Annotated in this window: 53 protein-coding genes, 1 tRNA gene, 2 pseudogenes and 1 other annotated feature; of the genes and pseudogenes, 9 read left to right on the forward strand and 47 right to left on the reverse strand. The window is 48.3% G+C overall.

Annotated features, from left to right (window positions below; translation table 11 throughout):
• Positions 1 to 86: 86 nt before the first annotated feature.
• The 11 genes from CFI03_RS11755 to CFI03_RS11805 all read right to left on the reverse strand — a co-directional run bounded on the left by CFI03_RS11755 (position 87) and on the right by CFI03_RS11805 (position 8,464).
• On the reverse strand, positions 87 to 590 hold the full coding sequence (locus CFI03_RS11755; protein ID WP_116393964.1) for a hypothetical protein: 504 nt from the start codon (positions 588 to 590) through the stop codon (positions 87 to 89).
• A gap of 137 nt (positions 591 to 727) precedes the next feature.
• A complete protein-coding gene (locus CFI03_RS11760) occupies positions 728 to 1,201 on the reverse strand; it encodes a UPF0158 family protein (protein ID WP_116393965.1) in 474 nt (157 codons plus the stop codon).
• A 139-nt stretch (positions 1,202 to 1,340) separates the two neighbouring features.
• Positions 1,341 to 2,324 carry a DUF4303 domain-containing protein gene (locus CFI03_RS11765; protein ID WP_116393747.1) on the reverse strand — a complete coding sequence of 328 codons (984 nt, stop codon included), beginning with the start codon at positions 2,322 to 2,324 and terminating at the stop codon, positions 1,341 to 1,343.
• A gap of 425 nt (positions 2,325 to 2,749) precedes the next feature.
• The gene (locus CFI03_RS11770; RefSeq protein ID WP_162862751.1) at positions 2,750 to 3,157 is read right to left on the reverse strand and encodes a DUF4362 domain-containing protein; all 408 of its coding nucleotides are present in this window, start codon (positions 3,155 to 3,157) and stop codon (positions 2,750 to 2,752) included.
• Between the two features lie 158 nt (positions 3,158 to 3,315).
• On the reverse strand, positions 3,316 to 3,705 hold the full coding sequence (locus CFI03_RS11775; RefSeq protein WP_116393749.1) for a hypothetical protein: 390 nt from the start codon (positions 3,703 to 3,705) through the stop codon (positions 3,316 to 3,318).
• A 147-nt stretch (positions 3,706 to 3,852) separates the two neighbouring features.
• Entirely contained in the window at positions 3,853 to 4,254 is a 402-nt protein-coding gene (locus CFI03_RS11780) for a hypothetical protein (RefSeq protein ID WP_116393750.1), read from the reverse strand.
• Positions 4,255 to 4,413: 159 nt separating this feature from the next.
• On the reverse strand, positions 4,414 to 4,953 hold the full coding sequence (locus CFI03_RS11785) for a hypothetical protein (RefSeq protein ID WP_116393751.1): 540 nt from the start codon (positions 4,951 to 4,953) through the stop codon (positions 4,414 to 4,416).
• A gap of 219 nt (positions 4,954 to 5,172) precedes the next feature.
• Entirely contained in the window at positions 5,173 to 6,018 is an 846-nt protein-coding gene (locus CFI03_RS11790) for a tyrosine-type recombinase/integrase (RefSeq protein ID WP_116393752.1), read from the reverse strand.
• Between the two features lie 120 nt (positions 6,019 to 6,138).
• On the reverse strand, positions 6,139 to 6,768 hold the full coding sequence (locus CFI03_RS11795) for a hypothetical protein (protein ID WP_116393753.1): 630 nt from the start codon (positions 6,766 to 6,768) through the stop codon (positions 6,139 to 6,141).
• Between the two features lie 205 nt (positions 6,769 to 6,973).
• A complete protein-coding gene (locus tag CFI03_RS11800; protein WP_116393754.1) occupies positions 6,974 to 7,198 on the reverse strand; it encodes a hypothetical protein in 225 nt (74 codons plus the stop codon).
• A gap of 345 nt (positions 7,199 to 7,543) precedes the next feature.
• Complete coding sequence (locus CFI03_RS11805; protein WP_116393755.1) at positions 7,544 to 8,464, reverse strand: hypothetical protein; 921 nt, start codon at positions 8,462 to 8,464, stop codon at positions 7,544 to 7,546.
• Positions 8,465 to 8,645: 181 nt separating this feature from the next.
• On the opposite strand from CFI03_RS11805, the pseudogene CFI03_RS11810 reads away from it, so the two are divergent.
• Positions 8,646 to 8,971: pseudogene (locus CFI03_RS11810) on the forward strand (sigma factor-like helix-turn-helix DNA-binding protein); the annotation flags it as partial.
• Positions 8,972 to 9,197: 226 nt separating this feature from the next.
• On the opposite strand, the gene CFI03_RS11815 reads toward CFI03_RS11810, so the two are convergent.
• On the reverse strand, positions 9,198 to 10,682 hold the full coding sequence (locus tag CFI03_RS11815) for a DHA2 family efflux MFS transporter permease subunit (protein WP_116393756.1): 1,485 nt from the start codon (positions 10,680 to 10,682) through the stop codon (positions 9,198 to 9,200).
• 141 nt (positions 10,683 to 10,823) lie between these two features.
• Here CFI03_RS11815 and CFI03_RS11820 point away from each other — a divergent pair, with 141 nt between their 5' ends.
• Complete coding sequence (locus CFI03_RS11820) at positions 10,824 to 11,726, forward strand: TetR/AcrR family transcriptional regulator (RefSeq protein ID WP_162862752.1); 903 nt, start codon at positions 10,824 to 10,826, stop codon at positions 11,724 to 11,726.
• A 255-nt stretch (positions 11,727 to 11,981) separates the two neighbouring features.
• On the opposite strand, the gene CFI03_RS11825 is transcribed toward CFI03_RS11820, so the two are convergent.
• The 13 genes and pseudogenes from CFI03_RS11825 to nrdR form a co-directional block, all read right to left on the reverse strand.
• Positions 11,982 to 12,896, reverse strand: coding sequence for a phosphotransferase (locus tag CFI03_RS11825; protein ID WP_116393966.1), 915 nt, complete (start codon positions 12,894 to 12,896; stop codon positions 11,982 to 11,984).
• Positions 12,897 to 12,975: 79 nt separating this feature from the next.
• Positions 12,976 to 13,576: pseudogene (locus tag CFI03_RS31425) on the reverse strand (transposase); the annotation flags it as partial.
• Between the two features lie 109 nt (positions 13,577 to 13,685).
• Positions 13,686 to 14,120, reverse strand: coding sequence for a hypothetical protein (locus CFI03_RS11835; protein ID WP_116393758.1), 435 nt, complete (start codon positions 14,118 to 14,120; stop codon positions 13,686 to 13,688).
• Between the two features lie 744 nt (positions 14,121 to 14,864).
• On the reverse strand, positions 14,865 to 15,269 hold the full coding sequence (locus CFI03_RS11840; protein ID WP_162862753.1) for a DUF4830 domain-containing protein: 405 nt from the start codon (positions 15,267 to 15,269) through the stop codon (positions 14,865 to 14,867).
• Positions 15,270 to 15,635: 366 nt separating this feature from the next.
• Entirely contained in the window at positions 15,636 to 16,058 is a 423-nt protein-coding gene (locus tag CFI03_RS11845; protein WP_116393760.1) for an OsmC family protein, read from the reverse strand.
• Between the two features lie 23 nt (positions 16,059 to 16,081).
• On the reverse strand, positions 16,082 to 16,828 hold the full coding sequence (locus CFI03_RS11850) for an amino acid ABC transporter ATP-binding protein (RefSeq protein ID WP_116393761.1): 747 nt from the start codon (positions 16,826 to 16,828) through the stop codon (positions 16,082 to 16,084).
• 19 nt (positions 16,829 to 16,847) lie between these two features.
• Positions 16,848 to 17,492, reverse strand: coding sequence for an amino acid ABC transporter permease (locus CFI03_RS11855; RefSeq protein ID WP_116393762.1), 645 nt, complete (start codon positions 17,490 to 17,492; stop codon positions 16,848 to 16,850).
• Between the two features lie 91 nt (positions 17,493 to 17,583).
• Positions 17,584 to 18,480 (reverse strand): substrate-binding periplasmic protein, encoded by an 897-nt coding sequence (locus CFI03_RS11860; protein WP_116393763.1) that lies wholly within the window; start codon positions 18,478 to 18,480, stop codon positions 17,584 to 17,586.
• Positions 18,481 to 18,519: 39 nt separating this feature from the next.
• Positions 18,520 to 19,152 carry a TetR/AcrR family transcriptional regulator gene (locus CFI03_RS11865; protein WP_116393764.1) on the reverse strand — a complete coding sequence of 211 codons (633 nt, stop codon included), beginning with the start codon at positions 19,150 to 19,152 and terminating at the stop codon, positions 18,520 to 18,522.
• Between the two features lie 603 nt (positions 19,153 to 19,755).
• A tRNA-Ala gene (locus tag CFI03_RS11870) sits at positions 19,756 to 19,831 on the reverse strand.
• Between the two features lie 66 nt (positions 19,832 to 19,897).
• Positions 19,898 to 21,625: an SGNH/GDSL hydrolase family protein gene (locus CFI03_RS11875; RefSeq protein WP_116393765.1), complete on the reverse strand. Its 1,728-nt coding sequence runs from the start codon at positions 21,623 to 21,625 to the stop codon at positions 19,898 to 19,900.
• Between the two features lie 92 nt (positions 21,626 to 21,717).
• Complete coding sequence (locus tag CFI03_RS11880) at positions 21,718 to 22,101, reverse strand: VOC family protein (protein WP_116393766.1); 384 nt, start codon at positions 22,099 to 22,101, stop codon at positions 21,718 to 21,720.
• A gap of 73 nt (positions 22,102 to 22,174) precedes the next feature.
• Positions 22,175 to 22,642, reverse strand: coding sequence for a transcriptional regulator NrdR (gene nrdR / locus CFI03_RS11885; protein WP_015843146.1), 468 nt, complete (start codon positions 22,640 to 22,642; stop codon positions 22,175 to 22,177).
• Between the two features lie 117 nt (positions 22,643 to 22,759).
• Between nrdR and CFI03_RS11890 the strand changes: the two genes are divergently transcribed.
• Positions 22,760 to 22,972 (forward strand): alpha/beta-type small acid-soluble spore protein, encoded by a 213-nt coding sequence (locus tag CFI03_RS11890; RefSeq protein WP_116393767.1) that lies wholly within the window; start codon positions 22,760 to 22,762, stop codon positions 22,970 to 22,972.
• Between the two features lie 82 nt (positions 22,973 to 23,054).
• On the opposite strand, the gene CFI03_RS11895 is transcribed toward CFI03_RS11890, so the two are convergent.
• From CFI03_RS11895 to CFI03_RS11950, 12 genes are all read right to left on the reverse strand, one after another.
• Positions 23,055 to 23,621, reverse strand: coding sequence for a lytic transglycosylase domain-containing protein (locus tag CFI03_RS11895; protein WP_116393768.1), 567 nt, complete (start codon positions 23,619 to 23,621; stop codon positions 23,055 to 23,057).
• The gene (gene coaE, locus CFI03_RS11900) at positions 23,618 to 24,214 is read right to left on the reverse strand and encodes a dephospho-CoA kinase (RefSeq protein ID WP_116393769.1); all 597 of its coding nucleotides are present in this window, start codon (positions 24,212 to 24,214) and stop codon (positions 23,618 to 23,620) included. The genes CFI03_RS11895 and coaE overlap by 4 nt, the downstream gene beginning before the upstream one ends.
• A gap of 45 nt (positions 24,215 to 24,259) precedes the next feature.
• Positions 24,260 to 24,964: a sporulation membrane protein YtaF gene (ytaF, locus tag CFI03_RS11905; protein ID WP_116393770.1), complete on the reverse strand. Its 705-nt coding sequence runs from the start codon at positions 24,962 to 24,964 to the stop codon at positions 24,260 to 24,262.
• Positions 24,965 to 25,077: 113 nt separating this feature from the next.
• Positions 25,078 to 25,941: a DNA-formamidopyrimidine glycosylase gene (gene mutM / locus CFI03_RS11910; protein ID WP_116393771.1), complete on the reverse strand. Its 864-nt coding sequence runs from the start codon at positions 25,939 to 25,941 to the stop codon at positions 25,078 to 25,080.
• A 100-nt stretch (positions 25,942 to 26,041) separates the two neighbouring features.
• Positions 26,042 to 28,714: a DNA polymerase I gene (polA, locus tag CFI03_RS11915; protein ID WP_116393772.1), complete on the reverse strand. Its 2,673-nt coding sequence runs from the start codon at positions 28,712 to 28,714 to the stop codon at positions 26,042 to 26,044.
• 130 nt (positions 28,715 to 28,844) lie between these two features.
• Complete coding sequence (phoU, locus tag CFI03_RS11920) at positions 28,845 to 29,516, reverse strand: phosphate signaling complex protein PhoU (RefSeq protein ID WP_041614094.1); 672 nt, start codon at positions 29,514 to 29,516, stop codon at positions 28,845 to 28,847.
• Positions 29,517 to 29,539: 23 nt separating this feature from the next.
• Complete coding sequence (pstB, locus tag CFI03_RS11925; RefSeq protein WP_116393773.1) at positions 29,540 to 30,313, reverse strand: phosphate ABC transporter ATP-binding protein PstB; 774 nt, start codon at positions 30,311 to 30,313, stop codon at positions 29,540 to 29,542.
• 204 nt (positions 30,314 to 30,517) lie between these two features.
• Positions 30,518 to 31,657, reverse strand: a complete 1,140-nt coding sequence (locus CFI03_RS11930; RefSeq protein ID WP_116393774.1) for a methyl-accepting chemotaxis protein — start codon at positions 31,655 to 31,657, stop codon at positions 30,518 to 30,520.
• A gap of 194 nt (positions 31,658 to 31,851) precedes the next feature.
• Positions 31,852 to 34,047: a hypothetical protein gene (locus CFI03_RS11935; RefSeq protein WP_116393775.1), complete on the reverse strand. Its 2,196-nt coding sequence runs from the start codon at positions 34,045 to 34,047 to the stop codon at positions 31,852 to 31,854.
• A 409-nt stretch (positions 34,048 to 34,456) separates the two neighbouring features.
• Positions 34,457 to 34,999, reverse strand: coding sequence for a Gmad2 immunoglobulin-like domain-containing protein (locus CFI03_RS11940; RefSeq protein WP_162862754.1), 543 nt, complete (start codon positions 34,997 to 34,999; stop codon positions 34,457 to 34,459).
• A 222-nt stretch (positions 35,000 to 35,221) separates the two neighbouring features.
• Entirely contained in the window at positions 35,222 to 36,481 is a 1,260-nt protein-coding gene (gene tyrS / locus CFI03_RS11945; RefSeq protein ID WP_116393777.1) for a tyrosine--tRNA ligase, read from the reverse strand.
• 60 nt (positions 36,482 to 36,541) lie between these two features.
• Positions 36,542 to 36,770 (reverse strand) — a binding site (T-box leader).
• 68 nt (positions 36,771 to 36,838) lie between these two features.
• Positions 36,839 to 38,914 (reverse strand): beta-galactosidase, encoded by a 2,076-nt coding sequence (locus tag CFI03_RS11950; RefSeq protein WP_116393778.1) that lies wholly within the window; start codon positions 38,912 to 38,914, stop codon positions 36,839 to 36,841.
• A gap of 126 nt (positions 38,915 to 39,040) precedes the next feature.
• Here CFI03_RS11950 and CFI03_RS11955 point away from each other — a divergent pair, with 126 nt between their 5' ends.
• The 4 genes from CFI03_RS11955 (at position 39,041) to CFI03_RS11970 (ending at position 43,927) form a co-directional block, all read left to right on the forward strand.
• On the forward strand, positions 39,041 to 39,868 hold the full coding sequence (locus CFI03_RS11955) for an AraC family transcriptional regulator (RefSeq protein WP_116393779.1): 828 nt from the start codon (positions 39,041 to 39,043) through the stop codon (positions 39,866 to 39,868).
• 104 nt (positions 39,869 to 39,972) lie between these two features.
• Entirely contained in the window at positions 39,973 to 41,154 is a 1,182-nt protein-coding gene (locus CFI03_RS11960; protein ID WP_116393968.1) for a M20 family metallopeptidase, read from the forward strand.
• 191 nt (positions 41,155 to 41,345) lie between these two features.
• Positions 41,346 to 43,040: a M3 family oligoendopeptidase gene (locus CFI03_RS11965; RefSeq protein ID WP_116393780.1), complete on the forward strand. Its 1,695-nt coding sequence runs from the start codon at positions 41,346 to 41,348 to the stop codon at positions 43,038 to 43,040.
• 14 nt (positions 43,041 to 43,054) lie between these two features.
• Positions 43,055 to 43,927 carry a GNAT family N-acetyltransferase gene (locus tag CFI03_RS11970; RefSeq protein WP_116393781.1) on the forward strand — a complete coding sequence of 291 codons (873 nt, stop codon included), beginning with the start codon at positions 43,055 to 43,057 and terminating at the stop codon, positions 43,925 to 43,927.
• Between the two features lie 551 nt (positions 43,928 to 44,478).
• On the opposite strand, the gene CFI03_RS11975 is transcribed toward CFI03_RS11970, so the two are convergent.
• The 3 genes from CFI03_RS11975 to pdxR all read right to left on the reverse strand — a co-directional run bounded on the left by CFI03_RS11975 (position 44,479) and on the right by pdxR (position 48,095).
• Complete coding sequence (locus CFI03_RS11975) at positions 44,479 to 46,098, reverse strand: glycoside hydrolase family 9 protein (protein ID WP_116393782.1); 1,620 nt, start codon at positions 46,096 to 46,098, stop codon at positions 44,479 to 44,481.
• A gap of 184 nt (positions 46,099 to 46,282) precedes the next feature.
• Positions 46,283 to 46,639, reverse strand: a complete 357-nt coding sequence (locus CFI03_RS11980; protein WP_116393783.1) for a nucleotide excision repair endonuclease — start codon at positions 46,637 to 46,639, stop codon at positions 46,283 to 46,285.
• 52 nt (positions 46,640 to 46,691) lie between these two features.
• Positions 46,692 to 48,095, reverse strand: a complete 1,404-nt coding sequence (gene pdxR / locus CFI03_RS11985) for a MocR-like pyridoxine biosynthesis transcription factor PdxR (protein WP_116393784.1) — start codon at positions 48,093 to 48,095, stop codon at positions 46,692 to 46,694.
• A 113-nt stretch (positions 48,096 to 48,208) separates the two neighbouring features.
• Here pdxR and CFI03_RS11990 point away from each other — a divergent pair, with 113 nt between their 5' ends.
• Positions 48,209 to 48,757, forward strand: a complete 549-nt coding sequence (locus CFI03_RS11990; RefSeq protein WP_116393785.1) for a pyridoxamine 5'-phosphate oxidase family protein — start codon at positions 48,209 to 48,211, stop codon at positions 48,755 to 48,757.
• A 62-nt stretch (positions 48,758 to 48,819) separates the two neighbouring features.
• Here CFI03_RS11990 and CFI03_RS11995 read toward each other — a convergent pair whose 3' ends face one another.
• Entirely contained in the window at positions 48,820 to 49,794 is a 975-nt protein-coding gene (locus CFI03_RS11995) for a 2-hydroxyacid dehydrogenase (RefSeq protein WP_116393786.1), read from the reverse strand.
• 59 nt (positions 49,795 to 49,853) lie between these two features.
• Here CFI03_RS11995 and CFI03_RS12000 point away from each other — a divergent pair, with 59 nt between their 5' ends.
• A complete protein-coding gene (locus tag CFI03_RS12000) occupies positions 49,854 to 50,825 on the forward strand; it encodes a helix-turn-helix domain-containing protein (RefSeq protein ID WP_244935575.1) in 972 nt (323 codons plus the stop codon).
• 23 nt (positions 50,826 to 50,848) lie between these two features.
• On the opposite strand, the gene CFI03_RS12005 is transcribed toward CFI03_RS12000, so the two are convergent.
• From CFI03_RS12005 to CFI03_RS12030, 6 genes are all read right to left on the reverse strand, one after another.
• Entirely contained in the window at positions 50,849 to 51,568 is a 720-nt protein-coding gene (locus CFI03_RS12005) for a response regulator transcription factor (RefSeq protein ID WP_116393787.1), read from the reverse strand.
• Positions 51,569 to 51,659: 91 nt separating this feature from the next.
• Complete coding sequence (gene pnpS / locus CFI03_RS12010; protein WP_116393788.1) at positions 51,660 to 53,435, reverse strand: two-component system histidine kinase PnpS; 1,776 nt, start codon at positions 53,433 to 53,435, stop codon at positions 51,660 to 51,662.
• Between the two features lie 52 nt (positions 53,436 to 53,487).
• Positions 53,488 to 54,405 carry a bile acid:sodium symporter family protein gene (locus tag CFI03_RS12015; RefSeq protein ID WP_116393789.1) on the reverse strand — a complete coding sequence of 306 codons (918 nt, stop codon included), beginning with the start codon at positions 54,403 to 54,405 and terminating at the stop codon, positions 53,488 to 53,490.
• Between the two features lie 176 nt (positions 54,406 to 54,581).
• A complete protein-coding gene (locus CFI03_RS12020) occupies positions 54,582 to 55,994 on the reverse strand; it encodes a PAS domain-containing sensor histidine kinase (RefSeq protein ID WP_116393790.1) in 1,413 nt (470 codons plus the stop codon).
• Positions 55,995 to 56,112: 118 nt separating this feature from the next.
• The gene (locus CFI03_RS12025; RefSeq protein ID WP_373864157.1) at positions 56,113 to 56,805 is read right to left on the reverse strand and encodes a Na-translocating system protein MpsC family protein; all 693 of its coding nucleotides are present in this window, start codon (positions 56,803 to 56,805) and stop codon (positions 56,113 to 56,115) included.
• Positions 56,806 to 56,934: 129 nt separating this feature from the next.
• A complete protein-coding gene (locus CFI03_RS12030) occupies positions 56,935 to 57,639 on the reverse strand; it encodes a Na-translocating system protein MpsC family protein (protein WP_116393792.1) in 705 nt (234 codons plus the stop codon).
• Between the last annotated feature and the right edge of the window lie 32 nt (positions 57,640 to 57,671).

Here is a 57,671-nt window from a genome sequence, read left to right on the forward strand (position 1 = left end):
CGTATTCACTCTACGCTTGGCTACAAATCCCCAGTTTCATTCGAAAAACTGTACTACCAGCAGCTCCAAGTTTCATAAATAAGTGTCTACTTAATTGACAGAAGACCATGTTTTATTTTGTTTATAGCTTTTAAGACAGCATTACGATTTTTAGCTATTTTCATCCAAATTGGAAGCCTGCTTTCTACACTTAAATAGTAAGGAGATGGTCCTCTTAATTCCGCTTCTACGTACTCTTCTAGATAACATAAATGTTCAATATTATACGCCCAAAGAGTATGTCCACAACAAGGTGCTTGTAAGTACAGAGGGTAACCAAAATACCAGTCATAATTCCCGCCTATATTAATAAAACCATCTCTCCAGGAATTTCCATAAGAAATAACGTTTTGGTTAAAACAGTTTTTATCTGGGATCTTTTCCTTCATCAGCCCACAAGACGTACAAATGAACCTCTTTATCGCATCTGTATAATAAGGTGCTTCAGGTGATATAACCTTAGATTTTTCGTTACAATTAGGACAGTGTACAGCAAATTCATATCCAAAACTCTCTAACATACGGTGTCTATTCTTAAATTGTTTTTTCATAACAACCCTACATTCAAATCGATTTTGGCCTTTCATTTCTCCAGATTTGTTTTTATATATTTTACAAATATTCCACGTTATCCTGCCGGTTAACGTAATGAAGCTGCCATCGCGGCAGCTTTCATTTTGGGTGTACTCTAATTTTGGAACTCAATATCATGTTCAATACACCATTCAATCACAAATTCCTTTATCTTGTTTTCCTTGTAGGTGTACCATTGCTTATCAATGCCAAATTCTATTATTTTATCTTTAAATCTGCGAAATGCGCCCTTCCCAGTAATTGCTGCACTTAGTGCTTCATTGATATCTACATCTTGAACAGTCCTTATGAATTCTTCTATGAGTTCATATTCGTTGTAGTCGTTTTTTAATGTGAAGTCAGCAAATTTCCCTTGTTCATCTTCGAGTATGCAATTTGCTCTTTCAATGTTCTCTCTTTGCCATTCGGGAAAATTTTCAAGTGGCCGTTCATCTTCAGCAGCTCGAATTTCTTCTCTAGTTAACGTAATCACTTCACCTGTCGTAACATCTATATAAGTAAACGTATCCTCTAAACCAATTTCAATCTCCCCCACTAATTCATCCAAATTGACTGGTTTCTTTATCACTGAAATCATCCTTCCCTGCTCATTTTTTTTTTGCATTATTATATCTGTTATTGAAGTTTAAAACATACTCCTTCTGGTTCGGCAGAATTCTAATATTCAGTGTAATTTTTATTTAGGAATAAGCAGTGTAACCATCATCTTAACCATTCGGAAACCGTACAGGATCGATTGCAGTTAGTATTCTTTCTGTATTGCTAGCGTTCGAATCATTTGACTCTCGCTGACTTGCTAAAATAGTTAGAAGTCTTTGTATGTCATCTTCATCGGCTGCACCGATATCAATCAATATACTCTGACATATCCAAGGAGCTAGATTAACTTTCTCATTCGTTGAGGTGCTCTGATCATTTACGATTTTTTCAAGTAAAGTCACAACTGTTGATACGGCCGGCTTCCCAATAGATACTAGCTGATCCTTGATATCAAAGTCATACCTAAACAGTTTCTTTAACGCCATGACATGTTCCGTTGGGTTTTCTATCTTAAAATCGATATATGTTCGACACCAAAAGTCCACTTGTTCTTGTATCGGACGGCGCGATATATCGGCTTTAAACTCCTCATAAGCTTTGATTTCTGGATAGGCCTTGTAAAATTGCTCTTTCGATACCGTCTTATGAATAAAGGCATCCCATTCCTCATCATGTTCAACGACATAAGCTATAAAATCCTCCGTTTTGTTAAACAAATCGAAGGAGTAGGAAAGTTCGTCAACAACTTCAATTAGCATATCCATAAATTTCTTTATGTAACGGTTCCCTTCTTCACCTTCATCATCTTTATCCCATAGCTGATCTAAGACGGCACCATATTGATTATTAAGATCCCACAATTCTTCGTTCTTAGCATCCTCGAACCGGAAATCCCCTACACTGTGCTTAAGGCCTCTAAAACCATATACCCGCTCGTCAGAATAATTTTTGTAACAATCAAAGGTTAAGGTGTGAGCCAGGCCATCGAGTGAATTCCACCGGACATAAATTCCACCGTATGTTGCTTCAGCATCTAAAACGAAACTGTATACATTTTGATTTTCTGGTTTTTTTGCAAACTCCTCAATGGTATTCTGACAATGCTTTAATAGTGTTTGTTTGTAATGGTCGAAATCTATCGTATATTCCATCGTTAGCCTCCACTGTGCCTCTTAATATCTAGCTGAAACTGTTATTAGAATTATTTCCCATTTTATTTTTTAAATTAATAATTTCATCTCTAAGCGAGATGGTTTCTTTTTCAACCTCAGCAACAAACTTTTATAATGTACTACCAAGTACCGTTAGAATGACACCGACTAATGGGAATACAATCCTCTTTGCTGTTATCGACATAAACACACTATTTGGGGTTTCGGATGAGTGTGAATGAGGAAGGTAGTGCCATAACCCAAGAATAATTAAAAAACTTCCTGCTAGAATCATTACATACAAAATCTTTCTCGTCGCAGAGTAATACGTTTTGTACCCTCCATTGTCAGGTTTTCCGCTCTCTAATTAGTGTGTTATCGTTCCCAGATAGTTCAATAAAAACAGCCTTAGATAAACAGTTACTTTATTTCGGGACAACAAGTAGTTCAGTCGATCTCGAAGGGCTACAATCCATAATGAGATAATGAACTTCATCTGCTTGTTCTTTATTAGTTATACTCGTACAAAGATATTTCCTTTTCTCTTTGTTACCATTCCTATCTTTTGAGGGATCTTCCTCTACTTCTATTTTATTCTGAGTATAATTCAAACGAATAAATACTGGGTCTCCCTCTTTAGTGAAACGTGTAATTTTTACACTGGAGTCTTTTTTGTTTGATATTTCTGAGATAAAATGGTCAAGTTTATCTATATTCCCTATAACACCTAAGTCGGATACTACATCACCATTTTTCACAGCTTTTTCAGGTGTCTCTGAGCAACCTATTAACAAAAGAAGTGTGGCAAGAATAAACATATTTTGATATTTCATAATTGCCTCCTCAGCATTTTCCATTTATAAAACAAATTCGGTTCAGATGCTCAATTAACCTGCCTATTCGTTGAGAAACGTCAGCAGCCGGTCATGATTGACCGGCTGCTGAACTGTTCTTATTGAGCTATTGTTTCCCGTTAGAGTTCAAGAATTTATTATTTAAACAATTTATTCAGTAACTCAAACGATATTCCTGGTTCAACTGAAGTTCCACTTACTTGGTCAACCGTTCCTGGACAGGATAATGCAGTAAAAGTACGGTCAGACACACCATTTGTATAATGTACAATCACATCATATCCATCAGTAGAAGCAGGGCAACTACTTGTTGAAATCAGTTTATGCGAAGAGTTAATTTCATCAATTATCTGGTTTAATTGATCACCTTGAATAACCACACTTCCAAGAATCTTGTTTGGTGTCTGCATTTTAATAACAACTGCGTATTCAGGATCTTTTAGAATAGGGTGAAATTCATTATCTGCTTTTTGGGAGCATCCCGCCATTAAGAATATTACAAAAATAAACACCACAGCGCGATTCATTTTTTACCTTCCTTTACTAATGGTTTTCATAATTGACGTATTTGGTAAATTATTTGTTTCAACTCCACTAAACTCCTTACTAAACAACAAGCCGGCAGCGGATCTCTGATCTGCTGCCGGCTTGTTGTTTTAAACTAATGTTCCCCGTTAATCTGTAAAACCCTCAATGATTCGACTTTTGTCTTTACGAATTTGGTCGACGAATTCGGAGAACTCTGGAAGGTAAACTTTGCCTCCATCAACTAAAAGATAATCCCCATTTTTGACAAAACCGACCTTCTCGTTAGAAACAAGGGTAATTACAAAGCGAGTAGGACCCCCTTTTGGAGCTGGTCCAGTGTATGGTGTAATATCTTCTTTGTTTATTTTACTTAGCATGGAAGCAAGACTTTTTATTTCATCCTTAGTTAGGAGTACCCCGTAACAGCAAAGCCATTTTAATCGAGCACTTTGAATTTCCTCTGCTGAGAAATTAAAGAGTTGCGTTTTGGGTCGAATGACGGAAAGTGTAGTTTCGATTCGATATGCAAACACCGAACTATCAAACAATCCAACCATTCCTGAAATAGCAGTTAATTCGGCTATCTGTTCTACGTTACTTCAATACAGTTAATTATTTTGACTTCTTCTTACTGAGATGAATTTTCAAGACCAAATGTACAATACCAAGAAGCAGAATTAACGTAAGCAAAGATTTGTTTTGAGGTATTATTTGTTTTCGTTAATTATCGGTTCAGCAATAGTTAGAAGGGTATCGTCATCAAAATTATTAAAGTCCATCGTTATTGAACCTTTCGTTGTGTTATAGATTAGAAGTGTATGTTTACCAACTTTAGCCCTCTCAACGAGTTCAGTGCCTATTGTAATCATTCCATTGTCTAGCTCTTCGGGTAGATTGCTATGTGTGATTAAAATAGATGTGTCGCCTTGATAAGGTCCGTATAAAATTTTTCTTTCATTGTTTCCTTTTTCATCATCTGAAAGCTTCTCTAGTTTTCCTTTGTTTTTGGTGTATGCGATAACGACTTTCTGATTGTCACCGATAAATTTACCCTGTTCATCCTTTGGTGGGAGAACATGTTGAACGGAACTAATTTCATATCCATCAATTTTAGGTATTTTAAAAGAGGATGCTATTTGATCTACGTTCTTTTGCGCTTCAGCTAATTCATCCTTCGAACTATTTTTTTGACATCCTGAAATTAATAATACGATTGCTAAAAAGAATATGATTCCAAATTTTTTCATAAATATCGCCCCTCATTTTAGATTTTACATTTTAGGAAAGTCCAGTGCATATAAGTTATATATTCATTAAATCCTTGTCAGCCCCTTTAAATATTCCTTATTTTGGGATCATTGTTCATTAAGTATATACGTAATGAAGCTCTATTTGTTGCGCTAAACTGCCCAATCGTTGAATAGCGGCGGGCTAAACGGGGACCACCGCCCCGCCGCCAATACACACTAAAAAAATCGCTTATAAAGTTCTCTTCGACGCTCACCGCGGAGCTGTGCGTAGATTTGAGTGGTCGATGCTTTCTCATGACCGAGCATACCTTGGATAAAATCTAATGGAGCACCGTTATCAAGGAGTTGGCATGCATAAGTATGTCGAAAGTGATGTGGGTATACGTTCGCTTCAATTTCTCCCCGAACAGCAAGCCGTTTTAAGGCCCATCTAATCGTAGGTATGGCCATTCGTTTTGTTGGATGCGTATCGGTAACAAACAAAGCCTTGCAGGAGTCCTCACGGCTGGCTAGGTACTTCTTTAGCCATACTTTGCACTCTGTAGTAAAGTAAACTTCTCGCTGCTTCGATCCCTTACCATTAACGATCGCTGAGCAGTTCTCCCAGTTCAGATCCTCGATATTGATCTTCTCCACCTCCCCAACCCGGCAGCCGGTACAGTAGAGAAATTCTAGCAGCGCTCTTTCCCGGAGTGATTGGCATGAAATCTTCAAATGTATGACATCTTCCTCAATTAAGAACTTAGGAATACGCTTATCTAATTTTGGCTCTCTAAGTTTTAAAGAGGGATTCGAAGTAAGATACGTCTCTTCATAAGCATAATGGAAAAGAGAACGAACAAACCGAATTCGATGGCCGCCTAGGCTGCTTGGCTTCAGCCGATCTGCTTGTTTTGCTAAGTATTCCTTCAACATTGCTAGCGTCACTTCTGTTATGCCTAGATCGCCTAGCTCTAACATCAACATTTTATGCTGAAGGGCATATGCCTTTAATGTTTTTGGGCTGAATCCTTGAATTCGTTTGTCAGCTTCATACAACCTCCGCAACTCACTTAAGTTCATAACAAAAAAACCTCCCCATAGAAGCTATTAAATCTAGTTTGCTTCTAAAGAGAGGTTTTAATAATCTGTATGACTCGTTGAAAAAGCGTTCCCAGTTAGCGTAAGACCCGTTTACAAATATTATCTCAAGTGTTCCGGAAGTCTTTCAGGTGCAATCATCATCACATCAATTTCTCTCTCTGTCAGATTGTATAATTGCAAATTTTTAATTTTATTGTTATCAAAAATGTTTTTTACCCGTTCTGAAACATACTGAGTCAAGGTATACCCTCGTTCGTCAGAGCTCTCCATGAACATATCCGTTCCATCCCAAACATCATCCTTAAAATAGCTACCCTTAAATCGAGAGAAGATTCCTCCGGGATATTCCTTATCTACAACTCCACTGCGGTGGTAGTCGACAGGACTGCATCTGCCTGTAATAGAAATCCCAGAATAGTTGGGGATGATTTCATCGTTTTTTCCATAAAGAGTTATTCGGTAAGATTCCCAGCCTGTGATTTGGTGTTGGATAAACGTTTCAATTATCGAATCATGCAGCAATAAGGAAAAGCCGGTATAGATGGCAGGCGACGGAGTGTGAGTTCCTCTCAAATATCTAGCCTCAAGTGGTTTAGAGGGCTTGACATCCCCCCGTAGCAGAGCACTAGAATATTCAAAGTCCGCTTCAATAACTGCCTTAAATGGTCTTGTCGAGTAAACATCAGAACATTCGTATAACTTATTATAAACTGGTATAAAAGAGGACATTTTCTAATTCCTCTCCTTGTTTGTGATGTTTAAATTATTCGTTACCAAAATTAAACTATCCTGCTCTATAGCATAATAAAAAAAGAAGCAGCCACGGATCGCGTGCTGCTTCTTGGTGCGTTGAACTAACGTTCCCAGCTTAATCTTCTGTGGTAAGTATGTTTCCCGATAGCGTAACAAACTACCGAACTAGCGGTATCATAGTCTATTTGTTCTTCTTCATCTGATCCATAACTTCTTGAATCTCCTCCCTGCTTGCACCTGTTCCGTCAAACGAACACATTAAACAGGAACGCAGCTCAATTTCTTTACCATTTTTATCAATATCGGAAACTGATTCTGTCCAGTCCACATCTTGACCACAAAAATCACACACTCTTTTTTCAGAATCACCTTCAAAATATTCGTCTTCGTCGTCAATTTCGTGCATAAAATTTGCCTCCTTGACTAAAAGGTCTACCCTATACCTTTATTAAGGCATTCCATTATTTCAACAGAATAGCGCCTATTACATGTCGGCTGCTGTCGTGTTTTCTAACTAACGTCTTCCACTAGAAGAATAGAGTTTACCATTCACATCGAAGTAAACGTTAATAATACTGAAACCACGGAAGTCCTGGTCCATATAGTATTCGAAGTTCTTCAATAACAGTTTCCTCAATGTATTCAACAAGAAACCTTGCGTTTTTTACAAACTGATTAATTTCATCTTGATTCCGTATCGTTCGAGTAAACGGCAGGAGTAATGAGACAAAGTGTAAGGGACTCTGATATTTTAGATGACACTCAAAACTTCTAGTTCAATATTATTATAAAATGTATCTTGCTTTGAAATGGTGTAGATACCATTGTCACTCCCCTGATAAATAAATCCGGTACCTTTAAAAGCCTCAACAATAGATTTTTTAGGGGTAATTTTCTCAGCTAAACCTAAAATCACGTTTTGAGAATTCTCGAAGGAGTTAACCTCATCGTCTTCATAATGAAAAGGGAGATCTTTTATCATGTTCTCTAAACGGGATATGTACTCTTTAACTATCGATTCGCCTATTTCCTTAACTTTAGTTATATTGTTTTTCTCGTCAGTAGAAGGAACTACTACTATTTCTTTTCTAATCACTTTTCCAAATGAGGATACAAGAGTTTTTAGAACTTCTGTCTCAACCATTTCTTGCTCTGACGATACTTCAATAACAGCCCATACATGCCTACCAGTGCCTGGATACCATACTCCGATTGAAGGAGATAAGTAGTAAAAAGGAAAAAGTGTGGAGACCTTATGTTCAGTTCGATATGTGGGATCAGCGACGTAACCATTGTGATACCAATCAATTTGATCAAAAATATAAAACATTGAGCTTACGGGGTATGACCTAGGGATACCCACAGAAACAGCTCTTAACAATTCCGTATTAATATAGCTTCCTTCTTTTTCGTAATTCGGGAATTCCCATACGTCATTTAAATTTGAAATTACCTTCATTTCAATAGGGTCAGTAATATGATGTATATAAGTTGAAAGTTCAGGATAATTTTTTTGAATCCGATTTACTGAAAGTGAAGTACCTTCTACATTGAATAGAATTTTTGCAGTGTTTAGTTTACGATTATTTATGTACTCGATTGCGCCATCAAATAAAGATACAAAAGGGACTGAGTTTTTTTGTCCAAAATGATAAACTTTAAATATCCTCATTCGTAATAATTCTCCAATCTGGTTACTCAATGCATTAAATTCAAGGTTTTTCACCTCTCTTCAATATTCTACTATAACCTTGAAAAGAAAGATAATAATTCCATAAATATTAAACTATCCTGCCCTTAGTCCCGGAAGCGGTTGGTATTTTTTTACTTGAACTATTTTTTGCTTAAACTGGGTCAAGAGCTGGCGGAGATTCCTAATTTTTGAACGCATTCATGCCTTCTCACGGGAAGTGTCTCATTGGGATCAGTATACGGCTTTGAGGGATGAGACGAACCATATAATATCGCAAGCCATACGAAAACTAACCGACAAACAGCGGACAGTCATTATCTTCCGTTTTTTTAACGACTATACACTTGAGGAAATCGCAACTTGCTCGATATTGGTCTCCAGGCGCTTCGAAAAAACGTATGGAATCTCCCCCCGGAAAGGATGGACACTTTAAACAAGTGCCCCTCCTGCGAGTCATTTGTATTCGTCAGAGTGGCCAAAGGCTAGCCTTCTGCAGGCCGAAATATTCTCAATGACGAGCGCTGTCAGCTTAAGCCCAATCGCCGAGAATTTCAGCTGAAGCTTGACAGCAGCCTGCTCGCTTAGCTTATCGTACTATGTAGCAAGATCAATAACGGAGACCGATTATTCTGCCTGCAGGTCGCTAACACCAGATACAAAAAAGGTTGAGCAGAAGGAATTCCTTCTACTCAACCTCTTCGTCAATCAACGATTAGTGACCCATCATCATAGCCGGATCGACTTGCTCAACATCCGGAACTTCCTTCTGTGGCTTCGGCTTGCGAAGGAACAGACTGAACAGGATGCCGAACAGAACCAGACAGAACGACAGCAAGAACGTGTCGCTGTACGCGCTGACTGCAGCATCCACTGGATTGCCGCTGGCACCAAGCGTCTTCATATGATCCGCTGCGCGTGTTGTCATGTAACCAGTCAGGCCAGCGACTGCGAACGACGTAACGACTTGCTGCGCTGCTGTCGTAAGCGGCGTAACGCGTGTCACGAGGTGACGAGGCGCCGAGTTCAATACGTGCGTGTTCAGTGACATCATCGAAAGACCCATACCGCAGCCGATCATGAACAGCGGAATGAGGACCATGATAAGCTTTGTATCGAGAGCGATGTTGTGGAGCAGGAACATCGCGCCACTTACGAGAGCCAAACCGACAATTGCGAGTGGACGCGCGCCGATCTTGTCAAACAGACGACCGCCGATTGGCATGAAGATCATCGAGCCGATCGCTTGCGGAAGCATGATAATCCCTGTTTCCAGCGGCGTGTAATTGCGAATCTGCTGCAGGAATACTGGCATCAGAATCATCGCGCCGAACAGCGCAATTTGAACGATCCAGACCAGAAGCGTACCGCGAGTAAAGTCCGATGAACGGAACACGCGCAGCTCAAGCAGCGGCTGCTTATGACGCAGCTCAACAAAGATAAACAACAGTAATGCTATGCCGCCGACAATAAGACCCCACAGCGTGTTTTCCGCTGACCAGCCCACACGTCCGCCTTCGCTTACGCCGTAAGCGAGCGTTGCAAATGCGATTGGGGCAAGAATCATACCAATAATGTCCAGAGCAGGTGCTTTACCTTGCTCGAAATTCGGCAAATACTTCATACCAACGAACAGAGCGACAATACCGATTGGCAAGTTAATCAAGAAGATCCAGTGCCATGATACCGCGTCAATCAGCCAGCCCGACAGAATCGGACCCATTGCTGGAGCAAGCAGCATCGGTATACCTAGCATACCCATAACCGAACCGCGCTTCTCCTGGGGAGCAAGTCGGAAAATAATCGCCATACCAATTGGCATAACCATACCGCCGCCAAGACCTTGAATGACGCGGAAGATGATCAGTTGTTCTACCGTTTGTGCCGCTCCGCAAAGAACGGAACCGAGCGTGAATAGCGCAATTGTAATAAGGAATATCCGTTTCGAACCGAATTTATCGGTCATCCAGCCGGCAAGTGGAATTACCGCCGACAATGCAAGTGTATAACCAGTGAACGTCCATTGCACCGTGTTGATCGTCGCGTCAAACTCCGTTTGAAATTTCGCCAGCGCTACGTTAACGACTGTGCTGTCTAGAATAACCATAATCATACCGACGATGACGGCCATGAGCGGGGCAATAATGCTCTTGATCGAGAATTCGGATGATAATGATGCCGCTGCTGTTTGCTTAGACATCTTTCTACCTTCTCTCCATGAAAATTCTTCTCTTTAATTTCATGACCGAAGGTTTTTATTGAAAACTCATCAGTCATGACATACAATATTCTCATCAAAAGACATTCCGTTGTCAATCTTTTTTTGAAGAGAGGAACTACCATGAGCTTGCTTAAAGAGAAAATCATCGGATCGGCCATGCAAATCTTCTCGCAAAAAGGCTACGCGGCCACTTCCATCCAAGATATCGCGAACGACTGCGGCATAGCCAAAGGATCATTATATAAATTTTTTGCATCTAAAGAGGACTTGCTCGTTGAGGTGTATCGTTCCCGGACGCAGGCGATGTTCGAGGAGTCTGATCGGATAAAGTCGAATTCGGAGCTGTCGCCGCGAGAGAAATTCGTGCTGCAGACGCATCGCCAGTTTGAATTTTTTCTGGAATTTAAATACAGCATAAAGGACTTCTACGAACTGCCCATGAACGAGGATGGCGCCTTCTCCAAATTTCTTCAACAGATGCGCTCGCAAATGCTGGTTAATTTTGCTGAGCTGATGATCAGTGTATACGGGCCGGAAATTGAGAAAAACAAATGGGATTTAATCGCCCTATACACCGGTATTCTCAAGGAATATATGATTATGACCACACTCATCAGCAGCCCGTTCAATTATGCTCGTATGGCGAATTTCATCGTCGATCGTATGGATGAGATGGTCGCAGGCATTAAGAAGTCCATACACGAGCCGATTCTAGATGCCGAAGTCATGTCACAGTTCGTCGCAAGAGGGATGAAAGGCTGTCACGCGCCAGCCGGCGAGCAGCTGCATGCGACGCTGACCAAGCTCATGACCAGCATTCAAGAGCTCCAAGTGACGAACGCCCGCAGGTCCGAGCTGCATGAAGCGGCCCATCTGCTGCAAGAGGCAGCGGCTGATGAGTTGCCGCGGATGGTGCTCGTTCGCGCTTTGCTCGGCCTGCTGCAATCGCAGCATGAATTGGTCGCAATTGCCTCGCAGCTCGAGAGACTGTATGAGTCCAAACATACGAAATTGCTCACATGATGGTAAGCCCATCAAACAGTTGCAAGCCCAGGCTCGGGTCAGCCTGGGCTTTCTTGTGCCACTGACATAAGCCGAAAAGAAATGTATGTAGATCTGGGCGAAGACTACTTTGAACGACATAAACATGCTGCGGTCGTTAGAAATTCCGTACGAAGACTTGAGAGCTTGGGGTATTCCGTTTCTATTTCGGATGTGTCCTGATCCTTTGATTAATGGAGGCTGAACTAACGTTACCCGTTAGCGGAATGACATCCCTTAATCAGCAAGAGCACGTTTTATAATCGCTTTGGCTTCAGCAACCAACTTTTCATCTTTATAATCAATTGCCTGCATCATGATCAAAATGGGAATGTATATGGCTATCAATCGAGCTAATATCTTCGTTTCTTCATCGACATCCCCATATTCTTTGAAAAAGTCTGAACGCGCATCCGGAGGCAAAAAGCTATACGCGACATTCAAGTCGCAAGCAGGATGTCCGATATTGATATCTCCCCAGTCGATAATCCCTGAAACTATTCCATTCTCGTCTACCAGCATATTTTTAAAATGAAGGTCTCCATGGAGGAATACGTTTTTGGGTTTCACTTTTTCAGTTCCAAGCTGTTCCAAATAGTTCGATAATTCACGATACTCTTCTTCACTAAAATGAAGGGCAAGGTCGGAAATGAATTTATGCAGCTTTTCTTTACGCATTACAATATCAATCAAATTTCTATGGTCATGTTGAACTCCATTTTCTTGGGCAATTTGCACAGGGAATGCATGTAAGCTTTTTAAAAATTGCGCGAGCGTTGTTGCTGATAACGCACGTTGCTTGTCAGTTAATCCGATTGGAAACTCTCCTGATAAATAGGGGTAGCCTAGGAAAGGTGCAGGATAATTATAATCCCCTTCCCCAAAAAATAGAGGTAACGAATATGCAATGGAACAATAATCTTTAAGCTTAGGTAGTATCTTTCCTTCCATCCTTAAACGTTTAATTGCAACTTCTCTTCTTGGAAAGCGAAATACATATTCGATCCCGACAAGAAAAACAGTGTTATCCCACCCGTATCCAAGTTTTTGTACGCTTTGTGAAGCTAACTGTGGAAACTGACTGCTTATTAATTTATGAGCCAATTCTTCTGATACTTCCCATTCCGCATCCCATTGATTCGTACTTCCCATACCCATTTATCGACTCCCTCACGAAAATAGAAAATAGGCTCGAATAGCCTGTTCCATTTACAACATCATATCATTAATTCCGTAAAACCTGGCGTCCGTGCGCGTATTGTCTTAGATCACCTGTACCAGCTAATATGGCTGCGGTGAAGATCTTCCCGAACCCTTTTGTATGCTTCTCAAGGTCCTGTGGACAAGGGAAGGTCTTGAGAGTCGCCAATGAACGCTTACAGGTCCAATCTTTGAACACCGAAAGATATTCCGGGTAACGGATGTCAAGCCAGCGTACGATTCAATTCTGCAGACGTACACTATTCGTCACCAAAATTCTCGGTCACTCATTAAGGTCTTCAAACGCGCATAGTAGAAACCTCGGCTGACGGAATCTGCAATGGTCAGTGCATCTTTTGGGTCATTCTTTGACGGGCTATTATCCCGGTTTTCTTTATTTCTCTTCGTCGTTGCTGGATTCACCATGACCGTTCACTCATCCAGCGGCTCAGTTTTTCAAACCCTTCAATACTATTGGAGAATGAGAGATGGCGTTTCGAAACCACTATTCCGCGGAAATTTGTAGCTTGTGCGACATGTATTTCTTTCGCCATATCGATCCCTATTACAAGATGGGAGGTAGTAATTTGTTCAACCCGTTGATGTTGTGCGTCTATTTCCTTAAACTTCATAGTAAGAGCTCCTCCCTGATGTGTGTTCTCGACAAACCCATCATACCGAGGAGCTCCTTTTTTACAAAGCTCATTTCTTAAGCTCTACAGGATTGTTTAGCTTAACGTGTTATTGAACTTGTTTAACTAGATCTATTAGCTCAGATCGAGTTAACTTGTACTCACCTAATGGATTTTGATTACCGTTAATGTAATAAACAAAGCGAGCCAAAAAGCCATTCTGACTTTCCCACCATATTGACTGACTATACTCATCTTCCTCGTAATAGACATGGGTTCCATTTTCAAGGTTTATGGGCTGCATTTTTTCCTTCTCAGAAAATACATAAGAGTCGTCATCAATCACCTTGCTCAAAATGTACTTTATTTCTTGTGTGGTCTCCTTATTTAGATAATGATATATAAATTGGTGCAACCCATCTTCAATTCCAATCTCAGAATGGGCCTCATTAACTTCAAAAGGAAACTGTAATGGTTCTGAAAAATCATACTGAATCGGTTGTTTGATGATTTCAGATTGATTATTACTAGTGCATCCACTCACAAGACAACATACTAGTAAAAAAATAAAAATACGAATCTAAATCCCCCCTTACGTGGACTAATCACTCATACAATAATACTACATATTGGAACTAACCTGCCCTTAGTTCAGCAAAAAGCAGCCTAGCTCTATATGCCGGCTGCTATCCTGTTGTTGAGCTATAGTTCTCCGATAGCTTAATGTCTTAATTGAATTTCAAGTGTAACAACACAAATGTAAACTAACCTCAATCTTTAATTCCTAATAGTGATTTACTCTGCTTGATTAAGTTATTCGGTATACGATGATTCGGCTATACTCCATTTTTCAAACCAAGGTATAGCCTCATTTTGAATAAACAACAAAATTTCATATGCGCACTTCTCAATGCTGTCATCACTTATGTCATAGCTAAGATTGTATTTGCTTCCGAAATCATAGGTATCTATCCCGTTTAAAGCAACTGCTTCAAAATCAATCTATCAACCATCGCACCCCTGTATGCACACTAAATTCAGAACCAAAGGAAAACTTATGAATATGGATAAACTGTATGTCTTCATGGAGCCTTGTATAAAAACTAGGTTTCGTTCTTTTAAAACCTAATGGTTTGATTTTTTCTCTTACTTTTCTCCTAACAATCTCAGCGTTTGTTTTTCAAGTTCTTGTTCCATTTGAACTCCTCGCCTGTAATGGGTTGTTCAACTAAAGTTTCCCGATAGCGTAATAAAGGTGAACACGCTATTTAATTATTTAATTATTTATTTATTTTATTAGTCCTTCTTTGATTAACTCTTCTTTATCCTTCAAAGAAAAAGTCCCAGGCACCCAACCTTCTGCACTTCCGTATCCACCAATAATATCTTCATTAACTTGATAAATGTCAGCGTATAATTTCTTTCCTGTTTTTTGTTTTTCTTTCAGTAAGTAGGTTGTAATATGAACTTCTTTATATGGCTTCAAATCAATACCTGTGTACATTGCATCCAAATCCACAGGTTTATTCGCATCTTGCGTTCTTTCGCTAAATTTTTCCTCAATATGCCAACCAAACGACAGAAGGTATTCAACAGGGTTAACATTATTTCGCTCCGTTGTTTCTTTACTGCAAATCAGGAACACAAGACAAAAAAACGCAAATAAAACTAGAATTTTCTTAATGAAATCCACCCCCGTCATTTTCTATTAGATTTGAGACGCAAAGACCCACATGAAGGTTGCAGTGTTTCAGCTATTCTGCCCGCTTAACGACGTTTACGAACATTCAAAAACTATATTTTTCTCAATCTAAATTTTATTTTTAGTCTAATCCATATTTTTTCGAATGAAATAATGACCTTACACGTAGAGCCCTGCAAAAAGTACTTTTTTTGAAAAATCAAAAAATCAGGGGTCAATAAACGATTCCCTGAACGAAAAATGAGCCTTAGACGCAATTCTAGAGGCTCATTTTTCATTGAATTTATTCTTTTTGTCATTGTCTTCTTTTATCTTCTTGTGCCAGACGAGAAGGATGTGAGAGGCGGGCGTGCTTTGTTAAGGCCGGAAAACTTCCTGACCGTTTAGAATCAATCTGTAGCTGATGTCGGCTTTCAGGGAATCCGATACGGCACAATATTTTTCCTTGCCCATTTCAATAGCTTTCCAAATCCGGTAATCCGGAATTTCCCCTTCAACGCGGAAAATCAGCTCAATGGCGGTAAAGCCGGTCGGATTCTGCTCTTTCCGGGTACCGTCCGCTTCGATCTCAAGCGAAGTGATCTGACCAAGAAACGAGTCCAGAATCATGGTGATGTCAATGCCGATACAGCCGGCCAGCCCGGCCAGCAGCAGCTCCATAGGCGTCGCGCCTTTGCCGTCGCCGCCGTATTTCGGCGTTGCGTCCATTCCTACCGGATAACCGGAATCCCCGACTGATGTGAACAAGCGTTTTCCATTCCAAGTTGTCATGACTTTCATGATGATTACCCGCTTTCTGTATTTTAATGCTCCTGAAGTTGATTGATAAACTTTCTGGATCTTTCGGACTTCGGATTCTGAAAAAATTTCTCCGGCTCCTGCTCCTCCACGATCACGCCGCCGTCCATAAACACGATTCGGTTAGCGACCTGGCGGGCAAATTTCATTTCATGGGTGACGATGACCATCGTCATCCCATCCCGGGCCAGCTGGCGCATAACCTCCAGCACCTCCCCGACAAGCTCGGGATCAAGGGCTGAGGTAGGCTCGTCAAACAGCATGATCGCCGGCTCCATCGCCAGCGCCCGGGCAATGGCCACCCGCTGCTGCTGGCCGCCGGACAGCCTGGAGGGATATTCGTCCTTCTTAACCAGCAGCCCAACCCGGTCCAGCAATCGTTCGCCGATCTTCACGGCTTCTGCCTTCTTCATCTTCTTCACCGTCATCAGCGATTCGATCACATTGCCAAGCGCTGTCTTGTGCGGATATAAGTTAAATTGCTGAAAAACCATTCCCGTATGACGACGAATTTCCCGGAAGCTAGCCTGTTTCTTCTTGGAAGGCATGCCCGCCTCCACTCGAACGCCATTAACCTCAAGCGATCCGCCGTCCAGCTCCTCAAGCCCATTCAGGCTCCTCAGCAGCGTGCTTTTGCCGGAACCGCTTGGTCCAAGCAAAACAACGATTTCTTTGGGAGCGACGCGCAGGTCGATACTCTTCAAAACCTCTAATCCGTTAAAAGACTTGGACAGTCCTGTCGTTTGAATCATGTTTGCTCCACCTCAAGCCTTAATATACTTTGGACAACTGTTTCTCGACCGCATTCAGAATGGCCGAGAACACCGTGCTCATGATCCAATACATGGCAGCAATCCCAAGGAAAAATGGCATGTAGACGTAATATTGGGCGATTAGAAGCTGCGCTGAACGAAGCAGCTCGGTTACCGTAATGGCGGACACCAGTGCGGTCTCCTTCAGCATGCCGATAAAGGTATTGCCCATAGGCGCAATGGCCACCCGGGCCGCTTGCGGCAGAATGATTCTTCTCATCGTCATCCAGCCCGTCATGCCTGTCGCATAAGCGGCCTCCGTCTGACCTTTGGGTATCGACTGAATCGCCCCTCTGAAGGTTTCGGACAGATAGGCACCTACGTTTATGCTCAATGCCACGTAAGCTGCCGTCAGCGGGCCCAGCGTAATTCCGTAATCGACAAGCCCGTAATAGACGATAAATATTTGGACGAGAAGCGGCGTACCGCGAATAATGGATACATATACGCGGGCGATTCCGCGGATCAGCCGGTTACCCTTTAATCGGGCAATCGCGACTACCAAGCCGATAATAAGTCCGAAAAACATGGATATAACGGTAACAAGCAGCGTATAATAAGCGCCTTTAAGCAAGAAAGGCAAGTTATCCCATACCAGATTCATTGTCGTTTGAATCCCCTTTTGATTCCTTGGTTAAAACGAGAAGGCCATGGCAGAATACGCATTCCTCATGGCCTTGTCCTTTTCACTTTTCTTACTCGGCCGATGGCTCTTCCCCAAACCATTTTTTGAAAATGGTCTTATAGGTACCGTCAGCTTTCATATCGGTCAAAGCTTTATCGAGTGCGGCCAGGAATTCCGGATTGTTTTTGCGGACCGCGATACCCGCCTGGTCGGATTTGATCGCGTCGCCTACCGCTTTAATTTTAAAGCCGTTTTTATCGACAATCGGTTTCAAGGCATACAGGTTGTTGATCGTGGCATCGATCCGGCCAGCATTCAAATCCTGCAGGGAAGTAATCACATCGTCATACGTTTTGATCTTGAAGCTCCCAACCTTCGGCAGCACTTCATTCCGTAGATAGGATTCATCGTTTGTGCCGAGTCCTACGCCGATATTTTTCCCTTTAAAGTTTTCCAGCTTCGTGATCGAGTTATTATTCTCTTTTACGATGATTTTAACTTGATTCGTAATATACGGCTGGGTGAAATCTATTTGCTGCTTGCGTTCATCGGTAATCGTAACCTGGCTTATAATGGCATCGATTTTGCCGGCTTGCAGGCTAGGGATCAGTCCGGAGAATTCCTGCGGAGCAAACTCGACTTTAACGCCGATGCGTTTGGCTGCTTCTTTTGCAATGTCGGCATCAAAACCATCGATTTCCTTGTTGTCGTTCAGGAAGTTGTAAGGCGCGTAAGTACCCATTAATCCTACTTTAATAACGCCCGCCGTTTTAACCTTGTTCAATAAATTATCTTCGCTTCCGGCATTTGCGGAGCTTCCGGCATTTGCGGCATTATTGGCAGGAGACGAGGTTGGCGCATTATTGCTTTTACTATTAGAACCGCAGCCGGCCAAAGCCAGAACAACGAGCAATAAGACGGACAACGTTAGGAACAGAGTATTTCTGGATTTCTTTTTGGTTAACATGCTTTTCTCTCCTATCTCTAATCTGTGTATGTGTACAAACTAAACGCCAAGCAGACCAAAAAACTCAAACCTGGCTGTCTCGGCGGCAAGCTGCTCAGCGGTTTTGAATTCGATCCCGCTGCCTGGCGGGGCGAACCCGAGCAACCAGCGTGAAATGACGCCTTCGATCAAGCTCATAATCATCGTGGCACGGAACTCGGCATCGATGGAACCCGGGAGCATCCCTAACTCGATTGCCCTGCGGATGTTAAGAAGAAAGGCATTCTCCAGAGCAGCTCTTGTCTCCCCAATCGCATGACGGATGGTTTCAACGCCTCCACCGCTGCCAAGAATAAGCTCTATTAAATACCGGTTGGACTCCGCAAACCGAAACAGCCTTTCGAGCAGAGCTTCGGAAGCGTGTACCATATCCTGCACGGATCCTGCTTCCCTCCGGTATCCTTGGCCGATGACGTCAAGCAGCTTTTCCCTTCCCTCTTTCACAAGCTCCAGCGCAATCGCTTCTTTGCTTTTGAAATACCAGTAAAACGTCCCTTGGGCCACACCGGCCTCAGCGACAATATCGGAAATTTTTGTAGCGTGATAACCGTCCTTGGCAAATCGCTTTAAGGCGATTTGCAGAATATGCTCTCTGCGCTCGCTATTGATTTGGGCTTCTTTCTCTCCGCTCAATCTGTTCCCACCTCCACCCGATTGACTAGTCAGTCAGTTAATGATTAAATCCTATAGGTTTTCTATGATATTGTCAAGCATTTATGAGCTGCTTAGTTACGCAATCGATAGCAAGCGCATAAAGCTTGCTTTATCGTTAGGTTTTACCATTCTGTCACGCCATTAAAAAGATCTTCATTATCCTTTTTATACCAGAATCCAAAAAACAGCGTTACGATTGCATGATCTACGCGAGGTGAAAACCCGTATGTTCTATTACTGAAAACAGGTACCTTACTGCCGATGATCATCTTAAAGAAAAAACCCTTGATAAACAAGGGTTTCGAGTCATTTTATTATGGTGGAGCCAAGGAGGAGCCGACTATGCTCTGCTCGTCTTCTCATCATGGGATGTCTGAATCTTTTATTGAATAGCGGAAGAAGCGTAATCGAAGATGACTTTTAGCGGTAGATTCACACGCCGTGCTCCTCCATTAGAAGCATGCCTTCGTGGCCTTCTCATTTCATTGCGTCCGCGCGGGCGAATCTATAGGGGTTCATCTCCCCCTTGGCATTCCACCAATAAAAAAACGCAACCGTTAAGGTTGCGTTAAAGTTCTTATTTGGTGGAGCCAAGGGGGATCGAACCCCTGACCTCATCGCTGCCAGCGATGCGCTCTCCCAGCTGAGCTATGGCCCCGGACTAGCAAAATAATAGCACAGACATTTCCACACTGTCAATCATTTTGCTTGTCTTTTTTTACATTCACTTCACATAGCCGAACCCTAGTATCGTAAACCTCTTGTCTCCCTGTCCGGAAGCCATTCTGATCTCGACGATATGCTCTCTTGTCTCTTGCTCGTTATACAGAATAACGGCATTGCAATGCGTCCAATTGATCGCATGAGGATCTGCGGTCACCACCAACTGACCGTCCACCAAGACCTCGGCACTGCCGAAATCCGGGCTGCCCGAGTCCTTGAACACTAGTAAAAGGCGCTTGCTATTAATGGTCATTCTGAAGTTGCTCTCTCCCGACTCAGCCGAATGCATCCAATTATGAGGGAACTGCGGCGTTCCGAAGGGATTGCTGTCCATCTCAACGAAATGCAAGTCGATGTCGCTCTGATCGAACCCACCCGCTTCTACCGAAGCAACACCTTCATAGCTGCTCCGATCCAGCAACCGCACATCCACGAAATCATTCCCGATAACCGGGAGCTTATCGGTCACTATGTCTTCTGCATCCTCCACCGAACGATCCGTCTCTTCGAATAAATAGGCCAAGCAATCCGCCATGACGGTGTGGCCAACATTCGTCGGATGATAGATATCGTAGAAGAATTGCCTTTTGGAAACGACATTCCCTTCTTGCTTGGTCAGCTTGAACTGATCGACCACGGCATCCTTTACGCTTACCATTGGAAGATCGTAATGCCATCCGACAGGAGAAAGACGGTCCTGCAGGTTCCAGTCGTTCACAAATACGCTAAACAATAAAATAACGGCCGGCGCGTTGGCCGCGTTGAGGGCTTTGAGCACCAGACTTTCGTAACAGTTCCCTTTTGTCTCGTCCCCTGCATCGTTTACGGCAAACTCAACGATAACGATATCCGGCTCGGAAGCTCCATCCCGCAAAATATCCCGGTCATAACGGATCATTCCAAGCTCGGAAGGCGTACCCCCGACTCCGGCTTTAATAAGATGAATATGGTTACCGTCAGCTCCAACCTCACCATACATTCTTTTAAAACGTTCATAAGCTTTAAACGCATAACACTCCGTATGAATCGGCTTCGCCCCTGCTCCTTGCGTTATGGAACCGCCTATATAGGCAATGGTGACATCCTCGCCTCGTCTTGCCTTCTCCATAGCGGCCTTTAACCGTTTGGTATTGCCTCTATTCAACAGCGATTTGGCGATCATCCCGCGGTAAGCATCCGTCCCGAATTCAACCGGTGTTTCAACTTCCTTCTCCGGAACTTCGTATCCATCATTCAGGTACAGCCTTATACTTACTGTCGCAAGGACGCCGGCTTGGTCAAATTCAAAAGCAAACTTACCGGGCACGTCATCATCCGCTGACCATTCGATATCGGCTAAGACAACTACATTCTCCGAGCCGTCTGTTTCACAAGGAATCCGGATCCGGGTGCCTGACTCGTATTTGCTTGTTTTCCCCCAATTCTCCAGACTGAAGAATACGTCCGATCGGTTGCTGTCATCATGAAGGTTCACCGTTATTCCCATGCTATGTACCAGCTGGCGAAACCCATTACAGCTAGATAGAAGCGTCAATATTCCCTCGTCCTCAACGCCACCGGAAAATTTGGCTTTCTCGCTCAGCCTTCCTTCCAGGTAAATCTCTTCCGTAAACTTCCCGTCTTGACGAGGGCTAGCTTCTATTATGGTATCGTAGAGAATAAAAAATCCGCTTCGTTTCTCGTTCGGATCTTTAGGTGCTGCCGGACCTGTAAAGCTGCTATTCCGCAAAGCTATCGCCTCCTGCTCCGAGTATCTCTATTCATTATAGAGAAACATCAATCGAGCCCGCGCGGTAGAAATTAAAGATGTTATAGAAGAAATTACGCATAATTCGACACTTCCACCAGATTAAAATCCGGATCGCGAAAATACACCGATACGATTGTCCCTACTGCCCCCGTACGGGCGACCGGTCCTTCTTCGACTTGCACCTCGCAAGCAGCCAGATGCCGGATGACTTCATCCATCGGCGTCTTCGTAACGAGGCAAAAATCCGCAGACCCCGGACGAGGGTTCCTTGCCTTCGGTTCAAATTCTTTACCCGCTTCATGCAGGTTGAACTTCTGCCGGCCGAATAGCAGCGCCTTTCGGTTATCGCCAAAGACGATGACCTCCATATTCAGCACCTTTTCGTAAAAAGCTGCCGTCTTCTCAATACTGGCCACGGTTAATACAAGATGATCCAATGCTTCAATCTTTACCATTTCCTCAACTCCCGGCTTGTATAGATGCAAAAATAGTCCAACCCGTATAGGGAGGACTATTCACGCAGTAAAATTAATTGTTCATTGGATGTTTGGATAACAAGCTGTTCAGTTCCTTCATGAACATGTCGATGTCCTTGAACTGTCTGTACACGGATGCAAAGCGCACATAAGCCACTTCGTCAACCGGATACAGCTGGCTCATCACGATCTCGCCGATCTCGCGGCTTTCGACTTCCGCGAGCGCTGTCGTCCGGAGCTCCTTCTCTACTTCGGAGACGATGACCTCGAGTCGTTCAACCGAGACGGGACGCTTCTCGCATGCACGGATCAGACCGCGCAAAATTTTATCGCGGCTGAATTCTTCCCGGCTCCCGTCCTTCTTAATTACAATAAGCGGTGTTTCCTCGATCATCTCGAAGGTTGTAAAACGGCGGCTGCATTTTTCGCATTCACGCCGTCTGCGGATGGACTTGTTCTCGTTAGCTGGCCTGGAATCAAGCACTTTCGTACCGGCAAAATCGCAGTAAGGGCATTTCATTTTTTTCACTCCTTCCGAATCCTGTTTTTATTTTTAAAGAAATTTCCAGTCGTTACCTGAATGAAGTTGCGAATTCCGCACATAATACATTTACCAACCGCAAGGAGGTGAACATCAATGAGCTCGAACAACAGCAACCAAGTACTTGTACCGCAAGCTACTGCAGCACTGGACCAAATGAAATATGAGGTCGCTCAAGAGCTGGGCATTGCGTTGTCGCAAGACGGTTACTACGGCAACCTGCTTACTAAAGACGCAGGCTACATCGGGGGTAACATTACTCGCCGCCTAGTGCAAATTGCCGAACAATCCCTTGCTGGCCGCCAATAATGATTTCATCAGTCATGTATAACAGATGCTTTGGCTGTTCCGTCCTGAAGCGGCGGACAGCCAAGGCTTCTTCTTGTCCAAGTTAAATAACAGGATAAAGATCTTTGTACTTATTATAATAATAAATAACGCGTTGTACATAGTGACGGGTTTCCCCATACGGAATTTGATCCGTTGTGTCCAGCTTGCCATCCCATTTCCCCGTATCCAGCCACTTTTTTACATTGCCGGGACCGGCATTGTAAGCGGCAATAACGGCTACCGTATTCTGCTTGAACTGTTTGTGCAAGGACTGCAAATACCATGCCCCTACCTCGATACTGACATCCGGCCGATTCTGCAGCATATCTTTTGTGATATTGTTGAAATCCGCCTGCTTCACGATCCAGTCCGCCGTATCCGGCATAATCTGCATGAGGCCAAGCGCCCCTTTTTTGGAGACTTGTCCGGTCGAATAATTCGTTTCCGTCCGTATAATTGCCGCAATCAGATGCGGATCAACACCGTAATTTGATGCGCTTGCGCGTATGTCTTCTTTATATTGAATCGGATACATCATCCGGGCAAGCCAATTGGAATTAAGAAATAAGACGCCAATGAAGCCAATGAGCAGAATAAGCAGCACTCTTTTCCGAAGTAACCACTTCATGGCAATCCCTTGCTCTTCCAGAAATCGCCCACCTGCCGCCTAGTCTCGTCAAGTGAACCGCTGTTATCAATAACCCAGTCCGCACGGCCTCTCTTCTGCTCAATGTCCATTTGAAGTCCAATGCGTCTCTGTGCTTCCTCTTCCGCTATACCGTTCCGTTCCATCAGCCTTTTTAACTGCAGCGCCTGAGGAACGTAAACGACCATCACCCCGTCGTACAGCTTTTCTTGACCCGTCTCGTACAAAAGAGGGATATCCGCAACGACCAATTGCCGGGGGTTCTGCTCTTCATACTGCCTTATCCGCTGCTGCATGCGGTTACGTATTGCCGGATGAAGGATATTCTCAAGCTGCGCGAGCAAATCGCGGTTGTTGAACACAATACCGCCAAGCGCCTTCCTATCCAATGTTCCGTCCGTATGTATAACAGCTTGTCCAAACGCGGAGGCGACCGCTTCTAAAGCCGGTTCGCCGGGCATAACAACTTCTCTCGCAACCTGATCAGCATCGACCAGCATCGCACCGCGTTCCGCCAGCATGGCAGCCACGGTGCTTTTGCCGGTAGCGATCCCGCCGGTTAAACCGATCTTCATTAGCTTTCACCCCGTTCAAGTAACTCCTGCGTATTGCTTGTGACTCTATAACAGCTTTAAAATACCGATTATGATTAATAAAATGCCCGGAAGCACCGATATCGCCTGCATGCCTTTCCAGTTCGAGAACCGGAAGCCAAACCGCATTCCGCCTAGCAGGAATAAAGCACTCGCAGCAGCAATCATAATAGGCGTTAATAAAGGAGATAATCCGATCATAGCCGCTCCGATTCCGGCGCCGAATGCGTCGAACGACAAGGCTACGCCAAGCATTAACGCTTCGGTAGCGGAGATCGTTCCCGACTTATCCACGTCGGCGGCTTGCGGAGTCCGCAATATTTGTATAACCAATCCCAGGCGCTTCAATTCAACGATCACGACAAGAACCGGATGCGTGCGGTCAATCAGCTCCTGATTGGTCCCCGCCGGATGATCCGAATCTCCTTCGGCCTGGCCTTCGGCAGCTCCCGCTTCCCGGCTGCTTCGCCTAAGCTGCAACAGCGCCCAAGTGCCAATGCCGACAAGTACAACCGCTCCAATCAGCTTAGCCACAAAAGGCGATAAATACCCCGTAATCCATGAACCCACTATCATCGATAAAAAGATGACCAAACCTGAGCAACATGCGATAATGACAACCGACAAGAGCGGTATTCTTATTCGCCGCAATCCGTATGTCACGCCTACTCCGAAGCCGTCCACACTGACGGCAAAAGCAAGCACCAGCAAAGAAGCAAAATGCGCGAACAACCCGCAGCCCTCCCCGCATACCGGATGTCTCTAGCTGCGCCAACGCGCTTATCTAGACATCCGCCTATTGTTCGTAACAACAATAGCATATGCGGGGAAATCGTTACGGTGCATTAAACCTGCGGGACGGCCCTTTTGCGTGCCTTGGGCAAAGGCTGGCAGCTTGCGCAGGTATGCGTTCCTCTTCCGCCCACAACCGACTTCTCGATTAATCTGCCGCAGCTTGTGCAAGGCTCGTCTTTCCTGCCGTACACCAGCAGCTGGTGCTGGAACATTCCCATCTCGCCTTGTCCGTTCACATAGGATTTGATGGATGAGCCTCCTGCCGCAACAGCCTTCGCAAGCGTCGATACGATCGCCTCATGGAGACGGATCCATTCCGCCTTCTTCAAGGAATCGGCCGTCCGCTCCGGATGAATGCCCGCAAGGAACAAAGCCTCATCCACATAAATATTGCCAAGCCCCACCACATATTCCTGATTTAGAAGAAGCGGCTTGATTAAGCCTGATTTTTTTCCAAGCAAACCTCTCAAGGCCTCCGCTGTAAAAGCCTCATTCTCCAGCGGCTCGAGACCAAGCTTGCTCAGCGGCTTCATCTCGAATTCCGTTCCCGGCTCGAACAGATGCATGGTGCCGAATTGGCGTACATCCTTATATCTTAGATCCGTTCCGTCATCGAAGTGGAACAGGACATGCGTATGAAGCTCAACAGGCTCGTCGCTTGGAAATACGCCGTACCGCCCTTCCATCCGAAGATGGGAGACCAGCACGAGACCGTCCAGCACGATTCTCAAAAACTTTCCGCGACGCTCAACCGTTTGGATCGTCCGTCCGGCAAGCGCCCTTTCGAACGCCTCCGGTTCAGCCGGGCGTTGTATGATACGCGGCAGCTTCACTTCTACCGAAGCAATTCGCTTGCCTGCGACTAATTCAATTAAAGTTCTTCTAACCGTTTCTACCTCTGGTAATTCAGGCATTCTTATTCACCTCAAACCCATTATACCCGATTCGGCTGGGCTGCGGGACGGGATACTTTTGTCAATCCCGTTGCTTAGGCGAAACTTTCGCTGCCGAGTATTACTTCGCCTCGTACCAGTTGACTCCGTAATTCACGTCCGCCTTCAGAGGCACATCCAGCTTCAGCGCCCCGGCCATGGTGCTTGGAACAAGCTCCTTCATAAGCTCAAGCTCCTCTTCCGGAACCTCGAATACCAATTCGTCATGCACCTGCAGCAGCATGCGGCTTTTCAGACCGCGCTCACGGAGCGTCTCGTCCATGCGCACCATAGCCAGCTTGATAATATCGGCTGCCGTACCCTGAATCGGGGTATTCATCGCCGTACGTTCCGCGAAGGAGCGCAGATTGAAATTGGAGGCCTTAATATCCGGCAGATAACGGCGGCGCTCCAGCAAGGTCGTCACAAATCCGTCGCGACGGGCTTGCATAACAATATCGTCCATATACTTGCGTACGCCCTGGAACACCTCGAAATACTGCTCAATGAACTTCGCGGCTTCCTTGCGGGTAATATTCAAGTTCTGGGATAGACCAAAATCGCTGATGCCGTATACGATACCGAAGTTAACCGCCTTCGCCGAGCGGCGCATATTCGAATCCACTTGATCAGCCGATACGCCGAATACGTCCATCGCTGTTTTCGTGTGAATATCCATATCGTTAATAAAAGCTTCCTTGAGCCGCTCGTCGCCGGAAATATGGGCGAGAACGCGCAGCTCGATCTGCGAATAGTCCGCCGCAAGGATATACCAGCCCGGCTCGGATGGCACAAACGCCTTGCGGATCTGACGGCCTTCCTCAAGCCGGATCGGAATGTTCTGCAGATTCGGGAACTGGCTGCTGAGACGTCCCGTTGCCGCAATGGTTTGACGGTAATACGTATGAATTTTGCCCGTTTCCGGACGAACCTCTTTCAGAAGACCTTCAATATACGTGGACTGCAGCTTGGACAAAGTACGGTAATGCAGAATCAACGGAACGATCTCGTGATAAGGAGCCAGCTTCTCCAATACTTCCGCGTCTGTCGAATAGCCGGTCTTCGTCTTCTTCTGTACGGGAAGTCCGAGCTTTTCAAACAATACCTCGCCAAGCTGCTTAGGAGAGCCGATGTTGAACTCCATTTCAGCCAAGCGGTAGATTTCGCTCACGGCTGCGGATAGCTTGCTCTCCAGCTCGCTGCCGAGACGCTCCAGCTCGGCTTTTTCAACCTTGATGCCTTGGCGCTCCATCCCGGCCAGCACAACGGACAACGGCTGTTCCAGCTCGTAATACAGCTCGTTCATGCCCCGCTTCTCGAGATCTGCGCGCATCAGAACCGTAAGCTTACGGACGGCATCCGCCTTCACGGACAGATGGCGGTACAACGTCTCGTTGTCCGGTACTTTGAATTTGGCGCCCTTGCCGTACACCGCTTCGTCATGAGGAACCGAAGACTGGCCGTAACGGTCGCATAACGCATTTAACGTCAGGTTCGTGTCGGTCGGGTCGAGCAGATAGGCGGCTAACTGCACGTCAAACGCCACGCCGCGCCATTCGATTCCTCTCCAGCCAAGCGCTAGCTCCGTTTTATGCGTATCAAAACCGTTTTTAGGCTTGTCCGCATCCTCGAGCCATTTCCGCAGCTCCGCCGCGAAAGGTTGTTGAAGCGCCGATACAGGCACAACGTACGCCTTATCCCCAACCGCCGCGGCAAGTCCCAATACTTCCGCCTGATGCGGATTTTCGCCGATTGCTTCCACATACAAGCCATGCTCCGTACTTTGCAATGCGGACAGCATGTCCTTCAGCGCTTCACCGTCATTATCGGATTCAATAACCACGATGTTAAGCTCTACAGCGGGAGCAGCCGATTCGCCACCTTTCGCGCCTGCTCCATTCAGATCCAGCCGCTCGATAAGCGACTTGAATTCCAGCTTGCGGAACGCATCGGCAAGCGTAGCCGGCTGGTAACCTTCGTAACGGATATCCTCTGCGCTATGCTCAAGAGGTACCTCGCGGAAGATCGTAGCCAGCTTTTTGCTCATGATCGCATCGTCTTTATGCGTCTCGACCTTTTCTTTCATCTTGCCTTTGAGGCTATCGGTATTCGCCAACACTTCCTCGACCGTGCCGAACTCATGCAGCATCTTCAGCGCCGTCTTCTCGCCTACGCCCGGAATACCCGGAATATTATCCGATGCATCGCCCATCAGTCCCTTAAGATCGATGATCTGCATCGGCTTCAATCCGTATTTCTCTTCAATGGCAGCCGGGGAATAGTGCTCGACCTCGCTGATCCCTTTGCGCGTAATCGCTATCGTAACGTTGTCCGAAGCGAGCTGCAGCATATCCTTATCGCCCGTTACGACCAGCGTCTCAACCTTCTGCTCATCGGCAAGACGCGTCAGCGTTCCGATAATATCGTCGGCTTCGTAGCCGGACAGCTCGAATTGCGAAATGCCGAAGGCCTTCAGCAAATCCTTCATTACCGGGAATTGCTCCGACAGCTCCGACGGCGTTTTCGCGCGGCCGCCTTTATATTCGGTATAGCCTTCATGGCGGAATACCACTTTACCCGCATCGAATGCAACCAGCACATGGGTTGGCTTCTCGTCTTCCAGCAATTTAAGCAGCATCGTCGTAAATCCAAACACCGCGTTTGTATGTAAACCTGCTGAATTCGTAAGCGGCGGCATCGCATAAAAGGCACGGTTTGCGATACTATTGCCATCAATCAATATCCACTTGTCCATTCAGACACCTCACCTAATCATTCTACCCTCTATCATACCATATTTATGAAGCAAACTTCTCGCCGGCGGCCGGCCATAATAAAAAGCCTGTTACCCGAGTCACTCGGATAACAGGCTTCTTTTTAACTTCTTAAATGCTATGCTGCGTGTTCAAGTCAGGACGTTTGTTGGTTACGAGGTATACGACGCTTTCGCCGATGTTGGTCGCGTGGTCACCAATCCGCTCGATATTGCGGGCTACGAAGTTCAGAACCGTTGCCTGCGAGATGTTACGCGGGTTCTCCATCATAAGCGACAGCAGCTCGCGCGAGATTTGAGCGCAAAGCGCATCGACCTGATCGTCTTCCGTTGCCAGCTTGTAAGCCAGGTCCACGTTTTCCTGCACGAAGGATTGAATCGATTCGTACGTCATCGTCTGTACGATTTCCGCCATGCGCGGCAAGTCGATCAACGGCTTGATAAGCGGCTGGCCTTCGAGACGGATAACAAACTTCGCAATGTTTACGCAAAGATCGCCCATTCTCTCCAGATCGGAGGCGATCTTGAACGCAGCCAGAATCCGGCGCAGATCCTTCGCAACCGGCTGCTGCGTCGCAATCAATTTCGAGCCAAGATCGGTAATCTTGTCCTCCAGATTGTTCAAATGCTGGTCATTGTTGATAATCGCTCTTGCCTTTTCCGTATCCGTGCCGCTCAGCGCCTTCATCGAATCAACAAGCGCTTCCTCCACGAACGTTCCCATTTCAACGAGCAGATTATGAAGCTGCTCCAAGCCGTGGTCAAACTCTTTTCTTGTCGTCATCATTTGTACAACTCCCCCTTGTGTTAGCCGAAACGTCCGCTAATATAGTCTTCCGTACGCTGGTCGCTTGGATTGGAGAACAGCTTCTCCGTCTCCGAGAACTCCACAACCTCGCCGTTCAAGAAAAATACCGTTTGATTCGATACACGAGCCGCTTGATGCATGTTATGCGTAACCATAACAATCGTATAACGGTCTTTCAGCTCTTGCGCCAATTCTTCAATCTTCAGCGTGGAGATCGGGTCAAGCGCCGAAGTCGCCTCGTCCATGAGCAGAACATCCGGATTAACGGCAATCGCGCGAGCAATGCAAAGACGCTGCTGCTGGCCGCCGGAGAGGCTAAGCGCGGAGCGCTTCAAATAATCCTTCACTTCATCCCACAGTACAGCCGACTTCAGACTTGTCTCGACAATCTCGTCCAGCTGCTTCTTGTTCGTAATCCCATGGAGGCGCGGACCGTACGCTACGTTGTCATAGATGGATTTCGGAAAAGGATTCGGCTGCTGGAACACCATACCCACCTTTTTGCGAAGCGTCTCGACATCTACGTCGCTAGAGTAAATTTCCGTTCCGCCAATCGCGATGCTGCCTTCGATTCTGGTGCCCGGGATCATGTCGTTCATCCGGTTAAGCGTGCGGAGCAGCGTCGATTTGCCGCAGCCGGAAGGTCCGATAAACGCGGTGATCGCTTTCTCGGGAATCGTAAGCGATACATCCTTCAGAGCATGGAAAGCTCCGTAATACAAATTCAATTTGTTAATGTTAATTAAGGGTTGCGTCTGCAATAAAGTTTGCATGATCGTTCTCCTCCGTATATGCATGGATAATGAACAGCAGCCCCAGATGAACGAGTTTCACTGAGGCTTGGCCATTCATTTCGAATCATAACCGTAAGTATAATGGGTAACCTATTGGATAATCGTAAATTGCGTTTTTATCTCTGACGTATCTATCCTACTAGCCGTTTGTAAATCGGGTATTGTCGTTTTGTAAATTCCGTGTTAAAAATAGGACCCCAGAAGCTTATCGATCTCCTTGGAGACATGTACCGTCTGCTGATAAGCCTGCTCTGACAGCTTGCCAATCTGCTCCGTGCTGTTCTTGCTGTTCGCGGATGCCTGGAACAGGTGACTGAACACGCTGCCTGCTTCTTGAACGCATGACTCGCTGACTACGGCTTCTTCCCGGCCTTCGCGCGCAAGCGAAGCGGTCTGTTCAATCGCCGCGACAATCGTCTTCGTCAGCGTCGTAATCGCCTCGGCGGAACGCTTCGTTTCACTGGCGAGCTTCATCACCTCGCCGGCTACTACCGCAAAACCTCTGCCATGCTCGCCCGCGCGCGCCGCTTCGATGGAAGCGTTAATGGCCAGCAGGTTGCTCTGCTCCGCGAGCTCTTTGATCAGCTTGGAGACATGGCTGATGGAGCCCGCTTCAGCCTGCAGCTCGTTCATCCGCTGCTCCTGCTGCATCGAATTCGCGGCAAGCTTCCCGAACGCTGCGGTTACCTTGTCCAGCTGATTTTTGCCGCTTAACGTCAGGTCCACTATATCCGCGGAAATCTGCTTCCCTTGCAAGGCCGATTGGCGCACCGAGCTTACGGCCTCGTCGATCTCTTTCACCCGGCCGCCAACGCTGTTGATTGTTTTTACCTGCCCGTCCACCGCTTCCTGCTGAAGCTGCCTGGACATCCGAAGCAGATCCGACACGGTCAATATCCCGACAATCAGTTCTTCTCTGGTTACAATTACGCAGTTATATAGAACGTTGTCGTCACGTTTTAGAGCATTATCGATTAATTGCTGCGGGGAATAGGTCTGATCGACGATCAACGGGGACGGATCCATCAGTTCCGATACCGGCTTTTCATAATACAGATCTACGCCAAACCTCTGGCTGAGCCGCATAAAAAATTGATTGCGCATCATAAGACCAACCGGCTTGTCCTTATCTATCCCCTCACCGGCTATAACGACGCATTCACTGTCCGGATATTGCTTGAATAACGCAATGGTATCTTTGCAGGAACAGGAGGCTGCGATCACCGGCGCCTTGCGAACGTACTCCAGCAGGCGGGTTGAGGTCGGGGCAGCAGCTTCAACTTGTTTCTCTTGCGGTTGACGATCCAATACAGCAATGGTCATAGTCTCTCACCTTTCTTTCTATGGACTCCTTTAGCCCTACTATAGGGCTTAAGCATCAATTCCATTTCATAGAAATGTTTTCGCAGCGTAAAAAGTTATCGGAAAATACCGGTTTATCGTTGAAGCAATCCGCATATGGCCAAAAATAAAAATAACGGCGCATCTCTGCGCCGTTATTCTTTAAACTTCCCTCGTTAGCTCCAGGCCGCTTCCACCAATACGCCTTCCGGCTTGCCTGGGTGACGGATAAGCAAAGTTCCCGAAGCTTCATCATAGGCGTAATCCGCCTTAAGTCCATCCGCCGTTACCGAATTCGGAACCGTGGCGGCAAGCAAACGAATGCTGACCGTCATATCCGACGGGCTCTCCGAACGGAACGAAATCGTCCTCGCGTCCGCCGTCACATCCTCGATACGCGAAGAGCCGACCAGAACTTTAGCCGCTTGGCCGTCACCGGCTGCCCCCGCAGCTTCCAAATCATATAACAAGCAATTATCGCCCGGCTTCAGCGCAACGTTACGGACAATCGGAAGTTCGTCCTCGAACAGGTCGATAAACCTTCCTTCGAGTGTACTCCCGTCGGTAACGTTGCTCTCATCCAGGGCTTGCGCAATGACATAAGGACCGCGCTTGATGCGGAGAATTCCGCTTTCCCGGTAAGCATCCGCTTCGCCTCTAAGCTTCAGCGCCAGCTTCACGCAATCGCGGACGGAATCCGCTCCTTCGCTTGTACGCGAAAGAGCAGCCGGATGTACGCGTCGCACAAGAACGAATCCGTCCCCGTAGGCATACTCGCCATCCTCCTGATTGGCCGCTAACCCGAGCGTTTCGAACAGATGCTGGTCCGGACTCTCGTAAGAGCGGCGGCTTCCTTCCCGGTTCCACCATTCGCGCACACCGTGGAAAGCGTCCGATCCGTCGCCGACATAGATAAGCACGCCGCCGTCTCTGACCCATCCCGCAATAGCTTGGTGCAAGCCGGCGTTCTCAGGCTTCATGAACTCATAGCTGAGCAGCAGCACTTTGTAGTCATCTAGATATCCCGGGAAGGCAAGCGCGTTATCCAGCTGCACCGGACGCAGCGGAACGCCATGCTTCACAAGAGGCAGCGCCAGTCCGTAAAACGCGGAGAAATCCAGCAGCTCCCGTTGTTCAGGCGACAGCATATCCGACGTTGTCACGCCGCCTTCTTTTTTGCCTGTAGAGATTTCAGGTTCTTCCGGCAGAACATCGCCGCGCTGGTACATAGCCGAATTGGACAAAAGCAAACCGATGCCGCTTGTATAGACGTCAGTCTGCTCTTCCTCATGATGATGAAGATCCCGAAGCACATTCATCACCGTAAGCAGAACGGTCTTGTAACTAGCCGGTATTCCTTCCTTGCCTGTGCCGTCCTCCGTCGGATAGCCGCGCGTGAATACCCTCCATGGCCAAGGGCAGACCTCAAACTTCGATACTCCGGGATGAAGCAGGGAAGCGACAACCGTCGCGCGGTAGTTATAGCGGTAATCGCTCCAGGTATAGCGGGGATTATCCTCGATCGGATCGTGAAGAAACCACATGTCCCTTCCCGTACCGCGGGTCAGCTCCTGCATGACGCCGTATTCCAGGAATGCCGTCTCGAAGGTACGCTCCCGCCGGATGCCCTGGTATACATTTGGCGTTCTTGCCGTACCCGTCCAGATCTGCGCGATAAATCCGTCGCAGGACGGCATCGACACAAGCAGCGCCTCCGGACTGATAATGCGCCATTGCGTGTAGTTAATCAAGCTGTGAGTAGGAACATAGAACCGAACCTGGCGGTTATACGTAACGAGCGCGTATTCCTTCATCTGCGCGCAGAGCCGGTCAAGGGCGCGGTAATACAGGTACGCCTTCAGCTTCGAAGCCCGGTATTGTGCGTCCGGCGATAAGTGAGGAGCCGTCCACGGCTCCCCGTAATAGGTCAGCCACTCGCGCTTGAACGCCTCGGAATAGCCCGATGCCGCCCAGTACTCCGGTTCCTCCAGATGGATCGCTTCGACGCCGCAGTCAATCGCCTTCTTGATATAAGTCGCCAAATATTCGGAGAAAGCGATCGTCGGGTCCATATACGGCACGTCTTTCCCATGCTGAATATAGTTACCGAACCGGTCCATCTGAGCTTCGTCCCAGTGATTTCTTCCGTCGAATTTCTCGTATAAATAATCCTGGTACTCACCCCACGAGACGCCGGTCATGAGATGAATCGTATAGCCGGCTTTCCTCCAGCCCTCGATTCGTTCCTCCAGCTTATCCGACAACCCGTAGACCATGGCAAAATCCGTTCTAAGATCATACTTCGGCCCATAAGGACGCGATTCTTGAAATCCCGTCCACTCGGCGCGTTCATGCTGTTTCCCCACTCGCATGATGCCTCCTTTGCAGCCGAACCGTTCGTTCGGCCTGTCTTCTTCATTTGGTTGCGAAAGCCATTAAGAGGATTCGGAAAATCGGAAAGTACTTGAAGTAGTTCTTGCCCACATATTAATATAAATATTAGATATAATCAATATTTCATTATTAGATCAATAGTAAGAAATTCGACATAATATGTCACCAATTTTAGATAAAATCGCCCGAATTCGAACCGAATTGCAAAATTCCGCATCCTTTCGACCCATTTATTATATTTAATATTATAAAATGATAGAAGATAAATTTTATTTTTTTCTTTCCATCGACTGAAAGATAGTGCGGATAAATCCATTTCCGGTGGAGGCAAACAAAAAACGGCAAGCCTTAACGCATCATGCGTTTTGCTTGCCGTTTTGCTAGTTTTTACTGGAACGTTTCCAATGGAATGCTTAACACGTTGATTTGCGACCCATCCTTCGCGCTGTTTTCGAAAAGCTCAAGCGTGAGCGTCCCATTCGCCGGCAGCTGCTCTGGCGGAATCGTGATCTTGAGCGAGAACGGCGACCAGGCAGGCGCCCCCTCATCCAGCAGCTGATGCCCTTCGAGCAAATAATCATGCCCGTCCTCCACCGCGTATTGCATAACCCCTTCGAATACTCTGCCTTTTCCGGTTACGGTATAATGACCGCCCGAGCCGGTGACCAACACATCGCAGAACGCGTTATTGCATGGGGCGATTGCAGCTCCGGAGGAAATGACGACCTTGCCCTGCCTGTCGTTCCAAGCCACGGAAGCGCCCAGCATATCCCCCATCGCCCGGAGCGGAACGTAAGTGTTGCCTTTGTAAACGAGGACGGGCAATCCCCGTCCGGTATAGACCGAACCGTTAACTTCGATTGGATAAGCCGCTTCCGTCAAGGAATACGACGTCTTATTCGTAGCCGCCACGGACGGAAAAGCCGTCATGAGCAGACCTCCCATTAGTAAGCCAACAAAAAAACCTTTATATCCTCGAAGCATGCCAACACCCCATCTCAAAAATTCATCCGCCTGACCTGCTATATTCATTCTATGTGGACAAGCGTGCTGGACATGCCTATTTGTGCAACGAATCTGTTCGAAAAAAATAAAAATACCCCTGCCTCCTCCCAAACGGGATAGACGCAGGGGTTGTTATTTCAATCAGCCTTAAGCCATCTTCACCAGACTGTATTTCTTCTTGCCCTTACGGATAATGATGAACCGTCCTCCAATCGCGTGTTCCGAGGACACCTCAAGCGTAAGGTCGGTTACGCGCTCGCCGTTCATGGAGATGGCGCCGTTCGTAATATCTTCCCGTGCTTGACGCTTGGAAGGCTCGATACCGAGATCAACAAGCCAATCAACGATGTTCTTCGCTTCATTCGTCGACTCGAATGTCGGCATTTCCTTGAAGCCCTGCTCGATTTCATCCGCGCTCAGCGATTTGATATCGCCGCTGAACAACGCAGCCGTAATGCGAAGCGCTTGCTGCAGCAGCTCTTCGCTATGAACGAAGCGCGTCATCTCTTCGGCAAGCTTCTTCTGAGCTTCGCGCTTATGCGGCTCCGTAGCGACTTTCTCAGCCAACCCTTCAATTTCTTCCTTCGAGAGGAACGTGAAGTATTTCAAGTATTTAACGACGTCACGGTCGTCCGTGTTAGCCCAGAACTGGTAGAACTCGTACGGAGTGGTCTTCTCCGGATCCAGCCAGATCGCACCGCCAGCCGTCTTGCCGAACTTCGTTCCGTCAGCCTTCAGCATGAGCGGAATCGTAAGGCCGAACGCCTTGGCTTCGCTGCCTTCTTTCTTGCGGATCAGGTCAAGGCCGCTCGTAATATTGCCCCATTGGTCGGAGCCCCCGATTTGAAGCTGGACATCCTCTTCCCGGAACAAATGCAGAAAGTCGAGCGATTGCAGAATTTGATACGAGAACTCCGTAAACGAAATGCCGCTCTCAAGCCGGCTCGACACGACATCCTTCGCAAGCATCGTATTGATGCTGAAGTTTTTGCCGTAGTCGCGAAGGAACTCGATGACGTTGATCTTATGCGTCCAGTCGTAGTTGTTGACCATGCGCATATTATTGTCGCCTTCGGTGAGGAACAGCTTTCGAAGCTGCGCGCCAAGCGCTTCGACGTTCGCCTGGATCTGTTCCAGCGTCTGCAAGGAACGCTCGGATGTGCGGCCGCTTGGGTCGCCAATCGTACCGGTCGCTCCTCCGATCAGAATAACCGGACGGTGGCCCGCCAGCTGGAACCGCTTTAGCACCATAAACGGAATCAAGTGGCCGATATGCATGCTGTCTCCCGTCGGATCAACGCCGCAATAGAGCGAGACAGCCTTTTCGTTCGTCAATTCGCGCAGTCCCTCCGCGTCGGTTTGTTGGTTAATGGCGTCGCGCCATTCCAGTTCGTCAATAATGTTCATTGGTTAGCTCTCCTTCTTATTCGTGTTAAAAACAAAAAAACGTCCCTATGTCTAAATAGACATAGGGACGATTCATTTACCGTGGTACCACCCAACTTGCATGAAGCCGCCTTGCGCAAGGCTAATCTTCATACCGCTCTAGGCGAGATATCGTTCGCCGTAACCGCCCGGCATTACCCGGGATGCTCCAGAGTGTATTTCGCGGGACTTAATGTGTGCCGGGTTCCATCGACCCCCGGCTTTCTAGAACAGGGATTAAGCCGCTACTGCGCTCTTTCGCCGCATAAGTTATATCAAGTTACAGAAATTATAGAGAATGGCGCAATAAATGTCAATCGCTTCTCGCTAGCAGCTTGCTTAGGAGTGGAAGCTTGCTTTTCTTTTCAGAATGCGCACTCCGTTAAGCGGAAGCTCAAGCTCATTGCCTACCTTGCCGCCGGCAAGAACATCCTCGTACTCCTGCTCGTCAAGCTTCACATGCTGCGCCGACTCGCTGAAGTTCATCACGAACACATAATCAAACTCGCCGTCGGAGCGCAGTTGGGCCGTAACGCCTTGCGGAAGCTCCGTCTCAACGACGCGCTTCAGTCCTTCCTGCTCGACCAGCTTCTTGAAGAAATCGGTGAAGAACGGCTCGGTATTTCGGGAAGCGACGTAATACGCTTTGCCTTCGCCAAGCTGGTTCACCGTCAGTGCCGGACGGCCCGCGTAGAAGTCATCGCCGTATACGGCCAACGCTTCCGCGCCTTCCAGGTGAATCAGGTCGCAGAGTTCAATCGCATCGTAAGAACCTGCAAGACCCAGCTTGTTGCCTTCCGACATCACGACGCTGTTCTTTTCCCCGTCGTACAGGGAGTCAATCTCTTCGGACCAGATGCCCAGCGTTTTGCGGAGCGGTCCAGGGAAGCCTTCCAGGAAGCAAAGATCGCTTTCGTTAACGATACCCGACCAGTAAGTCGCAACAAACGTGCCGCCGTTTTTCACAAACTCTTCAATCCGCTCGCCAACGCCCGGACGAACCATGTACAGCATTGGCGCTATCAGCAGCTTGTAAGAATCAAAGGCGCATTCCGAATCGATAATGTCGACAGGCACGCCCATATCCCACAGAGGACGGTGGTGACGCTTCAACGTTTCTTCATAATGGATGCCGCCGTTGCGGGGGCCTTGCGAATCCTTCACCGCCCAGCGGTTCTCCCAGTCATTGATAAGCGCGACCTCAGGCTTAACCGAAGTGCCAACTACCTCTTGCAGCTTCTCAAGCGCCTGGCCGACATCCGTAACATCCTTGAAGACGCGGGTATTCTCATGCCCAACATGGTCTACGACGGCCCCGTGCAGCTTCTCGCTGGAGCCGCGGCTTTTGCGCCATTGGAAATATTGAACCGTATCCGAACCGTGGGCAACCGCCTGCAGGGAAGCCAGCAGATGCATGCCCGGCTTCTTCAGCTTGCTGATCGGCTGCCAGTTCGTCATGCTTGGCGTGCTTTCCATTAACATAAACGGCTTGCCGCCTTTGAGCGAACGGAATACGTCATGGTTGAAGCCGATCCACGCCGCAAGCTCGCTTTGATCCTTCGCGTCATGCCAGGTTGGATAGGCATCCCACGAGATCACGTCGAGAAGCTCGGTGAATTTCCAGTAGTTCAGCGGCTCGAAATCGAGCATGAAGTTGGTTGTAATCGGCAGCTCCGGATTGATCTCGCGAAGCGGTTCCATTTCGTTGCGGCAGAAATCTACCGTTTGATCGGTGACGAATCTTCTCCAGTCCACGTTCATGCCGTGTACCGCTTTTTCCCCGCGGTAGGTTGGCGTATCGATCTGGCTGAAGCTTGTATATTTGTGAGCCCAGAAGGTTGTCCACCATGCGTGGTTTAACGCTTCAATCGTGCCGTAGCGCTTCTCCAGCCAATTCTGGAAGGCTTCTCTGCAGTAGTTGCAGTGGCATTCGCCGCTGTATTCGTTGGAAATATGCCAGCCGATAACGGCCGGATGCTGCGAATAACGCTCTGCCAGCTTGCCGTTCATCTCCTTCACCTTCGCGCGGTATACCGGCGAGGAGAAGCAATGGTTATGGCGCGCGCCATGCATATTGCGGATTCCGTTCTCCTCTACGCGGAGAACCTCCGGATATTTCTCCGACATCCAAGCCGGTCTTGCACCGCTTGGCGTGGCAAGCAGGGCATAAATGCCGTTCGCCGCGAAGCGGTCAAGCAGCTGATCCATCCATTCAAACTTATATACGCCTTCTTCAGGCTCATAAGCTGCCCAAGAGAAAATGCCGACAGACATCACGTTGCTGCTCGACAGCTTCATCAGGCGGATATCTTCTTCCAGAACATGAGGATAATCAAGCCATTGGTCAGGGTTATAATCCGCTCCATGGAGCATTTGCGGGAATTTCGGGCTGATTGGCGGGAACTTCAAGGTCATGGGTGTTAACCTCCATACAAGTATTATGTCTATTACGATATTAATATTGTAATACGCTTGCAGATCCAATAAAATCACATTATATTCACATCACTTTAAATATATGAAACTGGAAGTGGCACCGTTATGGATAAATTGGTATTTCCGATTCTGGCCGATTCCGACCGCAGGCTTCCCGTCTACGTGGACATTATCGGGCACTGGAATAACCAGGAGACGATCGACCGGCAGCAGGGCTTTCCGCATTATCAATGGCTTCAGTCCACCGGCGGCGAAGGCGAGCTTTGGATCGGTGACGAGAAGTTTGCCGTAAAGGCCGGCCAGGGCTTCTGTTTATTCCCCGGCGTTCCCCACCGTTATTACGCGGTCCGGGACCCTTGGGATGTTTATTTCATCAGCTTTGGGGGCAGCCTTGCGAAGGACTTGCTTGGCCAAGCGGGCATTAAAGAACCCGGTCTGTACTCCGTTACCGACAGCGAAATGATCGTCGCCCACCTACGCGGCATCTCCGCCATGGCGGAGTCGGGACTTCCTTTTCTCGGCCTTGAATGCTCGAAGCTGTTGTATCTTTTCCTGCTCGATTTGATGAAGGTCGTACAGGTCAGCACCCAATCCGCAGAGCAATATTACATGCGGCTTAATCCGGTCATCCGCTATATCGAGCAGCATATCGACAGCGTGTTGACGATACAGGATTTGTCCTCGCGCATAGGCGTTACTCCGCAATATTTGTGCCGCTTGTTCAAGCAGCTGATGGGCATGCGTCCCATGGAATACGTGAACCGGGAACGGATTAACCGCAGCAAAGAGCTGATGTTTCTCGGCCGGGAGTTTAAAATGCAAGAGATTGCGGCGAAGGTTGGCTTCGACAGCGCCAGCTATTTCAGCACCGTCTTCAAGAGAATGGAGGGCATGAGTCCGGAGCAATTCAAGAAGATGCACGGCATCCATTAAGCATGCCCGAGCTTGTTCATTGGCCGGCACCAACAGGCAATCATGCGGCTTATCGGTTATAATGGTGGGGAAGAAGTTTGATAGAAGGAGGCTTGTTCATGTCCATGACAAGCAGCAATAAACAACTAGTAATCGACACCATTGAATCCCATGCGAAAATCTTCAAACAAATCTCGCGTACGATTGGCGCCAATCCGGAGCTTGGCCACCAGGAATTCAAATCCGCAGCCATTCTGATCGAGGAGCTGGAGAGACAAGGCTTCTCGGTTGAAAAGGGAACGCTTGGCATTCCTACCGCGTTTATCGGAACCTATGCAACCGGCAAGCCGGGTCCAACCGTTGCTTTTCTATGCGAATACGACGCGCTTCCGGAAATCGGACATGCCTGCGGCCATCATCTCATCTGCACGATGGGGATTTCGGCAGCCGTTGGCTTAAAGGCCGTCATGGATCAATTCGGCGGAACCATCCGCGTCTACGGCACGCCTGCCGAAGAGACCAAAGGCGCCAAGGTGCCGATGTCCGAAGCCGGGCTGTTCGACGACTGCGACTTTGCGCTGATGGCTCATCCTTATTATACGTTTGAGAAATCCGGCGATTCGCTTGCGCTTGACGCGATCCGGTTCGAATATTTCGGCAAGCCGGCCCATGCGGCGGCAAGCCCTTACGAAGGCGTTAATGCCCTTGACGCGGTGCTGCAGCTGTTCAACAGCATTAATGCTCTCCGCCAGCAGACCCGGAGCGATGCCCGCATCCATGGCATTATCGATAACGGCGGCAAAGCGCCTAACGTTATTCCCGACTACGCTTCCGCCCAATTTTATGTCCGTTCCGCTACCCGCGCTTACACGAATGAGCTCGCCGAGAAGGTTCGGCGCTGCGCCGAAGGTGCCGCACTGCAGACCGGCTGCAGGCTGGAGATGAGCAATTATGAATTTTCCTATGACGAGCTGCTTACGAATGAGGCTTTGTCCGAATGCTTTACCGCCAACCTGCTTGAGCTGGGCGTGAAGCCGGAAGAGATTGAAACCGGAAAGGATCACGGCTCGCTGGATTTGGGCAATGTATCCGTCCGCTGTCCTGCCATTCATCCTTACGTCAAAATCGTCGAAGAGCGTTTCCTCCTCCACACCGTGGAATTCCGTGACGCGGCAATGACGGAGCGCGCGCTCGAGCGAATGATTTTTGCCGCCAAGACGCTGGCTGCGACCGCTTACGACGTGGTTTCCGATCCGGCCGTGCTCGCACGGATTCGCGAGGAATTTGAGCTCAGAACCCGAAAATAAACGCTGCATTCTGAACATACTTTCAATAAAGGCTTCTCTTCTCCTGAGCATTGGTGAAGGAAGCCTTTTTGCTTGCGGATGAAGCAGGATTAACCGCTAATCCCAACGAATAGACATGTCAAGGCGATGGTTCTTCCATCCGTTTCCTTTTTTAAAAAAACGATTGTTCAAGAGAGGACAGGTGTATCCAAGTGAAATTTAACGAGTATCGTTACGAACGTCCCGAAGTAGCGTCTTTCGAAAAGCAGTTCAAGGAGCTTCTAACCGCCTTTAACGCGGCAAGCCGTTTCGAGGAGCAGGACGCCGCGATGACCGGCCTCAACAAGCTGCGCAGCGAGTTTGATACGATGCAGCAAATTGCGAGCATCCGTCATTCGATTGATACAAACGATGAATTTTATAAAGCCGAGCAGGATTTCTTCGATGAGAACGGACCTGTCGTTCAGGAATACATAACGGATTATTACCGGGCGCTTGTGAACTCGGCGTTCCGCACGGAGCTTGAAGCCAAATGGGGCCGTCAATTGTTCCAATTGGCCGAACTTTCGTTGAAAACCTTCAGCCCGGAGGTAATCGAGGATCTGCAGCAGGAGAACAAGCTGTCCACCGAATATACGAAGCTTATCGCTTCCGCCAAAATTATGTTCGACGGCGAAGAACGGACGCTTTCGCAGTTATCGCCATTCCAGCAATCGACCGACCGCTCCGTTCGCAAACAGGCTTCGGAAGCTTCCTCCGGTTTCATGCGCGAGAATGAGGCTGAATTTGACCGGATTTACGACGAGCTTGTCAAAGTACGCACCCGCATCGCGAAAAAGCTGGGCTTCACCAATTTCGTTGAGCTTGGCTATGCCCGCATGAGCCGGACCGATTATACGGCGGAGATGGTGGCGAACTTCCGCAATCAGGTGCTGGAGCATATCGTGCCTGTCGCTAGCAAGCTGAAGGAACGCCAGCGCGAACGCATCGGCGTCGACCATCTCTACTACTACGACGAGAATCTTGCCTTCCTGACCGGCAATGCGAAGCCGAAAGGCAGCCCGGAATGGATCGTCGAGAACGGAGCAAGGATGTACGCGGAGCTGTCGCCGGAGACGGACGAGTTTTTCCGGTTTATGCTGGATAACGGCCTGATGGATCTCGTTGCGAAAAAAGGCAAGCAAGGCGGCGGTTATTGCACTTATATCAGCGAATACGGCGCACCGTTTATTTTCTCCAACTTTAACGGTACCTCCGGAGATATCGACGTGCTGACGCACGAAGCCGGCCATGCCTTCCAGGTGTACGAGAGCAGAAGCTTTGCCGTGCCGGAATACGCCTTCCCTACTTATGAGGCCTGCGAGATCCATTCGATGAGCATGGAATTTTTCACTTGGCCTTGGATGGAGCTGTTCTTCAAGGAGGACGTGGATAAATACCGGTTCCAGCATCTGGCGAGCGCCCTTCTGTTCCTCCCTTACGGCGTAACGGTTGACGAATTCCAACATTTTGTCTACGAGAATCCGGATGCTACCCCGGCTGAACGGAAGGCTGCATGGCGCGAAATCGAGAAGAAATACTTGCCTCACCGCGATTATGAGGAGAACAGCTATCTCGAGCATGGTGCCTTCTGGCAGCGTCAGGGGCATATTTTCGGCAGTCCGTTCTACTATATCGACTACACCCTCGCGCAAATTTGCGCCTTTCAGTTCTGGAAAAGAATGCATGAGGACCGGACCGCGGCATGGGCCGATTATCTCAAGCTCTGCCAGCAAGGCGGCAGCCTCTCCTTCACCGAGCTTGTTAAGGTGGCCGGCCTGATCTCGCCGTTCGAAGACGGCTGCGTTACTTCCGTTATCGGCAGCATCGACGGCTGGCTGGAAAGCGTAAACGACAAAGCGCTGTAAGGAGACTGCTGCTTATGAATGTGACATTCCGAACGCTCAGCGAGCTTCCGGTTATCGAGGTGACTGCGTTGTGGAACCAGTCCTTCGAAGGTTATTTGGTTCCGGCTGCGCTTCCGCTTGATCGGTTCATCGGCCGGACTGCCTCTGAAGGTCTCTCGTTTGAGCATTCCCTTGCCTGTTACGTCGACGGCGAAGCAGCCGGATTGGTCATGAACGGCTACCGTGAATACGACGGGCGAACGCTGGCATGGAACGGCGGAACCGCTATCAAGCCGACGTTCCGGGGCAAAGGCATTGGCAAAGCACTTATGAGGAGGAACTTGCAGCTGTATGAGGAGTTAAGCGTTGACCAAGCTTACCTCGAGGCGATCTCGCAAAATACGAATGCCATTCGGCTGTATGAATCGATTGGTTATAGGCAGACCGACCGTCTCCTGATTCAGTCCACGGAACAGCCGATTCCGGATATGGACGACACGTACGAGCATCCGTACCAGATTGCGATAGGCATGGCAGCGGAAGCCGCCCGGCTTCCGTTCTACTCCCCGGGAGAAGTCTGGCAGGCCGGTCTGCCCAGTCTGAAGGATGGCGAGAGCGTTGCCGTTTTTGATGGCGGAGAAGCGGCAGGTTATGCCTTGTACAGGAGGACGTTTAACCCGGACGGTGACTTGACGGGCATTGTCCTGTACCGGGTTGAAGCTGCTCCTGGACGTACCGACGCCAAGGAGGTAATGGCAGCCGCCTTGCACGAGGTATGGCAGCCCGGCGAGACTTGCCGGCGCTCGGCGTTTAATATCCGGGCATCCAACGGGGTGCTAGTCGAGCTCCTCGCCGATATGGGGCTTGTAACCACGATGGAGCAGGTGTTGATGGTGCGAGAGAAGTAGCTGGGATATGGTTAAAGTCCCTAAGGGACCTTAACTGCCCGTGATCCCCTTCATTTCCTACTATTCGGGATTGTCCGTTCGTGATTAAGGCCCTTTAGGGACTTTAATTACGAAAAACGTTGCCTTAAGATGTAAGTTGAGGTCCCTTAGGGGCCTTAGCTTACAATCTCGATTACGCAAAAAAGACCCCGACGGGGTCTTTTTCAATATTAGCTCGCCAATAGCCGTCTACTAACAATGCGGTCAGTCGATAAGACCCCATGAGGGTCTTATTACTACCATTTAGCTCCTTGAGCTCATCCATAAGACCCTCTCAGGGTCTTATTCGTATTTGGAGCCGCTTCCGCGGGCCCTTTTCGGCTACCCGCAAATGCGATAAGACCCCATGAGGGTCTTATCATCACCATTTAGCTCCTTGAGCTCATCCATAAGACCCTCTCAGGGTCTTATTCGTATTTGGGGCCGCTTCCGTGGGCCCTTTTCAGCTACCCGTAAATTCGATAATACCCCATGAGGGTCTTATTCCTTTCCACGCCCAGCAATCGGCCCTCTTACACAAAATGACTTAGAACAAACACCGCAGGCGAATTCCAATAGATCGTTACTTCGTTTGTCGAGTAGCTTTCCATCACGTCGGCGAAGGAAGCGGCAGGAGCTCTGCCAGCCAGATGCTCGCGGGCATAGTCGTCCTGAATGCCAAGGTTAGGCCCGCCGGATACAAGCCCCGGAACCGGATCGTCCACGCCGTCGCCTTCGGATGGGCGATGATGCGGATGTTTAACCGGCCGGCTGCCGAAGCCCGTTACATAGCTAATGCCCAGCATATTCATCCCGAATAAGTAATGGATATGATCCAGCGCCAGCTCCGCATACGCATCGGTCCCCGCCACGCGATCCGCAATTAGCAGCAGCATCGCATGGTTAAGCACCAGCATATTGCTGCCCCATATGTACTGATCCGGCTGTAAAGATACGCCGTATCCGTCCTTCCGGCTTACTGCGGCCAGCCGCTCGGCTCGTTCCAACAGACCGGCCCGAAGCCGTTCCGCAACAGCCAAGTCCCCCCGACGCTCGGACAACAAATACGAGATTGTACCATAGCCTCCCATATCGGCCCAACCCAGCTCGTACTTATCGAACTCCCGCCCCGCCAACTGAAGAAAAGCCTCGTGATACCGCTCTTCTCCCGTTGTGCGGTACAGCTCGGCCGCTGCCCAATACCGCTCATCGGTGTCCACCTTATCACCGTATTCACCGGTTACGATTTCCGGCGGATTACGGAAGCCCGGCACCTCCGGATGCTGCTCGAGCCAATCCCATGCCCGTTCGGACGCAGCTTTGCACTCGGCGGCAAACGCTGCGTCAAAACCTCCGTACACGCGCGCCGACATCGCCATAATAGCAGCAAAGCAGCCCGTTGCCGTGGCCGATACCGGTGAAACGTACAGCTCGTCCGTATCGTCCTCCGGCATTGTATCCGGAGCAGGGAAGCGAAGCGTCGTAAGCTTGTGGAAAACGCCGCCGGACTCCGCGTCCTGCATGCGGTGCATCCATTCCAGCTCATACCGGCATTCATGGAGCACATCCGGCATCACGCCGTCTGTTTCAGGCAAAGGCAGCGCACGCGCAAAAGCACCTGGATAATATTCATAGGCCAGCAGCAAATCCGCAACGGCTTTTGCACCTGGTCCCACGTATTTGCCATAGTCGCCGGCATCATGCCATCCGCCCCAAGCATCCACATGCCTCGTTTCATCTCCGTATACGATCGCAGGCGTCAGATGGCAGGCATCATGCTTCCATACGCCCGCGTACGTGTCCTCCAGCTCGATCCCGCAGCGAAAATAATAAAACGCTTTCAACAAAGCCGGATGAGCAGCCCCATATACCTCATCGCCGATGGTAAACCAATCCGAGACCTGCCCTTCCTCCGTCTCCAGCTTATAGGTCCCGTCTTGCTGCGCGCCCGAAAAGTCCGCGCGGCAAACTTTTTTCCCGCTGGATCTATCCTCCGCTGCAGCCCCTGTTTTTCCCTCCAGCACCACTTCGCCGGTTGTCTTGTTAATTAACCTGAACGTCCCGCCTTCTCCTTCTATAACAGCCGTCTTCCGGTCTAACCGACGGAAGCCAAGCTGGTTAACTGCAATCCCATTTCGCTTCTCTTGTTCCATTAGCAGTCCCTCTTCTCTCAGGAAATCGATTTGCCGCTACAGTATAGCTCATTCTCTCCTTATTTGGACTACCGAAACTAAAGAACATTCTTCAAGATCTTCACATCCTCCCGTCCCATCAACGATACCAACAAAAAAAGGCCCTCATTGCTGAGCAGCCTTTATCGCCAATCGTTAGTCTATTCTAGCGGAACAACACCTTGTCCACATTATATTTCGCCCGAAATTGATTGATCAGGTAAGTCTCGTAAATTTCCCGCTCCACCGGATCTTCATTCACGTAAATCTCGATCTTGGTCACTTCGTCGCGGTGATTCTTCATTGGGGATACGCTGTCTTCGAAATGCTTCTTGATGCGTGGTCTCAGCTTTCTCGCTTTGCCCACAAACAGCACGTCTCCTTTAAAATTGTAGAAAATAAAGAAGCCGCCCTTTTCGCGCGTAATCAGATGGAAATCCGTAAAGTTGTAAATATGGCTAAGCTGCGGGTTCGTCTGCTTGTAAATCGTAACGTCCGGTTCCGGAATCGTAATCGTAATCAAAAAAATTCACTCCACTTTCCTTAGTTAGGTCTCCATCGTATTGTATCACATCTTAGGGGAACCAAGCCTTACGCAGCCCAATAATTCCTTCGCGGATTTTCTGCTCGTTCAGTCCGCCGAATCCAAGCATAATGTAGGAGGGCGGACATGCCTCCGGGTGCAGCCAATGCTTCCGTGGCGTATAAGCAATAACCCCATACTCCAGCGCCCTCTCCACAAGCTCGTCGCCGGAGCGCCCGTAGACGTCAAGCAGCAGATGCATGCCCGACCGCTCTCCGATTATGCCGACATGGCTACCAAGCTGTTCCTGAATCGTGCGAAGCAGTATCCGGTGACGAGCCTGGTACAGCTTCTTCATCTTGCGAATATGGCTTTCGAAATACCCTTCCTTCATGAACCGGTACATGGCGGCTTGAATAAGGGGCGATACCGACTGGCTGTACGCCTGCAGCTTGCTTCCGAAATCCTGCGCAGCCCGTTCCGGCAGCACCGTATAGCTGAGCCGTATTCCTGGCAGGAAAGACTTCGAGAACGTCCCCAAATAAATAACCTTGTCCCCGGTGTCCAGCGCCTTAAGCGCCGGAATCGGCTGTCCCTGGTAACGCAGCTCGCTGTCGAAATCATCCTCGACGATATAGCCGTCCCGCTCATATGCCCATTGAAGCAGCTTGATCCGGTTGTGAACCGGCATGATCATCCCTAGAGGAAATTGATGGGAAGGCGTCACATATACCATGCTCGCCGCGCTTTCCCTCAGATGCTCGACCGAGATTCCGTCATGCTCGAGAGGCATAGGAATGATCCTTCGCCCCATGTTCATCAGAACCGTCCTAACCCCGTTATACCCCGGCTCTTCCATCGCAATCGCCTCAGGCAGAGGCAAAAGCTGGGCCAGCAGGCTGACCATCGTTTGCGTCCCGGCGCTCAAAAAAATTTGATCCGGCGTGCAGACCACCCCGCGTGACTGGTACAAATAACGGGCAATCTCCGACCGGAGTCCCTTATGCCCCTGACGGTCGCCGTAGCCGTATACCTCCGTCGTACATTCCTCCAGCGCATCCACCAGGCACTTCTTCCACAGCCGCACCGGAAAATGCTCCAGCTCTACATCGCCGTATTCAAAGTTGATCGCGTTAGGGGGCAGCGGCTCCGCAGTTGACTTTACCTCCGATCTGACTGGCTGTGACTCCTTAATCCCCTCAAGCTGATCAAGAGGCATGACGTATAAACCGCTGCGAAGCCGGCTCTGTATATAACCTTCCGCCAAAAGCTGCTGATAGGCGGTTTCGACGGTATTTTTGCTGACGGACAAATAAACGGAGAACTGCCGGATCGAAGGCAGCCTGTCATTTTCGCGCAGCATGCCCAATTCGATCTGTCCTTTTAAATAGGCAAATAGCTGCTGATAAAGCGGAATCCCACTCTGTTTATCCAATTCCGGCGTTAAGCTGATCATCCTGTCACCTCAATCTGTGCCCCTTATTTCGAACAAAACTGTACCTTTTGACAGGGACAGTTTCCTTCTACAATGATAACACAATGAACGAAAAAGAAAGGCAGTGAACTAAAATGTTTCCCATCCGCTTGCAAAAAAGAGCCTGTACCGATGCTGGCAAAATCGAACGCTTCCTGGGGCAGGCCCGGACCGGATTTCTTGGCCTTGCCTCGGATAATGTTCCTTACGTCGTGCCTTTAAACTTCGTTTGGAAGGATAACGCCATCTACTTCCATGGTGCATCCGAAGGACGAAAAATCGATATGATTGCCGAAAACCCGGCGGCCTGCTTTACGGTCAGCGAAGAGTACGGCACGATCGCGGATCCCACGCCAGCCCATGTGGATACCGCTTTTATGAGCGCCATTATTTACGGGACCATCGAGAAGGTCGTTGATTGGGAGGAAGCAACCGCGGCGATGCAGGTCATGCTGGACAAATACGTTCCCGGTTATTTCGACCGGCCGCTTGCAAGAACCCATCTGGAACGGTACGTCTCTTCAATGGGCAGCAAAACCTCCGTATTCAAGCTGGTGTCCAGCTCCATTTCCGCGAAGGAAAGCGAAGTGAATCCGGCAAAAATGTACTTCGAGGGCCGGAAAAGCCACGAAGACCGGCATTAACACCGATCGGAGTCTGCAACAAAAAAGAGGCTGTTCCCTCGCAGGGACAGCCTCTTTCGCTTTTAGTTTTTCAATTCCGGAATGACGTATTGAGGCTCTCTGCCGTATAAAGCATCCACCAGGTTGCGGGCCGCAACCATAGCCATGTCGTTCCTCGTCTTCTTCGTTGCCGAGCCGATATGCGGCAGCGTCACCACATTATCGAGCTGAAGCAGCGGATTGTCCGGGCTGACCGGCTCCTTCTCGTACACATCGAGACCTGCCGCATAAATGCGTTTCGTGCGCAAAGCCTCGATCAGAGCCGCTTCGTCAACCGTCTCGCCGCGCGATACGTTAATAAAGATCGCGGTCCGTTTCATCCGGTTAAACTGCTCTTCGCCGATCATATGCTTGGTCTCCGGCGTAAGCGGAGTCATCAGCACGATAAAATCCGACTGCTCCAGCAGCTCGTTCAGCCCCAGGTAATTTACGCCGAGACGCTCCTCCGTCTCCGGCTTGCGGCTGCGGTTATAGTAGGAAACCTCCATATCGAATCCGAATTTGGCGCGCTTGGCAATCTGCTCGCCAATGCGTCCCATCCCGATAATGCCAAGCTTGGCATGATGCACGTCGAGTCCGAACAGCTGCTCGCCAACACCGCGCTGCCATTCTCCGGCACGGACGAGATTATGCAGCTCCGTTACTCTGCGAGCTGCTGCCAGCATAAGGGCAAGCGTCAAGTCCGCCACCGTCTCATCCAGCACGTAAGGCGTATGAGTGCCGATAATGCCGCGTTTTTTCATCGCGTCCAGATCGTTATGGTTGTAGCCAACCGAAATATTGCTGACCGCGCGCAGCTTCGGCGCTGCGCTTAACAGCCGCTCGCTGATTGCATTTCCGGCTGCAAGCAGTCCTTCCACGTCGCCGATCTTTTCGGCAAGCTCCTGCCCGGTAATCGCTCTCTCCGGGTTTTGCCACATTTCGCATTCACAATATTGGTCGAGGTATGCTTTTACCTCATCGGATACTTTGGATGATAGGTACACTTTTGGCCGCATGCCGTCATCTCCTCTCGCGTTCTGACTCTATTATACCTATCTCCCCGGCGATTTGGCGAATGGTTGCCTTTAACGCCCAAGCCCACTACAATGAAGAAGGCAACCTGTCGCCTGCTGGCGGCAAGTGCGGAATCAAACTTCAACGTAAGGTGGGACCAGCAAAGGTGGAGCCGTTTAACGAGAAAGTTGTCTATGAAAACCCTTTGTTATCCTTGCGTGTCTGGCAGCCGATCCGGAAGGATGACGATTTCACCAACTGGCATTATCACCGGCAGCTTGAGCTGCTCTATATCATAAAAGGCAGGCTGGATGTGGATGTCGAGGAAGAGAGCTACCATCTGCAGCCCGGCGACATCATTATGATCGGCGCTTCCCAGCTGCACCGCGACAAGAGTGTCGGGCATCTCGACTACATCGTCCTGCAGTTCGAGCTGGAGCCGTTTTTCGATCAGAGCACGATTGCTTATATGCGTTATTTCTCCGAGACCGAGAACCCGCTCAGCATGGCCAATTATATTTTCCAAGAGAACGGCAAAGTGAAGAAGCAGATCGGAGATTACATCCGCCAGCTGCATCATGAGGCGGAACGCAAGGAGACCGGCTATGAAATCGCGGTTAGCGTGCTGATCAAGCAGATTCTGCTGACGCTGCTTCGCAACGATAACCGGAAGATGCTCGCCGAGCAGGACGATTTCGACCGACTGCGGCTGAAGCCTGTCCTGGACTATGTCGAGAACCGGCTGACCGACCGGATTCAGGTGGAAGAAGTATGCCGGATCGCCAACATGAGCTATTACTACTTCGTCAAGTTTTTCAAGAAAACAATAGGAATGTCCTTCACGGAATTCGTCAATTACCGGAAGATCAAATGGGCGGAACGTATTCTTCTTACGAAGGATCTAAGCATTACCGAGGTCGGGGAACGGATCGGAATGCCTAACATGGCCCACTTCTATAAGATGTTCAAGAAGTACAATGACTGCTCCCCCAAGCAATTCCAGCGCAAGATGCTGGATTGGAACCGGCAATAGCGCAAACAAAAAACTCGTCCACCTTATCCCTTTGGTGTGACGAGTTTTTTTGACATGACTAATTTATAACCGACGCCGCGAATCGATTCGATCTGTACGGATTGGCCAAGCTCCAGCTTTTTGCGCAGCGAGCTGACATGGACGTCAACCGTACGCTGGCCGCCGATATAATCAAAGCCCCAGACTACGTTCATCAAATCATCGCGCGTAATAACCATCCCAGGACGCTGTACGAGATACAGCAGCACTTCGAATTCCTTCGGACGAAGCGGAACGGTCTCCCCGTTCAGAATCACTTCGTACTTCTCCGGATAAATCGACAAATCTCCCACGGTAATGACCTTCTCCGACGTCTCGATCGGCACGCTGTCATCCTGCTGCGTCCGGCGCAATACCGCCGATACCCTCGCGAGGAGCTCCGCAACGCCAAACGGCTTCGTAATGTAGTCATCAGCGCCATGCTTCAGCCCTTGAACGACCTCTTCCTCCGCATTGCGGGCGGTCAAAATAATAATAGGCGTCTTAACCCCGTTCTGGCGAAGCCTTGTTAATATTTCAAAGCCGTTCAAGCCTGGCAGCATGATGTCCAAAATAATGAGATCAAAGGTGCGCTGCAAAGCAGTTTGAAGCCCGGTTGCACCATGATCAATAACAGTCGTATCGTAACCCTCTTGCGTCAGATTATACGACAAAAGTCGCGCGAGTGTCGGTTCATCCTCAATAACGAGCACTTTATGTGACATGAGTACCTCCAGCTTGTCCAGCCTGGACACAAATTTTCTACCTTAGTTTAGCACGATTTCATGAAGAATGGGTAAATTTTTCGGCCGGCTGTTATTGCTGTAGAACGGGCAGCTCAATGACAAATGTGGAACCAACGCCTACGGCGCTTGTCACCGCTATTGTGCCTTTATGCAGCTCAACCAGATGCTTGACGATCGACAGACCAAGCCCGGTGCCTCCTGAACTGCGGGATCTTGCTTTATCCACCCGGTAGAACCGCTCGAAAATCCTCGGCAAATCCTTCTTCGGAATGCCGATGCCGGTATCGCTGATCTGAATCCGGATATGATCCTCATCGATGCTTTCGATATGAACCGACACTTTACCGCCTTCTGGTGTATAGTTTACGCCATTTGCAATGACATTCATCATAATTTGTCGTAAACGGTCCTCATCGGCTTCCACGTACAAGCCATGCTCCATCTCCAGCTGCAGCTTGATCGATTTCTTGGCTGCCTCCGGCTCCATCATCGTAACGGTCTTCGTCATGAACGAATCCATCTCCACCGGCGAGAAATACAGCGGAACACGCTTCGATTCGATTTTCGACAACGCCAATATGTCCCCGATGAGACGGTTCAGCCTGTCGCTCTCGTCATAAATGATTTGCAGGAAAGAACGAGCGGTCTCCTCATCGTTAACCGCGCCGCCAAGAAGCGTCTCGGCAAATCCTTTTACCGCCGCGATTGGCGTCTTCAGCTCATGCGATACGTTCGCCACGAATTCGCTGCGCATCCGCTCAAGCCGGCGGATCGCCGTCACGTCCGCAAGCACGAGCAGAACCCCGCCGAATTCCTGGTTCTCCTGAAGAATCGGCACCAGGTTAAGCTCCAGCAAGCGTTCCTCCGGGAAGTAGAACGTAATCTCCTCGCGGATATGCTCGCGCCCCTCCAACGCCTCCTGAATCAGCTGGGACAGCTCGTATTGCTGCTTGGCTTCCGCGTAATTCCTGCCGACAAGCTCGCCGGTCGAAATACCGAGGAGTTCTCCGGCGCGGCGGCTCATCAGCAGAATCTTGCCGGCCGGGTCGATCATCATAACGCCGTTAATCATGTTTTCAAGCACGCTCTCCAGCTGGCTTTCGTTTTGCCGGATCCGCGTCATCTGTACCTCGAGGCTTTCGGCCATGGCATTAATAGCATGACCTAGCTCGCCAACTTCATCCTGCTTCCTGACCTTCACCCTTGCTTTATAATCCATTTGCTTGATACGCTGGGCAACCTTCGTAATTTGCTCAAGCGGACGGGTTAAGCTTAAGGCGATCCGGTAACTGATAAAAGCGGCAACGATAAACAAAATCAGCAGCCCGATAATCAATACGGTCCATAGCTGATCGATACTCTTGTCGACTTCCTTCAGACTCATTGCAAGACGGATAACGTTAGAGTGAGGATCGGAAGGATTCACCGCCAAAGCAACGTATAATAAATTCTCCTTCAATGTGTCGCTGTAGCGTATAGCCCGTCCAATGCCGTCCTTATGAGCCTTCACAACCTCTACCCGGCTGCTGTGATTATCCATCGTTTCCGGAGCATGGTCCGAATCGCCAAGGACGGTTCCGTCTCCTGCTATGAAGGTAACCCTGGTATCCGCATAGGTCTTAAGATTCTCGGCTTCCTCCGTGAAATAAGGGAACAACGCCGCGTTATCTCCCTGCTTCCATTCGGTCTTGGCCAGAATGATATGCATCTCCCGGATCATATTGTCCTCAAGCGCATTAATATGGTTATCCTTAAACGTTTTTGCCATGAAGAGGCCGGCTGCGGTTACGGATAACGCAAGGATAATGATCATGGTTAACGTTAATCGGTTGCGAAAGCTGTTCATGGCCTTTCATCTCCAATATGCCTATTTGTCACTCGTTTTATCGTACATGCCGTCATGCGGCTTCGCTAGCCTTGTTTTTGTTAAGTTTTTGTAAAACAAAATGATGCACTGTCGCAAGCGGCTGCTGCACAAGGATAGAGAGCACAACCGGTACGGCAGCCAGCGGGCTGAAGTAACCCAGCGCCAGCACGATGCCAAGCGAAATATTCCGCATGCCGGTGGCATAGGAGACGGTTACCTGCACTTCTTTGCCTCCGAATTTGGCCGTTCCCAGGAAGCCTACTGCATAACATACCCCCACAAGCACGATAACAAGCGGGATCAGCTTCAGCATGTCATGCTTTAGCTGGTCGACATACGGAGCAATAGCCGAAGCGTTTAAAGCGACCACCGCAACAAAGCAAAGCTTCGAGATTGGCATGGCAACCGGCTTGACCTTCTCCTGAATACGTCCCTTACTGAGCTCGTACAGAGCTACGCCAATGATAGTCGGCAGAACAACGATAACAAACAAGTCGAACATAATCGGGCCAATCGCAATATCAACCGAGGTATTAAAAAATAAATGAATGCCGTAAGGTACAACAAGCGGGCTTAACGCAGAGTCCAGCACGACCATCGCAAGCACAAGCGGCACGCTGCCCCCTGACATCCCGACCCACAGAACGGTGGATACGCCAAGCGGAATGATCGTAAAGAGTACAAGCCCAACCACATAAGGCGAGGACGCTCCAAACCATAACGAGCCAAGCCCGTAGGCGACCAGCGGAGACAATAGATGAGCCAATATCAGCGTCCATACCAGGATGCCTGGCTTTTTGACCACCTCGTATAAATGCCGGAGTCCGCAGCCAATGCCCATCGTCAAGGTCACGTAAGCGAACAAATACGGTACGGCATCCACCATCGGAGCAAGCGTATCGGCAAAAAGAAAACCCAGGACAAGCGATCCCGGGATCAGCAGAAACATCCATCGTTCGAAAAAGTGATTAAACGCAAGCCCAAACGCCCTCGTAAGCCATCCCTCTTTTCTATATGATGTCGATCAACATTATAGCCTTTATAATAGCATACTCCTTGAAAGATAACTGTCCGAAAACAAAGAAAGACACCCGCACATTCCGGATGCCTCACTGATATCTTCCTTCATTTACCGTCACCCGTTTCATCTTGATTCTGTGCGTTTGCGGCGGGCAAACAAATATGAATCGTAGTCCCTTCGCCTTCCGTGCTTGTTATATCAAGCGTTCCGCCATGCGAATGTATGATTTGCTGGGTGGCCATCATGCCAAGGCCCGTCCCGTTTTCTTTGGTTGTATAGAAGGGAGAGCCAATCTTTGCGATAAGCTCTTGCGGGATGCCTTTTCCCGTATCGGACACCTGAATCATTAGCGTTTCCGGGCTTGGGCTGGAGGCATGGATATGTATGACCCCGCCGCTAGGCATAGCTTCCATGGCGTTTTTAATCAGATTGATAAATACTTGCTTCAGTTGCGCCGCCACGCAACGAATTTCCGGCAGACCATCCAGGCCCGTTATTCGGAGCTCCACGTTATTCATTAAAGCCTGGGAGCTCATTAGCATGTTAACATCCTGGATGATTTGGCAGATTCGTTCATCCTTGAATTCCTGAGCCTGCGGCTTAGCCAGGTATAACAGCTCGCTCGTAATCAGCTCAATTCTGCGCAGCTCGTCCTTCATAATCGTAAAATAATTAGCGCTAACGCCCGATCCAGTCTGTTCGATGAGTTGAACAAAACCTTTCAGCGAAGTGAGCGGGTTCCTGATTTCGTGAGCAATGGAAGCTGCCAGCTGGCCAACCGCCGTCAATTTTTCCGCTTCCAGCAGCTTTGTTTTGTTTTGATTCTCCTGCATAATGCTTTTGGCAACGCCAAAGACTCCCACGGATTCATTATTGACGATAATCGGCATGTTCGTTACTTTTACGTCAATAACTTTGCCGCTCTTGTGAATCGCCTTTGTTTCATAATGCTGCGTAATCCCCTTTGCTGCCAGCTTGAAGAGACTTTTTGTTTTCTCCAGCTCCTCGGCGGGAATAAGCGGAATATAGGACATCTTCAAGAATTCATCCGCCTCATAGCCTAACAGCTGCTCCATCGCCGGATTTACGCTAAGATAATTCCCCTCCAGGTCAAAGGCAAATACCGCATCCGGATTATATTTGAAGAGAGACTCGTAGTGCTGCTCCTTCAGCAGAGACAAGCCTTTTTTCTTCGTAATATCATGCAGGTATACGGAAAGACCGGTCTCGGAAGGATAAGCTTTTACCTCCAGCCACATCGAGATGGGCGGACAGTAAGCTTCAAATTCGACCCGAACCTGCTCCTGCATCGCTTTAAGATAATGCTCGTAGAAAATGCTATAAACCTCTTTTGGATACGCACTCCATATGCATTTGCCAATCGCTTCTTCCGGCGTGCAAGAGAACAATCTGGCTGCTTCTTTATTCATATAAGTAAATTCCCAGGAGTTATTGAGAGCAAAGACGGCATCTGTTATTCGATTAAGAACCTCGCTTCGTTCAACATAATGGCTCATATTTCCTACTCCTTGTCCGAAAATAATTTACCCATAATAAAAAACCTAAATACGAGCCGCATATTGCAGCTTTTATTTAGGCTGATGTCCAGCGATCTATCTGGTTCATTACCGCCAATCATTGATTCGGATTTAAAATGAACACCATGACGCTTTTATCCAGATGGAAATCCCAGTCAACAAACAGATCTATAACCTTTGCGTTTAAAAACTCCTGAAAATGACCATTGTTATGCAGATGCCCTTTTTCAAGATTGCGCTTGGCCAGTCTCAAGCTTTCTTCATGTCCGATCCGGATCAATTCTTTCTCGATGCTGATCAGAATTCCCACCCGAATAACGAGTAGGGTTCTATCATTGATGAGGCAAGAATACAACTCGTCCGGGCGCTTCTGGACCTGCTGGCTGATTAGACTGATTTCGTGCTGAAGCTCATCTTTCCCCGTATATTCGCAACCGAGCAAGGGTTGGCCTTGGGCATCCCGGCCCTCAACGCCAACCATGACGCCCGAATGATTGTGCAGGCCCCAGTCATAATAAAATTCCTGAATATCCATGCCTGCCAGCAGCAGCAGGTAGGCTTTGATCTCGGGAATCAACGACTTCATTAATAGGTCTCTGGTCGATTGAATCGAGTGGATTTGATCTTGCTCAAGAAGAATCTTCTCCGTTGGCGACAGGAAGTTTCTTAGATATAATACGACAAACGGCCGATTGATGCTGACATAAATGGATTGCGGTCCTCTCCCGAAAGCCTCTCTCAGCAATCTGCCAACATAGCTCGCTATTTCGGCTTGAGCCTCTTTTTCCAAGATCATTCATCCTTAATTTAGGCAAAAGCATTATTTCTTTCGCCCCAGATTTATTGTAGTAATATATTCGGAATAACTCAACCGAAACTTTACCTATTATTTTCCTTTGTCCGCATCTTATCCGTTTCTTCATTTAGAATTCGGATTTAGAATAAATACGATAACGCTTTTATCCTCATGGAAATCCCAATCTACAAACACGTCTAAAATCTGCGATTTGATGATCTCCTGGAAGCGGCTGCTGTTAATCAAATAGCTTTTTTCCAGATTACGTTCCGCGAGCTTCAGGCTTTCTTCGAATCCAAGGCGGATCAACTCCTTGCCGATGCTGATCAGGATTCCCCTTCTGACGACCAGTAGTGTCCGATCATTGATCATGTAGGAATAAGTTTCATCCGGCTTCTTTTGGATTTGGTGACTAATGCGATCGATTTCATCGTGCAGTTCCTCTTTCCCCGTATACCGTTCCTGCGGTCTGAACCCGAGGGAATCATCCTCCGCTTCAATGCCGACAAGCATGCCGGAATGATTATGAAATCCCCAGTCATAATAAAACTCCCTGATGTTCATACCCGCAAGCAGGTGGAGGTAGGCTTTTATTTCCGGCATCAGCGATTTCATGACCAGGTCACGGGTATGCTGCACGGAATTCACCTGATCCTGCTGAAGAAGAATTTTTTCGGTTGGCGATAAGAAATTCCTCAAGTAGATCACGATAAACGGGCGGCTGATATTAACAAAAATCGATTGCGGGCCTTTTCCAAAAGCTTCTCGCAGTAGTCTTCCAATGTGACTCGCAACTTCTTTTTGAATTTGCTTTTCATTTTTTTCCAAAAAACCCATCCTTAGTTTTAGGTAAACCTGAT

It is taken from the genome of Paenibacillus sp. ATY16 (genome assembly GCF_003399985.2).
Taxonomy (GTDB): domain Bacteria; phylum Bacillota; class Bacilli; order Paenibacillales; family Paenibacillaceae; genus Pristimantibacillus; species Pristimantibacillus glycanilyticus.

Coding starts and splice junctions, on each gene's coding strand:
- CFI03_RS11790 (WP_116393752.1), bottom strand. CDS start 6,018: ATGAACTTAAGTGAGTTGCGGAGGTTGTATGAAGCTGACAAACGAATT.
- CFI03_RS11770 (WP_162862751.1), bottom strand. CDS start 3,157: ATGAAATATCAAAATATGTTTATTCTTGCCACACTTCTTTTGTTAATA.
- CFI03_RS11755 (WP_116393964.1), bottom strand. CDS start 590: ATGAAAAAACAATTTAAGAATAGACACCGTATGTTAGAGAGTTTTGGA.
- CFI03_RS12005 (WP_116393787.1), bottom strand. CDS start 51,568: ATGTCACATAAAGTGCTCGTTATTGAGGATGAACCGACACTCGCGCGA.
- CFI03_RS11825 (WP_116393966.1), bottom strand. CDS start 12,896: ATGGGAAGTACGAATCAATGGGATGCGGAATGGGAAGTATCAGAAGAA.
- CFI03_RS11960 (WP_116393968.1), top strand. CDS start 39,973: ATGACAAGCAGCAATAAACAACTAGTAATCGACACCATTGAATCCCAT.
- pdxR (WP_116393784.1), bottom strand. CDS start 48,095: ATGATCAGCTTAACGCCGGAATTGGATAAACAGAGTGGGATTCCGCTT.
- CFI03_RS11955 (WP_116393779.1), top strand. CDS start 39,041: ATGGATAAATTGGTATTTCCGATTCTGGCCGATTCCGACCGCAGGCTT.
- CFI03_RS11775 (WP_116393749.1), bottom strand. CDS start 3,705: ATGAATCGCGCTGTGGTGTTTATTTTTGTAATATTCTTAATGGCGGGA.
- CFI03_RS11800 (WP_116393754.1), bottom strand. CDS start 7,198: ATGCACGAAATTGACGACGAAGACGAATATTTTGAAGGTGATTCTGAA.
- CFI03_RS11820 (WP_162862752.1), top strand. CDS start 10,824: ATGAGCTTGCTTAAAGAGAAAATCATCGGATCGGCCATGCAAATCTTC.
- CFI03_RS11765 (WP_116393747.1), bottom strand. CDS start 2,324: ATGGAATATACGATAGATTTCGACCATTACAAACAAACACTATTAAAG.
- CFI03_RS11805 (WP_116393755.1), bottom strand. CDS start 8,464: ATGAGGATATTTAAAGTTTATCATTTTGGACAAAAAAACTCAGTCCCT.
- CFI03_RS11845 (WP_116393760.1), bottom strand. CDS start 16,058: ATGAAAGTCATGACAACTTGGAATGGAAAACGCTTGTTCACATCAGTC.
- CFI03_RS11785 (WP_116393751.1), bottom strand. CDS start 4,953: ATGAAAAAATTTGGAATCATATTCTTTTTAGCAATCGTATTATTAATT.
- CFI03_RS11795 (WP_116393753.1), bottom strand. CDS start 6,768: ATGTCCTCTTTTATACCAGTTTATAATAAGTTATACGAATGTTCTGAT.
- CFI03_RS11950 (WP_116393778.1), bottom strand. CDS start 38,914: ATGACCTTGAAGTTCCCGCCAATCAGCCCGAAATTCCCGCAAATGCTC.
- CFI03_RS11930 (WP_116393774.1), bottom strand. CDS start 31,657: ATGACCATTGCTGTATTGGATCGTCAACCGCAAGAGAAACAAGTTGAA.
- mutM (WP_116393771.1), bottom strand. CDS start 25,941: ATGCCTGAATTACCAGAGGTAGAAACGGTTAGAAGAACTTTAATTGAA.
- CFI03_RS11850 (WP_116393761.1), bottom strand. CDS start 16,828: ATGATTCAAACGACAGGACTGTCCAAGTCTTTTAACGGATTAGAGGTT.
- CFI03_RS12020 (WP_116393790.1), bottom strand. CDS start 55,994: ATGAGCCATTATGTTGAACGAAGCGAGGTTCTTAATCGAATAACAGAT.
- CFI03_RS11935 (WP_116393775.1), bottom strand. CDS start 34,047: ATGCGAGTGGGGAAACAGCATGAACGCGCCGAGTGGACGGGATTTCAA.
- tyrS (WP_116393777.1), bottom strand. CDS start 36,481: ATGAACATTATTGACGAACTGGAATGGCGCGACGCCATTAACCAACAA.
- CFI03_RS11990 (WP_116393785.1), top strand. CDS start 48,209: ATGTTTCCCATCCGCTTGCAAAAAAGAGCCTGTACCGATGCTGGCAAA.
- CFI03_RS11995 (WP_116393786.1), bottom strand. CDS start 49,794: ATGCGGCCAAAAGTGTACCTATCATCCAAAGTATCCGATGAGGTAAAA.
- phoU (WP_041614094.1), bottom strand. CDS start 29,516: ATGACGACAAGAAAAGAGTTTGACCACGGCTTGGAGCAGCTTCATAAT.
- CFI03_RS11970 (WP_116393781.1), top strand. CDS start 43,055: ATGAATGTGACATTCCGAACGCTCAGCGAGCTTCCGGTTATCGAGGTG.
- CFI03_RS11890 (WP_116393767.1), top strand. CDS start 22,760: ATGAGCTCGAACAACAGCAACCAAGTACTTGTACCGCAAGCTACTGCA.
- CFI03_RS12000 (WP_244935575.1), top strand. CDS start 49,854: ATGGTTGCCTTTAACGCCCAAGCCCACTACAATGAAGAAGGCAACCTG.
- nrdR (WP_015843146.1), bottom strand. CDS start 22,642: ATGAAATGCCCTTACTGCGATTTTGCCGGTACGAAAGTGCTTGATTCC.
- pnpS (WP_116393788.1), bottom strand. CDS start 53,435: ATGAACAGCTTTCGCAACCGATTAACGTTAACCATGATCATTATCCTT.
- CFI03_RS11940 (WP_162862754.1), bottom strand. CDS start 34,999: ATGACGGCTTTTCCGTCCGTGGCGGCTACGAATAAGACGTCGTATTCC.
- CFI03_RS11860 (WP_116393763.1), bottom strand. CDS start 18,480: ATGTTAACCAAAAAGAAATCCAGAAATACTCTGTTCCTAACGTTGTCC.
- pstB (WP_116393773.1), bottom strand. CDS start 30,313: ATGCAAACTTTATTGCAGACGCAACCCTTAATTAACATTAACAAATTG.
- CFI03_RS11880 (WP_116393766.1), bottom strand. CDS start 22,101: ATGGTAAAGATTGAAGCATTGGATCATCTTGTATTAACCGTGGCCAGT.
- coaE (WP_116393769.1), bottom strand. CDS start 24,214: ATGAAGATCGGTTTAACCGGCGGGATCGCTACCGGCAAAAGCACCGTG.
- CFI03_RS12015 (WP_116393789.1), bottom strand. CDS start 54,405: ATGTTTCTGCTGATCCCGGGATCGCTTGTCCTGGGTTTTCTTTTTGCC.
- CFI03_RS11895 (WP_116393768.1), bottom strand. CDS start 23,621: ATGAAGTGGTTACTTCGGAAAAGAGTGCTGCTTATTCTGCTCATTGGC.
- CFI03_RS11855 (WP_116393762.1), bottom strand. CDS start 17,492: ATGAATCTGGTATGGGATAACTTGCCTTTCTTGCTTAAAGGCGCTTAT.
- CFI03_RS11815 (WP_116393756.1), bottom strand. CDS start 10,682: ATGTCTAAGCAAACAGCAGCGGCATCATTATCATCCGAATTCTCGATC.
- polA (WP_116393772.1), bottom strand. CDS start 28,714: ATGGACAAGTGGATATTGATTGATGGCAATAGTATCGCAAACCGTGCC.
- CFI03_RS11975 (WP_116393782.1), bottom strand. CDS start 46,098: ATGGAACAAGAGAAGCGAAATGGGATTGCAGTTAACCAGCTTGGCTTC.